The 57163-nt window shown below is 60.7% G+C and carries 51 protein-coding genes (1 of these 51 cut by a window edge); 25 read left to right on the forward strand and 26 right to left on the reverse strand.

All coding sequences use genetic code 11. The features are described from left to right. Positions 1 to 275 precede the first annotated feature (275 nt). The 3 genes from ACTJLA_RS20430 to ACTJLA_RS20440 all read right to left on the reverse strand — a co-directional run bounded on the left by ACTJLA_RS20430 (position 276) and on the right by ACTJLA_RS20440 (position 2375). Positions 276 to 809: an REP-associated tyrosine transposase gene (locus tag ACTJLA_RS20430; RefSeq protein ID WP_003194866.1), complete on the reverse strand. Its 534-nt coding sequence runs from the start codon at positions 807 to 809 to the stop codon at positions 276 to 278. A 131-nt stretch (positions 810 to 940) separates the two neighbouring features. Beyond that, the gene (locus ACTJLA_RS20435; RefSeq protein ID WP_057976580.1) at positions 941 to 1141 is read right to left on the reverse strand and encodes a hypothetical protein; all 201 of its coding nucleotides are present in this window, start codon (positions 1139 to 1141) and stop codon (positions 941 to 943) included. Positions 1142 to 1334: 193 nt separating this feature from the next. After that, entirely contained in the window at positions 1335 to 2375 is a 1041-nt protein-coding gene (locus ACTJLA_RS20440) for a threonine aldolase family protein (RefSeq protein WP_003194862.1), read from the reverse strand. 90 nt (positions 2376 to 2465) lie between these two features. Between ACTJLA_RS20440 and ACTJLA_RS20445 the strand changes: the two genes are divergently transcribed. From ACTJLA_RS20445 to fdhA, 8 genes are all read left to right on the forward strand, one after another. Beyond that, on the forward strand, positions 2466 to 3194 hold the full coding sequence (locus ACTJLA_RS20445) for a TraX family protein (RefSeq protein WP_057976537.1): 729 nt from the start codon (positions 2466 to 2468) through the stop codon (positions 3192 to 3194). Positions 3195 to 3451: 257 nt separating this feature from the next. After that, on the forward strand, positions 3452 to 4705 hold the full coding sequence (gene glyA / locus ACTJLA_RS20450) for a serine hydroxymethyltransferase (RefSeq protein ID WP_017738444.1): 1254 nt from the start codon (positions 3452 to 3454) through the stop codon (positions 4703 to 4705). Between the two features lie 22 nt (positions 4706 to 4727). After that, on the forward strand, positions 4728 to 5978 hold the full coding sequence (locus tag ACTJLA_RS20455; protein WP_003176546.1) for a sarcosine oxidase subunit beta: 1251 nt from the start codon (positions 4728 to 4730) through the stop codon (positions 5976 to 5978). A 15-nt stretch (positions 5979 to 5993) separates the two neighbouring features. Then, on the forward strand, positions 5994 to 6296 hold the full coding sequence (locus ACTJLA_RS20460; RefSeq protein WP_003194855.1) for a sarcosine oxidase subunit delta: 303 nt from the start codon (positions 5994 to 5996) through the stop codon (positions 6294 to 6296). Beyond that, positions 6293 to 9310, forward strand: coding sequence for a sarcosine oxidase subunit alpha (locus tag ACTJLA_RS20465; protein ID WP_054896756.1), 3018 nt, complete (start codon positions 6293 to 6295; stop codon positions 9308 to 9310). The genes ACTJLA_RS20460 and ACTJLA_RS20465 overlap by 4 nt, the downstream gene beginning before the upstream one ends. A gap of 136 nt (positions 9311 to 9446) precedes the next feature. After that, positions 9447 to 10079, forward strand: a complete 633-nt coding sequence (locus ACTJLA_RS20470; protein WP_314550542.1) for a sarcosine oxidase subunit gamma — start codon at positions 9447 to 9449, stop codon at positions 10077 to 10079. Positions 10080 to 10204: 125 nt separating this feature from the next. After that, positions 10205 to 11062, forward strand: coding sequence for a formyltetrahydrofolate deformylase (purU, locus tag ACTJLA_RS20475; protein WP_005792124.1), 858 nt, complete (start codon positions 10205 to 10207; stop codon positions 11060 to 11062). Between the two features lie 193 nt (positions 11063 to 11255). Further along, on the forward strand, positions 11256 to 12455 hold the full coding sequence (gene fdhA, locus ACTJLA_RS20480) for a formaldehyde dehydrogenase, glutathione-independent (RefSeq protein ID WP_014720230.1): 1200 nt from the start codon (positions 11256 to 11258) through the stop codon (positions 12453 to 12455). A gap of 57 nt (positions 12456 to 12512) precedes the next feature. On the opposite strand, the gene ACTJLA_RS20485 is transcribed toward fdhA, so the two are convergent. From ACTJLA_RS20485 to ACTJLA_RS20515, 7 genes are all read right to left on the reverse strand, one after another. Beyond that, positions 12513 to 13697, reverse strand: a complete 1185-nt coding sequence (locus tag ACTJLA_RS20485; RefSeq protein ID WP_372241999.1) for an efflux RND transporter periplasmic adaptor subunit — start codon at positions 13695 to 13697, stop codon at positions 12513 to 12515. Between the two features lie 73 nt (positions 13698 to 13770). Then, positions 13771 to 15180 (reverse strand): TolC family protein, encoded by a 1410-nt coding sequence (locus ACTJLA_RS20490; protein WP_232458739.1) that lies wholly within the window; start codon positions 15178 to 15180, stop codon positions 13771 to 13773. Positions 15181 to 15184: 4 nt separating this feature from the next. Further along, positions 15185 to 16396, reverse strand: coding sequence for an ABC transporter permease (locus ACTJLA_RS20495; RefSeq protein WP_371262629.1), 1212 nt, complete (start codon positions 16394 to 16396; stop codon positions 15185 to 15187). Beyond that, positions 16384 to 17094 carry an ABC transporter ATP-binding protein gene (locus tag ACTJLA_RS20500; protein WP_096144767.1) on the reverse strand — a complete coding sequence of 237 codons (711 nt, stop codon included), beginning with the start codon at positions 17092 to 17094 and terminating at the stop codon, positions 16384 to 16386. Before ACTJLA_RS20500 ends, ACTJLA_RS20495 begins: the two co-directional genes overlap by 13 nt. Before the next feature lie 163 nt (positions 17095 to 17257). After that, on the reverse strand, positions 17258 to 17737 hold the full coding sequence (locus ACTJLA_RS20505) for a hypothetical protein (protein WP_054896760.1): 480 nt from the start codon (positions 17735 to 17737) through the stop codon (positions 17258 to 17260). A gap of 229 nt (positions 17738 to 17966) precedes the next feature. Beyond that, a complete protein-coding gene (locus ACTJLA_RS20510; RefSeq protein ID WP_054920761.1) occupies positions 17967 to 18329 on the reverse strand; it encodes a hypothetical protein in 363 nt (120 codons plus the stop codon). Positions 18330 to 18654: 325 nt separating this feature from the next. Further along, a complete protein-coding gene (locus ACTJLA_RS20515; RefSeq protein ID WP_034128870.1) occupies positions 18655 to 19113 on the reverse strand; it encodes an anti-sigma factor domain-containing protein in 459 nt (152 codons plus the stop codon). Positions 19114 to 19249: 136 nt separating this feature from the next. On the opposite strand from ACTJLA_RS20515, the gene ACTJLA_RS20520 reads away from it, so the two are divergent. After that, positions 19250 to 19822: a DUF2780 domain-containing protein gene (locus ACTJLA_RS20520; RefSeq protein WP_054920759.1), complete on the forward strand. Its 573-nt coding sequence runs from the start codon at positions 19250 to 19252 to the stop codon at positions 19820 to 19822. Here ACTJLA_RS20520 and ACTJLA_RS20525 read toward each other — a convergent pair. Continuing rightward, a complete protein-coding gene (locus tag ACTJLA_RS20525; protein ID WP_054896763.1) occupies positions 19819 to 20703 on the reverse strand; it encodes an acyltransferase in 885 nt (294 codons plus the stop codon). The two genes, ACTJLA_RS20520 and ACTJLA_RS20525, sit on opposite strands and share 4 nt — an antisense overlap. 171 nt (positions 20704 to 20874) lie before the next feature. On the opposite strand from ACTJLA_RS20525, the gene rloA2 reads away from it, so the two are divergent. Genes rloA2 through creD form a run of 4 tightly spaced genes read left to right on the forward strand, consistent with a single transcriptional unit; the run spans position 20875 to position 24892 of the window. Next, positions 20875 to 21375 carry a retropepsin-like aspartic peptidase RloA2 gene (rloA2, locus tag ACTJLA_RS20530; RefSeq protein WP_014720226.1) on the forward strand — a complete coding sequence of 167 codons (501 nt, stop codon included), beginning with the start codon at positions 20875 to 20877 and terminating at the stop codon, positions 21373 to 21375. A gap of 8 nt (positions 21376 to 21383) precedes the next feature. Further along, a complete protein-coding gene (creB, locus tag ACTJLA_RS20535; protein WP_019817425.1) occupies positions 21384 to 22052 on the forward strand; it encodes a two-component system response regulator CreB in 669 nt (222 codons plus the stop codon). Beyond that, positions 22052 to 23491 (forward strand): two-component system sensor histidine kinase CreC, encoded by a 1440-nt coding sequence (creC, locus tag ACTJLA_RS20540; RefSeq protein WP_440842015.1) that lies wholly within the window; start codon positions 22052 to 22054, stop codon positions 23489 to 23491. The genes creB and creC overlap by 1 nt, the downstream gene beginning before the upstream one ends. A gap of 51 nt (positions 23492 to 23542) precedes the next feature. Next, positions 23543 to 24892, forward strand: a complete 1350-nt coding sequence (gene creD / locus ACTJLA_RS20545) for a cell envelope integrity protein CreD (RefSeq protein WP_440842016.1) — start codon at positions 23543 to 23545, stop codon at positions 24890 to 24892. Positions 24893 to 25099: 207 nt separating this feature from the next. Here the strand turns inward: creD and ACTJLA_RS20550 are convergent, their stop codons facing one another. The 8 genes from ACTJLA_RS20550 to ACTJLA_RS20585 all read right to left on the reverse strand — a co-directional run bounded on the left by ACTJLA_RS20550 (position 25100) and on the right by ACTJLA_RS20585 (position 34068). Further along, on the reverse strand, positions 25100 to 25729 hold the full coding sequence (locus tag ACTJLA_RS20550; protein ID WP_440842018.1) for a glutathione S-transferase: 630 nt from the start codon (positions 25727 to 25729) through the stop codon (positions 25100 to 25102). Between the two features lie 106 nt (positions 25730 to 25835). Continuing rightward, the gene (locus tag ACTJLA_RS20555) at positions 25836 to 26006 is read right to left on the reverse strand and encodes a hypothetical protein (RefSeq protein WP_087149549.1); all 171 of its coding nucleotides are present in this window, start codon (positions 26004 to 26006) and stop codon (positions 25836 to 25838) included. Further along, positions 26003 to 27106 (reverse strand): PepSY-associated TM helix domain-containing protein, encoded by a 1104-nt coding sequence (locus ACTJLA_RS20560; RefSeq protein ID WP_440842020.1) that lies wholly within the window; start codon positions 27104 to 27106, stop codon positions 26003 to 26005. The genes ACTJLA_RS20555 and ACTJLA_RS20560 overlap by 4 nt, the downstream gene beginning before the upstream one ends. Positions 27107 to 27168: 62 nt before the next feature. Further along, positions 27169 to 29598, reverse strand: a complete 2430-nt coding sequence (locus tag ACTJLA_RS20565; protein ID WP_034128862.1) for a TonB-dependent siderophore receptor — start codon at positions 29596 to 29598, stop codon at positions 27169 to 27171. A gap of 211 nt (positions 29599 to 29809) precedes the next feature. After that, on the reverse strand, positions 29810 to 30778 hold the full coding sequence (locus tag ACTJLA_RS20570; protein ID WP_054920742.1) for a FecR domain-containing protein: 969 nt from the start codon (positions 30776 to 30778) through the stop codon (positions 29810 to 29812). Further along, the gene (locus tag ACTJLA_RS20575; RefSeq protein ID WP_054920740.1) at positions 30775 to 31293 is read right to left on the reverse strand and encodes an RNA polymerase sigma factor; all 519 of its coding nucleotides are present in this window, start codon (positions 31291 to 31293) and stop codon (positions 30775 to 30777) included. Before ACTJLA_RS20575 ends, ACTJLA_RS20570 begins: the two co-directional genes overlap by 4 nt. Positions 31294 to 31441: 148 nt before the next feature. After that, positions 31442 to 32149: a 3'-5' exonuclease gene (locus ACTJLA_RS20580; RefSeq protein ID WP_181124740.1), complete on the reverse strand. Its 708-nt coding sequence runs from the start codon at positions 32147 to 32149 to the stop codon at positions 31442 to 31444. After that, on the reverse strand, positions 32146 to 34068 hold the full coding sequence (locus tag ACTJLA_RS20585) for a putative nucleotidyltransferase substrate binding domain-containing protein (protein WP_198862380.1): 1923 nt from the start codon (positions 34066 to 34068) through the stop codon (positions 32146 to 32148). The genes ACTJLA_RS20580 and ACTJLA_RS20585 overlap by 4 nt, the downstream gene beginning before the upstream one ends. 246 nt (positions 34069 to 34314) lie before the next feature. On the opposite strand from ACTJLA_RS20585, the gene ACTJLA_RS20590 reads away from it, so the two are divergent. After that, positions 34315 to 34761, forward strand: coding sequence for a response regulator (locus ACTJLA_RS20590; protein ID WP_019817416.1), 447 nt, complete (start codon positions 34315 to 34317; stop codon positions 34759 to 34761). Between the two features lie 154 nt (positions 34762 to 34915). Here ACTJLA_RS20590 and ACTJLA_RS20595 read toward each other — a convergent pair whose 3' ends face one another. Then, on the reverse strand, positions 34916 to 37093 hold the full coding sequence (locus tag ACTJLA_RS20595; RefSeq protein ID WP_054896773.1) for a malate synthase G: 2178 nt from the start codon (positions 37091 to 37093) through the stop codon (positions 34916 to 34918). Between the two features lie 320 nt (positions 37094 to 37413). Between ACTJLA_RS20595 and ACTJLA_RS20600 the strand changes: the two genes are divergently transcribed. Beyond that, positions 37414 to 37926, forward strand: a complete 513-nt coding sequence (locus ACTJLA_RS20600) for a glycine cleavage system protein R (protein WP_003194815.1) — start codon at positions 37414 to 37416, stop codon at positions 37924 to 37926. Positions 37927 to 38148: 222 nt separating this feature from the next. Here the strand turns inward: ACTJLA_RS20600 and rarD are convergent, their stop codons facing one another. The 5 genes from rarD to ACTJLA_RS20625 form a co-directional block, all read right to left on the reverse strand. Then, positions 38149 to 39033, reverse strand: a complete 885-nt coding sequence (gene rarD, locus ACTJLA_RS20605) for an EamA family transporter RarD (RefSeq protein ID WP_034128856.1) — start codon at positions 39031 to 39033, stop codon at positions 38149 to 38151. Between the two features lie 183 nt (positions 39034 to 39216). After that, positions 39217 to 40191, reverse strand: coding sequence for a serine/threonine protein kinase (locus ACTJLA_RS20610; RefSeq protein WP_034128855.1), 975 nt, complete (start codon positions 40189 to 40191; stop codon positions 39217 to 39219). A gap of 161 nt (positions 40192 to 40352) precedes the next feature. Next, positions 40353 to 42251, reverse strand: coding sequence for a PhoX family protein (locus ACTJLA_RS20615; RefSeq protein WP_054920728.1), 1899 nt, complete (start codon positions 42249 to 42251; stop codon positions 40353 to 40355). Between the two features lie 79 nt (positions 42252 to 42330). Further along, positions 42331 to 43095, reverse strand: a complete 765-nt coding sequence (locus ACTJLA_RS20620) for a TOBE domain-containing protein (protein ID WP_314550570.1) — start codon at positions 43093 to 43095, stop codon at positions 42331 to 42333. A gap of 58 nt (positions 43096 to 43153) precedes the next feature. Next, complete coding sequence (locus tag ACTJLA_RS20625; RefSeq protein WP_314550572.1) at positions 43154 to 43891, reverse strand: ComF family protein; 738 nt, start codon at positions 43889 to 43891, stop codon at positions 43154 to 43156. A gap of 92 nt (positions 43892 to 43983) precedes the next feature. Here ACTJLA_RS20625 and bioB point away from each other — a divergent pair, with 92 nt between their 5' ends. The 10 genes from bioB (at position 43984) to ACTJLA_RS20675 (ending at position 56486) form a co-directional block, all read left to right on the forward strand. Continuing rightward, the gene (gene bioB, locus ACTJLA_RS20630) at positions 43984 to 45039 is read left to right on the forward strand and encodes a biotin synthase BioB (protein ID WP_014720209.1); all 1056 of its coding nucleotides are present in this window, start codon (positions 43984 to 43986) and stop codon (positions 45037 to 45039) included. Positions 45040 to 45185: 146 nt separating this feature from the next. Then, entirely contained in the window at positions 45186 to 46367 is a 1182-nt protein-coding gene (gene bioF / locus ACTJLA_RS20635; protein WP_314550574.1) for an 8-amino-7-oxononanoate synthase, read from the forward strand. After that, a complete protein-coding gene (locus ACTJLA_RS20640; protein WP_054896778.1) occupies positions 46360 to 47091 on the forward strand; it encodes an alpha/beta fold hydrolase in 732 nt (243 codons plus the stop codon). Before bioF ends, ACTJLA_RS20640 begins: the two co-directional genes overlap by 8 nt. Further along, positions 47084 to 47896, forward strand: coding sequence for a malonyl-ACP O-methyltransferase BioC (gene bioC / locus ACTJLA_RS20645; protein ID WP_054896779.1), 813 nt, complete (start codon positions 47084 to 47086; stop codon positions 47894 to 47896). Before ACTJLA_RS20640 ends, bioC begins: the two co-directional genes overlap by 8 nt. Then, complete coding sequence (gene bioD, locus ACTJLA_RS20650) at positions 47893 to 48573, forward strand: dethiobiotin synthase (protein WP_314550577.1); 681 nt, start codon at positions 47893 to 47895, stop codon at positions 48571 to 48573. Before bioC ends, bioD begins: the two co-directional genes overlap by 4 nt. A gap of 106 nt (positions 48574 to 48679) precedes the next feature. Then, a complete protein-coding gene (locus ACTJLA_RS20655; RefSeq protein WP_089041437.1) occupies positions 48680 to 48961 on the forward strand; it encodes a pyrroloquinoline quinone biosynthesis protein PqqE in 282 nt (93 codons plus the stop codon). A gap of 337 nt (positions 48962 to 49298) precedes the next feature. Next, positions 49299 to 51104 (forward strand): phenylacyl-CoA dehydrogenase, encoded by a 1806-nt coding sequence (locus ACTJLA_RS20660; protein ID WP_034128845.1) that lies wholly within the window; start codon positions 49299 to 49301, stop codon positions 51102 to 51104. A gap of 220 nt (positions 51105 to 51324) precedes the next feature. Further along, positions 51325 to 52614 carry a GGDEF domain-containing protein gene (locus ACTJLA_RS20665; protein ID WP_014720203.1) on the forward strand — a complete coding sequence of 430 codons (1290 nt, stop codon included), beginning with the start codon at positions 51325 to 51327 and terminating at the stop codon, positions 52612 to 52614. A gap of 90 nt (positions 52615 to 52704) precedes the next feature. Beyond that, a complete protein-coding gene (locus ACTJLA_RS20670) occupies positions 52705 to 54474 on the forward strand; it encodes an acyl-CoA dehydrogenase C-terminal domain-containing protein (RefSeq protein ID WP_440842027.1) in 1770 nt (589 codons plus the stop codon). Between the two features lie 233 nt (positions 54475 to 54707). Then, a complete protein-coding gene (locus ACTJLA_RS20675) occupies positions 54708 to 56486 on the forward strand; it encodes an acyl-CoA dehydrogenase C-terminal domain-containing protein (protein ID WP_440842029.1) in 1779 nt (592 codons plus the stop codon). 226 nt (positions 56487 to 56712) lie between these two features. On the opposite strand, the gene ACTJLA_RS20680 is transcribed toward ACTJLA_RS20675, so the two are convergent. Further along, positions 56713 to 57163 carry the 3' portion of a LysR family transcriptional regulator gene (locus ACTJLA_RS20680; protein WP_313041812.1) on the reverse strand. 449 nt of this gene lie beyond the right edge of the window, so only the last 451 of its 900 coding nucleotides appear in the window; its start codon lies beyond the right edge, outside the window — the gene reads right to left on this strand; it ends in the stop codon at positions 56713 to 56715.

A 57163-nucleotide genomic window follows, 5' to 3' on the forward strand; every position in this document is an offset into this window, starting at 1 on the left:
GAGCGTCACGGGCTGCATTCCCACGCGGAGCGCGGGAACGATCTTTCCGGCAGCAGGCACATGCTCGTTCCCACGCTCTGAGTGGTAGCGCCTCCCAGGACGCTCCGCGTCCCGTCGCAGTTGAGGGGTGACGCGGAGCGTCACGGGCTGCATTCCCACGCGGAGCGCGGGAACGATCTTTCCGGCAGCAGGCACATGCTCGTTCCCACGCTCTGCGTGGTAACGCCTCCCAGGACGCTCCACGTCCCGTCGTAAGGGAAGGGGCACGCGGATCTTCAGAGCCAAGGTTGGATGTCGATCAGGCCTGGCATACCTGCATAGTTGCGCGCGCTGGAGTAGCGCCAGTGTTCAGCCAGGTCCACATAGCCCCGCTTTATGGGGTTGTGATGGATGTAATCAAGCTTCTGGCGCATGACTGCCTCGCTGTAAACCAACTCCGCATGTGAACCTTCCTGCCACAGTTGATAAACACGATCTGTCTTGTGTGCACGCTTGCAGAAACGCAGGCGCTGCAATACCCGCTCCGCGCCTTTGCTTTGCAGGTCGTCAATGATGGTGCGGGCGGTGAAGGATTTGAATTGGCTGACGCACTTTCCCAGATCGGGCGCTTGAGCAATAAAGTGCAAGTGATTTTCCAGGATGACGTAACCAAACAAGTTTAAAGCGTGGTTGCTTTGTTGATATCGCCAGCAATCCAGAAGATGGTCCACCAGGTAGTTGCGGGTGAAGAGGGGGAGCCATTCCATGACAGTGCAGGTGAGGAAGTGGGGTTTTTCGGGTTCGGTGATGACATAGCGGCTTCTGCCCACGTGTTCATCCTTGATTTCGGGTGGGCGCGGAGCGTCCGAGGAGGCATTCCCACGCGGAGCGCGGGAACGATCATGATTCAGCGTCGCGTCGCAGGTCGGGAATCTGCGACGCGAGCCTTAGGTGTTAACAGTTATTGGGCATAGATATGGACAACGAAGTGCTGGCCTGAGTTTGTCAATTCGTAGGCTTTGTCGTAGATGGTCAGCGTCCTTGATGGCTCCTGAATGGTGTCCCCGACCTTGGCGTGTTTCCTGAACTCATCCCAGTCAATGACCGTGGTGCTAGTGCTGCCGCCGCTTTGCAGTGTGTTGCTATTGCTTTGATATTCCATGATAAAGCTCTCCATTGATGTGCCTTTGCCGCCGATTATTCGGCTGGCGGTGAAACCCGAAAGGTGGCAGTTATCGCTGCGTTTTCCTTGCGGGTAACAAGAGGCTAGACAATGAATGCGAGCTACGTAGCTGTCAGAAATATCAAAAAACAGTCTCGGCAATCGGCCAGTAAGGACTGGCCGGGGCCCTGCTTTAAGCGTTCATCACTTCCCGAATATCGGCAGCCAATTCCCTTACACGCTCTTCCTCGGTATCCCACGCACACATGAAGCGCGCACCACCTTTGCCGATGAAGGTGTAGAAACGCCAGCCCTTGGCGGTCAGCGCTGCAATCGCGGGTTCGGAGAGTTGCAGGAACACGCCGTTGGCCTGTACCGGGAACATCAATTCCACACCGGGAATATCCGCCACCAGGCTGCTCAACAATTGCGCGCAATGGTTAGCGTGGCGCGCATGCTTGAGCCAGGCGTCATTTTCCAGCAGGCCCACCCATGGCGCAGAAAGGAAGCGCATTTTCGACGCCAACTGACCGGCCTGTTTGCAGCGGTAGTCGAAGTCTTCAGCCAGTTTGTGATTGAAGAACAGGATGGCTTCACCCACCGCCATGCCGTTTTTGGTACCACCAAAGCACAGCACGTCGACGCCGGCTTTCCAGGTCAGGTCGGCCGGTGAGCAACCCAGGAATGCACAGGCATTGGCGAAGCGGGCACCGTCCATGTGCAGGTTCAGTCCCAGTTCCTTGCAGGTGGCGCTGATGGCGCGGATTTCTTCCGGGGTGTACACGCTGCCCACTTCGGTGGCTTGGGTCAGGGTGACTACGCGGGGTTTGGGGTAGTGGATGTCCTGGCGCTTGAGGGCGATCTCACGGATCGACTCCGGGGTCAGCTTGCCGTTTTCGGTGCGGGCAACCAACAATTTGGAGCCGTTGGAGAAAAACTCCGGCGCGCCGCATTCGTCGGTCTCGACGTGGGCAGTTTCCGAGCAAATCACGCTATGGTAGCTCTGGCACAACGAGGACAGCGCCAGGGAGTTGGCAGCCGTACCGTTGAAGGCGAAGAACACCTCGCAGTCGGTCTCGAACAGATTGCGGAAACCGTCGGCGGCGCGGTGGGTCCATTCATCATCGCCGTAGGCACGCTGATGGCCCTGGTTGGCTTGTTCCATGGCGGCCCAGGCTTCCGGGCAGATGCCGGAATAGTTGTCGCTGGCAAATTGTTGGCTCTTGTCGGTCATGGCCCGTTCCTGTGGTCGATGTTGGTGCGCACTTTACCCAAGATTGCCGGGGGCACGCACGCACTGTAAATGCAAAGTCGTTGGGGAATTATGCACGGTACTGAAACCTTGCCTGTCGGACCTGTCCGAGATGGCGCTTTGGATCTGCTCAAGTGGCTGGCGCTGTTGAGTATGGTGCTCGATCATTTGCGCTATGTGGGGCTGAGCCTGGATGGGCTATATGTGCCGGGGCGCCTGGCGTTTCCATGGTTTTGCCTGGCGATTGCGGCTAATTTGCACCGTGTCCGTTACGCCCCAGTGACGGGCCATTGGCGCTACCTGGGTTGGTTGCTGCTGTTCAGCGTGATCAGCGAAGTGCCTTATCGGATGTTCATCGAAGATGCCGATACCTTGAACGTGTTGCCGACCCTGGCGCTGGGCATGCTGGTTGCCCGAGGTTGGCAGCAAAAGGCGTTGGTTGATCGAGGATTGGCGCTGATCGCCGTCACAATGGCGGCCGTGTTTTCACACCAGTTGATGTTCGGTTTCTTTGGTGTATTGCTGCCACTGGCGTTATTGCTGGTGTTTCGCCGGCCCTGGTATTTCAGCGTGCTGCCGGGTTTAGTCTGCGTCGCCGCCAATCAGTGGCAGATTCTGCTCAATAGCGGCACGCTTGTGGCGCTGTCGGGGTTGGCTGCATGTCTGATTGCGCCGCTGGCAGGATTGGTCTTATTGCGACATGGCAAAAACGCCGACCCCCCCGCCATGCGACGCTGGGCCTATGCCCTGTATCCCATGCATTTTCTTCTGTTGCTACTCGTTCGCAAGCTCATTGCCTAGCCCTTGTAGGAGCGAGCTTGCTCGCGAAAAACGTCAACAATAACGCGGGCTGCCTGATTGAACGCNCGCCCTCAGGTTTTTCGCGAGCAAGCTCGCTCCTACAGTTTGTAGGCACCCAGTTAGCATTTGCTCAGGCCATGTCGTAAACGCACCTTTGCGTGGCGTGCGCAGGCATTTGGCCCGCACGCGCCAGCCCTACCATCGCATCAAAGGGCCCTGCGAGGGCCTCAACAATACGAAAGGCTGGGAGAGACGCGATGTTCAGCAAACAAGACCAGATCCAGGGATATGACGACGCACTGCTGGCGGCGATGAATGCCGAGGAGCAGCGCCAGGAAGATCATATCGAGCTGATCGCGTCGGAGAACTACACCAGCAAGCGCGTGATGGAAGCTCAAGGCAGTGGCCTTACCAACAAATACGCCGAAGGCTACCCGGGCAAGCGCTACTACGGCGGCTGCGAACATGTGGACAAGGTCGAAGCCCTGGCCATCGAACGCGCCAAGCAGCTGTTCGGCGCCGATTACGCCAACGTGCAACCGCACTCCGGTTCCTCCGCCAACAGCGCCGTGTACCTGGCGCTGATCAATGCCGGCGACACCATCCTGGGCATGAGCCTGGCCCACGGCGGTCACCTGACCCACGGCGCCAAAGTGTCGTCCTCGGGCAAGCTGTACAACGCGGTGCAATACGGCATCAACACCGACACCGGCCTGATCGACTACGACGAAGTCGAGCGCCTGGCGGTCGAGCACAAGCCGAAGATGGTCGTGGCAGGGTTCTCGGCCTACTCCAAGACCCTGGATTTCCCACGCTTCCGTCAGATCGCCGACAAGGTAGGCGCGCTGCTGTTCGTCGACATGGCCCACGTTGCCGGCCTGGTTGCCGCTGGCCTGTACCCGAACCCGCTGCCTTACGCCGACGTGGTCACCACCACCACCCACAAAACCCTGCGCGGTCCACGGGGCGGTTTGATCCTGGCCAAGGCCAACGAAGAAATCGAAAAGAAACTCAACGCTGCGGTATTCCCCGGCGCCCAGGGCGGCCCGCTGATGCACGTGATCGCCGGCAAGGCCGTGTGCTTCAAGGAAGCGCTCGAGCCCGGCTTCAAGGCGTACCAGCAGCAAGTGATCGATAACGCCCAGGCCATGGCCGAGGTGTTCATCAAGCGTGGCTACGATGTGGTCTCCGGCGGCACCGACAACCACCTGTTCCTGGTCAGCCTGATCCGCCAAGGCCTCACCGGCAAAGAGGCGGATGCCGCTCTGGGTCGCGCCCACATCACCGTCAACAAAAACGCGGTGCCGAATGACCCGCAGTCGCCGTTCGTGACCTCGGGCCTGCGCATCGGTACCCCGGCGGTGACCACCCGTGGTTTCAAGGTGCCGCAATGCATCGAGCTGGCCGGCTGGATCTGCGACATCCTCGACAACCTCGGCGACGCCGACGTCGAGGCCAACGTGGCCAAGCACGTGTCTGCCCTGTGCGCTGATTTCCCGGTTTATCGCTGAGCGCGGTTTTGGAGTAATGACTATGCAACGCTACTCAGGCTTCGGCCTCTTCAAGCACTCCCTCAGCCATCACGAAAACTGGCAGAAGATGTGGCGCACGCCGACCCCGAAAAAGGTCTACGACGTGGTCATCGTCGGCGGCGGCGGGCATGGTCTGGCGACCGCTTACTACCTGGCCAAGGAACACGGCATCACCAACGTGGCGGTGGTCGAGAAAGGCTGGCTGGGCGGCGGTAACACCGCGCGCAACACCACCATCGTGCGTTCCAACTACCTGTGGGACGAGTCGGCGCACCTGTACGAACACGCCATGAAACTCTGGGAAGGTTTGTCCCAGGACCTGAACTACAACGTGATGTTCTCCCAGCGTGGCGTGTACAACCTGTGCCACACCCTGCAGGACATCCGTGACTCCGAACGCCGCGTGAGCGCCAACCGCCTCAACGGTGTGGACGGCGAGCTGCTGAATGCCCAGCAAGTGGCCGATGAAATCCCGTATCTGGATTGCTCCAAGAACACCCGTTACCCCGTACTCGGTGCCACCGTGCAACGTCGCGGCGGCGTGGCTCGTCACGATGCCGTGGCCTGGGGCTTTGCCCGCGCCGCCGACGCACTCGGCGTGGACCTGATCCAGCAGACCGAAGTGATCGGCTTCCGCAAGGAAAACGGCGTGTGCATCGGTGTGGAAACCAACAAGGGCTTTATCGGCGCCAAGCGCGTCGGTGTGGTCACTGCCGGTAACTCCGGGCACATGGCCTCGCTGGCGGGCTTTCGCCTGCCGATCGAATCCCACCCGCTGCAAGCGTTGGTGTCGGAGCCGATCAAGCCGATTATCGACAGCGTGATCATGTCCAACGCCGTGCATGGCTACATCAGCCAATCCGACAAGGGCGACCTGGTGATCGGCGCCGGTATCGACGGCTACAACGGCTACGGCCAGCGCGGTTCGTACCCGGTGATCGAGCACACCATCCAGGCCATCGTCGAGATGTTCCCGGTGCTGTCACGGGTGCGCATGAACCGCCAGTGGGGCGGCATCGTCGACACCACGCCGGATGCCTGCCCGATCATCTCCAAAACCCCGGTACCGAACATGTTCTTCAACTGCGGTTGGGGTACGGGCGGCTTCAAGGCCACCCCAGGCTCAGGCAACGTGTTTGCCGCCAGCCTGGCCAAGGGTGAAATGCACCCACTGGCCGCACCTTTTTCCATCGACCGTTTCCACAACGGTGCGTTGATCGACGAACACGGCGCTGCGGCCGTCGCCCACTAACAGGAGAAATCCCCTATGTTGCATATCTTCTGTCCTCACTGTGGCGAACTGCGCTCCGAAGAGGAATTCCACGCGTCCGGCCAAGCGCACATCCCGCGCCCGCTGGACCCGAATGCCTGCACCGACGAGCAGTGGGGCGACTACATGTTCTTTCGCGATAACCCGCGCGGCCTGCACCACGAACTGTGGATCCATGCCGCCGGTTGCCGTCAGTATTTCAACGCCACCCGCGACACTGTGACCTACGAAATTCTTGAAACCTACAAGATCGGTGAGAAGCCTCAGTTCACCGCCAAGGCCTCTGGAGAGAAGGTATGAGCCAGATCAATCGCCTGTCCAACGGTGGCCGCATCGACCGTAATAAAGTCCTGACGTTTACGTTCAACGGTCAGAGCTACAAGGGTTTTGAAGGCGACACCCTGGCCGCAGCCCTGCTGGCCAACGGTGTCGACATCATTGGCCGCAGCTTCAAGTACTCGCGCCCAAGGGGCATCTTTGCCGCGGGCGCCGAAGAGCCGAACGCGGTGCTGCAGATCGGCGCCACCGAAGCCACGCAGATCCCCAACGTGCGCGCCACCCAACAGGCGCTGTACCAAGGCTTGGTTGCTACCAGCACCAACGGCTGGCCGAGCGTGAACAACGACATGATGGGGATTCTCGGCAAGGTCGGCGGCAAGCTGATGCCGCCGGGTTTCTACTACAAAACCTTCATGTACCCGCAATCGTTCTGGATGACCTACGAGAAGTACATCCGCAAGGCGGCAGGCCTTGGCCGGTCGCCCACCGAGAACGACCCGGACACCTATGACAACTTCAACCGTCATTGCGACGTGCTGGTCGTGGGCGCAGGCCCTGCGGGCCTCGCGGCTGCGCTGGCCGCTGCGCGCAGCGGTGCCCGTGTGATCATCGCCGACGAGCAGGAAGAGTTCGGTGGTTCGCTGCTCGATTCGCGCGAAAGCCTCGACGGCAAGCCGGCCACTGAATGGGTTGCCAGCGTCATTGCCGAATTGAAAGCCCTGCCGGACGTGGTGCTGCTGCCCCGCGCCACCGTCAACGGTTACCACGACCATAACTTCCTGACCATTCACGAGCGTCTCACCGACCATCTCGGTGATCGTGCGCCGATTGGCGTGGTGCGTCAGCGTATCCACCGTGTGCGTGCCAAGCGTGTGGTGCTGGCCACCGGTGCGTGCGAGCGTCCGCTGGTGTATGGCAACAACGATGTGCCGGGCAATATGCTCGCGGGTGCGGTGTCTACCTACGTGCGTCGCTACGGCGTGGCACCGGGTAAAAAGCTGCTGCTGTCGACCAACAACGATCATGCCTACCGCGTTGCGCTGGATTGGTTCGATGCGGGCCTCACCGTTGTTGCGGTGGCCGATGCGCGCCACAACCCACGCGGGGCTCTGGTTGAAGAAGCTCGCGCCAAAGGCATTCGCATCCTCACCGGCAGCGCCGTGATCGAGGCCCGTGGCAGTAAGCACGTGACCGGTGCCCGCGTGGCAGCCATCGACGTCAAGGCGCACAAAGTCACCAGCCCCGGCGAGTGGCTGGACTGCGACCTGGTCGCCAGCTCCGGCGGTTACAGCCCGGTGGTGCACCTGGCCTCGCACCTGGGCGGCAAGCCGACCTGGCGTGAAGATATTCTCGGGTTTGTACCCGGCGAAGCACCGCAAAAGCGCGTGTGCGTGGGTGGCATCAACGGTGTCTACGGCCTTGGCGACTCCCTCGCCGATGGCTTTGAAGGCGGCGTGCGTGCGGCCAGCGAAGCCGGTTTTGCCCCGGTTGAAGGCACGCTGCCAAAAGCCTTGAGTCGTCTTGAAGAACCCACCCTGGCGCTGTTCCAGGTACCCCACGAAAAAGCTACCGCACGGGCGCCAAAGCAATTTGTCGACCTGCAAAACGACGTGACCGCCGCCGCCATCGAACTGGCCACCCGCGAAGGTTTCGAGTCGGTGGAGCACGTCAAACGCTACACCGCGCTGGGCTTCGGCACCGACCAGGGCAAGCTGGGTAACGTCAACGGCCTGGCCATCGCCGCCCGTTCGCTGAACGTGACCATCCCGCAGATGGGCACCACCATGTTCCGTCCCAACTACACGCCGGTCACTTTCGGCGCCGTAGCGGGCCGTCACTGTGGGCACATTTTCGAACCGGTGCGCTACACCGCGCTGCAAGCCTGGCACGTGAAGAACGGCGCCGAGTTTGAAGACGTCGGCCAGTGGAAACGCCCGTGGTATTTCCCGCGTAACGGTGAAGACCTGCACGCGGCAGTGAAGCGCGAATGCCTGGCCGTGCGTGACAGCGTCGGCCTGCTGGATGCCTCCACCCTCGGCAAGATCGACATTCAAGGTCCGGATGCCCGTGAGTTCCTTAACCGCATCTACAGCAACGCCTGGACCAAGCTCGATGTGGGCAAGGCGCGCTACGGCCTGATGTGCAAGGAAGACGGCATGGTGTTCGATGACGGCGTCACTGCCTGTCTGGCCGATAACCACTTCCTGATGACCACCACCACCGGCGGCGCCGCCCGCGTGCTGCAGTGGCTGGAAATCTACCAGCAGACCGAATGGCCGGACCTCAAGGTGTACTTCACCTCGGTCACCGACCATTGGGCAACCATGACCCTGTCGGGCCCCAACAGCCGCAAGCTGCTCAGTGAAGTCACCGACATCGACCTGGACAAGGACGGTTTCCCGTTCATGACCTGGAAGGAAGGCCTGGTGGGCGGCGTGCCGGCGCGGGTGTTCCGTATCTCGTTTACCGGTGAGCTGTCGTACGAAGTCAACGTGCAGGCCGACTACGCCATGGGCGTGCTGGAAAAGATCGTCGAGGCCGGCAAAAAGTACAACCTGACCCCGTACGGCACCGAGACCATGCACGTACTGCGGGCCGAGAAGGGCTTCATCATCGTCGGGCAAGACACCGACGGCTCGATGACCCCGGACGACCTGAACATGGGCTGGTGCGTTGGCCGTACCAAGCCGTTCTCGTGGATCGGCTGGCGCGGGATGAACCGTGAAGACTGCGTGCGTGAAGAGCGCAAGCAGTTGGTGGGGCTCAAGCCGATCGACCCGAACGTGTGGCTGCCGGAAGGCGCGCAGTTGGTGTTCGATCCGAAGCAGACGATTCCGATGAAGATGGTGGGTCACGTTACCTCAAGTTATGCGCATAACTCCCTGGGCTATTCGTTTGCCATGGGTGTGGTGAAGGGCGGCTTGAAGCGCATCGGTGAGCGGGTGTTCTCGCCGCAAGCGGATGGCAGCGTGATCGAAGCCGAGATTGTGTCTTCGGTGTTCTTTGACCCCAAAGGTGATCGGCAGAACGTCTGACACCTGATCGTTCCCACGCTCTGCGTGGGAATGCATTCCGGGGCGCTCTGCGCCCCAAGGGCGGACGCAGAGCGTCCATGGCGGCATTCCCACGCGGAGCGTGGGAACGATCAACAGAATTCAGAACAGGTGCTTTATGACAGCAGCCAATGTTTACCAACAACGCCCCACCACCGGCGCCAAGGCCGAGTCGTCGCTGCACCATGCCGACCTTGCCAGCCTGGTCGGCAAGGGCCGCAAGAATGCCGGCGTGACCGTGCGTGAAAAGAAACTCCTCGGCCACCTGAGTATCCGTGGCGATGGCCACGACGCCGCCTTCGCCGCCGGCGTACACAAGGCCGTCGGTATCGAACTGCCCGGCCCGCTGAGTGTGGTCTTCAAAGGTGAAACCAGCCTTCAGTGGCTCGGCCCGGATGAGTGGCTATTGATCGTGCCGAGCGGTGAAGAGTTTGCCGCCGAGCAAAACCTGCGCGCCGCCCTGGGCGACCTGCATATTCAGATCGTCAACGTCAGCGGCGGCCAGCAGATTCTTGAACTGAGCGGCCCGAATGTGCGCGATGTGCTGATGAAGTCCACCAGCTACGACGTACACCCCAACAACTTCCCGGTCGGCAAAGCCGTGGGTACGGTGTTCGCCAAGTCGCAACTGGTGATCCGTCATACGGCTGAAGACACCTGGGAACTGCTGATCCGTCGCAGCTTCTCGGATTACTGGTGGTTGTGGTTGCAGGATGCCTCGGCTGAGTTCGGCCTGAGCGTTGTCGCATGATGATCATTCCCACGCTCCGCGTGGGAATGCATACCGGGACGCTCTGCGTCCCAAAAGCGGACGCAGAGCGTCCATGGCGGCATTCCCACGCAAAGCGTGGGAACGATCAGCCTGAGGAGTGACCCATGAGCCGCGCACCCGATACATGGATTTTGACCGCCGACTGCCCCAGCGTGCTCGGCACGGTGGACGCGGTCACCCGCTACCTGTTTGAGCAAGGCTGCTACGTCACCGAGCACCATTCGTTTGATGACCGCCTCTCGGGTCGGTTTTTCATTCGTGTTGAGTTCCGTCAGCCTGACGGCTTTGACGAACAGGCGTTCCGCGATGGCTTGGCCACCCGTGGTGAAGCCTTTGGCATGATCTTCGAACTGACGGCGCCGAACTACCGGCCCAAAGTGGTGATCATGGTCTCCAAGGCCGATCACTGCCTCAACGACCTGCTGTATCGCCAGCGCATCGGCCAGCTGTCGATGGACGTAGTCGCGGTGGTGTCCAACCATCCCGATCTGAAGCCCTTGGCTGATTGGCACCAGATTCCCTACTACCATTTCCCCCTCGACCCCAACGACAAACCGTCCCAGGAGCGCCAGGTGTGGCAAGTGGTGGAAGACACCGGCGCCGAACTGGTGATCCTTGCGCGCTACATGCAAGTGCTGTCACCAGAGCTGTGCCGCAAGCTGGACGGCAAGGCCATCAACATTCACCACTCATTGCTGCCGGGCTTCAAGGGCGCCAAGCCTTATCACCAGGCGTACAACAAGGGCGTGAAACTGGTGGGCGCCACGGCGCATTACATCAACAACGATCTGGATGAAGGGCCGATCATCGCCCAAGGCGTGGAAGTGGTGGATCACAGCCACTATCCCGAGGATTTGATTGCCAAGGGGCGGGATATCGAAGGGCTCACATTGGCGCGGGCGGTGGGGTATCACATCGAGCGGCGGGTGTTCTTGAACGCCAATCGCACGGTGGTGCTCTGACTGACGCCTTCGCGAGCAAGCCCGCTCCCACATTCGACAACATTCCAAGGTTGGAACCCGATCCACTGTGGAAGCTGGCTTGCCTGCGATGAGGCCCTTACAAGCAACACAAGAAACAGCATCTGTACCCGAGCACTTAACGCGCTGCCCCAAGGGCAACGCAGTTCCATAAAAACAACAGCGAGGTGAAAGCATGTCTGGTAATCGTGGTGTCGTGTATCTCGGCAACGGTAAGGTCGAAGTACAGAAAATCGACTATCCCAAAATGCAGGACCCCCGTGGCAGGAAGATTGAGCACGGCGTCATCCTGCGCGTGGTCTCCACCAACATCTGCGGCTCCGACCAACACATGGTGCGCGGCCGTACCACCGCCCAGACCGGCCTGGTGCTCGGTCATGAAATCACCGGTGAAGTCATCGAGAAGGGCAGCGACGTCGAGAACCTGAAAATCGGCGACCTGGTGTCCGTGCCGTTCAACGTCGCGTGCGGCCGCTGCCGCTCGTGCAAAGAGCAACACACCGGCGTATGCCTGACCGTCAACCCGGCCCGTGCCGGTGGCGCCTACGGCTACGTGGACATGGGCGACTGGACCGGCGGCCAGGCCGAGTACGTGCTGGTGCCGTATGCCGACTTCAACCTGCTGAAACTGCCGGACCGTGACAAGGCCATGGAGAAAATCCGTGACCTGACCTGCCTCTCCGACATCCTGCCCACTGGCTACCACGGCGCTGTTACTGCCGGCGTCGGCCCAGGCAGCACTGTCTACATCGCGGGTGCCGGCCCGGTGGGTCTGGCGGCTGCCGCCTCCGCTCGCTTGCTGGGTGCAGCGGTGGTGATCATCGGCGACGTCAACTCGATCCGCCTGGCCCACGCCAAGGCCCAGGGTTTTGAAGTGGTCGACCTGTCCACCGACACCCCGCTGCACGAACAAATCGCCGCGTTATTGGGCGAGCCCGAAGTGGACTGCGCCGTTGACTGCGTGGGCTTCGAAGCACGCGGCCACGGCCACGACGGTGTCAAGGCCGAAGCCCCGGCCACCGTGCTCAACTCGCTGATGGGCGTGGTACGTGTGGCAGGCAAGATCGGTATCCCAGGCCTGTATGTGACCGAAGATCCAGGTGCTGTCGATGCCGCCGCGAAAATGGGCAGCCTGAGCATTCGCTTTGGTCTGGGCTGGGCCAAATCCCACAGCTTCCACACCGGGCAGACGCCAGTGATGAAGTACAATCGCCAACTGATGCAGGCGATCATGTGGGACCGTATCAACATCGCTGAGATCGTCGGCGTGCAGGTGATCAGCCTGGATGATGCGCCACGTGGCTATGGCGAGTTCGATGCGGGTGTACCGAAGAAGTTTGTGATTGATCCGCACAAGCTGTTCAGTGCGGCGTAAAGGCAAAGCAAACAAAGGGCGACCCGCGGGTCGCCCTTTGTTTAACAAAGACGCGCATCATTCTCGCGATGAGCTGCCAAGGCTCACCTGTCCGGGTGCAAGACCAAAAACTTCTACGCCCTCGGCGTTGGCATGGCCCACCTCTACGATCCGGCGTTCAATCGGCTGGCCCTCGCCTTTACGGTAAATCACGACCATTTCACTGCCTTCCTGGCTTATCGCTTCGGGCGCCACGATGATGGCCTGTTCATTGTGGTAGGCCGTGATGTTCAGGCGTGCGCTCATACCGGGACGGATACGCTTGGCCTGTCCTGGCGTCAATGCCGCCACGCTCAGTGTGACGGGAAACAGTGCACTGTCACCGGGGTCATCGCTGGGCAAGGCCAGGTTGCCGACCGCTTGCACATGGCCAAGCAGCGGCTCGCCGAGAAATCCATCACCCAGGATTTCAACGCGCTGTCCCGGTTGCAGCTGGTTGATATCCAGCTCGGATGCCGTAGTGACGATCTTCAGTGTTTCGGTATTGGCCAAACCCAGCAGAGCCTGATTCTGACTGACCCTTGAGCCGGTCTGTACGAGAGGCGTTACTTCGGCCCCTTGTGCGGCATTTACAGGAACAATAACGCCGGTGAACGGTGCTACCACGACTTGTTTGGCAATCAACCGTTGCAGCTGTTCGTACCTCACCGTGGCATTGGTCAGCTCCATTTCGGCAATCTGCCGAGCCTGCCCTTTCCCTTCGTCTAATAACGCGTTCAGCTCGTTTTGAGCGCTGCTGCGTTCAAGTCGTTGCAACTTCGTTTGCTGCTCCAGTTCGTCAAGTTCGTTGCGCGCAATAATGCCGCGTTCGAACAGATGGCGGTTTTCTCGTAGCCTGCCTTCCAGGTTGCTCAGTGAGATGTCGGCGGTGCGTAACGCACGACGCGCTCGTGTGACTTGAGTGCCATTTTCCCAATTGTTCAACTCGTGCACGGTTCGTTGGGCTTTGAGTTGCCCGGACAGGGCTTCGCGTAACTGCAGCTCGATCAGCGTAGGGTCCATGCTCAGAAGCGCTTGGCCTTTCTGTACCCACTGGCCCTGTTCGGCTTCGAGGGACTGGATAACGCCTTCGAATGGTGCGTTGAGCACGATGGTTTGGATAGGCTCGAATTTTCCGACCAGGCCGATATGTAGTGTCATTGGCTTGGTTTGCACGCTCACCCATTGCGGTGCGGGGGGCGGCGCAATCGCAACTTTTTTCACGATCAATGCAGCGCCAATCAACGCTATCAGCATCATCGAACCTATGCGCCAATAGTGCGAGTGACAGGCCTTTTCAGTGTGGGCCTTCAAGTGCAATCTCCCATTTTTCCAAGGTCATGCCGAGGGTTTCGTCCAATTGCGTCTGGGCGTTCAGATAAGCGATGAGTGCGTTGATACGTGCATTTTCCGCATCGCGCAGATCGTTTTCGAAACTGATGATTTGAAAATTGCTGGAGCGCCCGACGCTGAGTTTTTCGCGCTCGATGTCCAGCTTGCGCGTGGACAGTTCGTTGGCACGCAGGGCGATTTCATATTGACGCCAGCGGGTGCCCAGTTCGCGCACTACGTTGCTGACGTTGCGTTCCAATTCTTGACGGGCGTCGGCGATTAGCAACTGCTGTTGTTCTACATTGATACGCGCACGTGTCTGCGCTTGGCGGGTGCTGATGTCGCCGATGGGGATTTCCAACTGAAGGCCGGTATAGCTTTCCCAGCGCCGAGCAGAGCCGGTGCCTGGGTGCTCACGCACCTGACTGGCACCCGCCACCAGAGAGAGGTCCCAGCGAGCGGCATCCTTGGCGAGGATCATGTCCAACGCGGCCTGCTGGCCATTGAGCAATGTGGAGAGGTACTGAGGTTGCTGAGCTTGCGCCAGGTGTATGGCTTGTGGCAGATCGACCTCCAGTGGAGTTGCCTGTACGGCCTCGGTGGCCTGAATGTTCGTGGACAAATCCAGTGCCAGCAGGCGCAGCAGGGCGAGGCGTTGAATATCCAGCTGGTTTTGCGCTTCTTCGACACTCAGTTCCTGGACGGCGATGTCAGCTTCGGTCTGCACGATTTCAAATTGAGCCATGCGCCCGGCGTTGATCAGTGCTTTGTTCACCGTCAACAAGGCCCGCGCCCTTTGAAGCGACGCCTGGACGATGCCCAGTTGCTCCTGAGCCCTGATCAGCTCCCGATAGGTTGTGATGATGGTGGAGACCGTTTGAGAAATATTCGCCTTGAGGTTCAGGCGGTTGGCTTGCTCTGACAGTCTTGCGAGCCGCAGGGGGGCGGTGGTGACATCCGGGCCGGATCCGCGCAATAACGGTTGGATTATTTCCAGGTTTATCCCGTCGCTGCGCAGGTGGCCCACCTGCTCGGAATGGTTGAGCTGCTGGGTCCATCCCACGTTCAAGCGCGTGCCGTACTGTCCGAGCAACGTAGCCGTGGGGGTAAGTGCTAGTTGACGAGCTTGGTCTTCGCTGCTTCTGATGTTTGTGTATTCACTCTTGAGCAAGAGTTTTGGCTTGAACGCGTCCTCAGCCACGCGCAGGTCGAATTTTTGGCCCTCCCTTTGCAAGTAAGCGCTGCGTATTTCACGGTTGTTGCGCAGGCCAAGGTAAAGGGCATCCGCCAGACTCATGCCGATAGTCTGCTCGCTTAACAGCGAGGAGGCTTTGGCATTCTGGACACACAAGAAAAACGCTGCGGTCAGCACCAAGTATCTACTCGTCTTCACGCAGCGCTTCCACAGGTTGTAGCCGCGAGGCGGAAAGGGCGGGGTAAAGCCCAAAAAACATACCGACTACTATCGCGCTGCCAATGCCCAACGGCACCGACATTGGCGACAGCGCGAAGCTCCATCCCGATACACGGGCATAAATGAGGGCCAAGCCGACGCCCAGGATGGCTCCGGTAAGTGCTCCCAAGGTGGTCAAGGTCAGTGCTTCGATCATGAACAGGTTGCGGATATCGCGGGGACGAGCGCCCATGGCCATGCGCAAACCGATTTCTCGGCGCCGTTGCGCGATGCTCATCAGCATGACGTTCATCACCCCGACACCACTGGTGATAAGCGAAATGCCAGCGAGGGCGGCTAGCAGATAGGTGAAGGTTCGATTCTGTTGGGACAGGCCGTCGATGATCTGCTGGGGGACCAGAACGTCGATGTCCTGGCCGGGAAATAGCTGTCTTAATCCGTGTTTGAAGTCGGACGCCACGCTACCAATAGGACGCGCGCCCGGAGCACGTGCGAAAACGTGGGTGACTGGCGCCCAAGCTTGTAGTCGGCTGACACCTTGCAGTGGAATAAACATGGAGGTGTTGGGGTCGAACGGAGCAATCGCCGACGCAAACCGTGGATGCAGAACGCCTATGACTTGGAACAGTGCATGTTGCACTCGTAGTGTGTCGCCTATGCGCACCGGCGTGCCAGCGCTGGAGAGTTCATCGGCGAGCTGGCGGCCTATCACTGCATGAGTGGCTTGGTCATCGAATTCGCTCAGAAAACGCCCTTCATGCACTTCCAAGCCCAACGCCTGTTTCAGTGGGGGCGTTGAGCCGATCAGTTGGATAGAAATGTCGCGCCCCTTGAACGTCACTGAGTTGCCCATCAGGGCAACGGGTGCAATGTTCACTAAATCAGGGACTTTATTGCGCAGTTGAGTAATGCCTGCGGGCAGCGGCGAGGTTTGCCTCGTATCTGCGGCATTTGAAACCTGTGCAACTAGTGTATCGACACCCATTCCCTGGAAGATTGCAGCGGCTTCTTCGGCGGCGTTGTGACCGATATTGATGAGGGCGACCACCGAGCAGCTCCCCATGACGACGCCGAGAAGGGTGAGCACTGCGCGTTTGCCCAAGGTCCGCAGGTTTGTTCTGACGTCATGTATCAGGTCGCGAAAAGTTTGGCTCCCGCCGCTCATCAGTTCTGACACGGTTCGTGCTCACGCAGGGTTCGGTCCTGAACGAAGATTTGTCTGTCCAGGCGCGCGGCGATGTCTAAATCATGGGTGACGACAATCAGCGTGACGCGGTGCTCACGATTGATTGCCAGCAACAATTCCAGAATGTCGTTTGCCGTGCGGCTGTCCAGATTGCCAGTGGGCTCGTCCGCGAGAATCAGGGAAGGCTCCCCCACGAGAGCTCGCGCAATTGCGACTCGCTGTCGTTGGCCGCCAGACAGATCGGCGGGGAGGTGATGTGCCCGGTGGCTGAGGCCGACCTGGTCGAGTCTGTGCATGGCACGCTGCAGGGCTACTCGCCGGCCAAGGCCACGGTAGGAGAGAGGCAAGGCGACGTTGTCCAGTGCGCTGAGGCGTGGCATCAGGTTGAAGTTCTGGTAGATGAAACCTAGGTGTCGGTTGCGTAACACGGCCAGTTGATCCGGTGTCGCCTTGGATGTGTCGTGTCCGTAAAACTCATACCGCCCTTCATCAGCCCGGTCCAAGAGGCCGAGTATGTTAAGTAATGTGCTCTTACCTGAGCCCGAAGTGCCGAGCACGGCACAGTGGTCACCTGCGTTTATCTGCAAGTTTATGTTCTCAAGAATTGAGATGGGCTGTTTGGTAAGTTGATAATACTTGCATACGCCCTGCAGCGAGAGGGCGAGCGGGGGGGCAGGGATCACGAGCATTTGAAGTTCAGGATGTTCGATAAAAGAGGCGGGATGGCGACAATGTATTTGACTGTTCGCATGCAAACAAAAAACCGTGTGCGAGTTGTCTTTTCATTTGGCTAGGTGCCTGACGCCGGTGCTTTTGTAAATGCAAGAGCACCAGCGGCGAACAATCAGCGGCTTAGATCGAGATAAAGCATCTAGGGTCGGACCCGGACTTATCAAATATCATCTCAATTTCCGCACTTCGCAAACCGGGGTTATAGTTGGCCATTTTCAAATCATGCCATTGCCTGTCCTGCTTCATGGCATCTGCTGACTTTGTCACGCGGGTTCCATTTCGGCTGACGGTCTTGATATTGACATTGGCTTTGCTTCTGTCGGTGTGCCCGTCGGTTTTCACAATTCGGTACCTGTCTACGCGCACGTAATGTATGGTACTTCCGCTACCGGCAATAACGCCTTGAACGTAGCCGACAAACTTCCCAGTGCTGCATGAATGAGAAAATGCTGATTCAGTGACAGCTTGATTTGAGAAAGAGTTTCCAATCGGAACAGTGATGGTGCCGATAGCGCTCGCTAACCCGCTCGCACTTGCAACGGCCGGAAGGCCGAACAGCGCAATTGCAAGTAGTCCGGGTTTTAAGAAGGATTTAAACATGTCGTTCTCCGAAAAATTCATTGCTGTTTTCGGCACTTCGTGAGGGGCCTGGCCCGTGGCTTGGTTGTTGTTAGAACGGGTTGGCTGCAGTCTGATAGTTTTCTATTGTTAGTTAAGTAGGACTTGTCTGAGGTTTGCTATTTCCAGCAAACCCGCTTCTACAGGTTCTTTGGAAACTGCCAGTTGATGCGCAAGCAAACAAAGGGCGACCTGCGAGTCGCCCTGTGCATCACTTAAGCGCCGTCAACCGCAAATAGGGATCGGCCACCTCACCGTTTTTTATCAAACGTTTTCCACCGTAATCACAGTGCACCTTACCGTCGCGCACGTTGATGGCTTCTGCCTGCAATGCGTATTCCGGGTCCAGAAAATCATCGTTGGTCCCGGCGGTTTGCCCCGTCCATGTTTTGCCTTGGGTTTGGGCTGAATACTGATAGCCCTCGCCATAAGGCGGCGGCAGGTCGGGGTCTGTGTAGGGTTTTGAATGGATGTCGCTGACGGCAGGGCATTGGCCCGTGTCGACGGCTGCGTTGCTGGCTGGCAGGTTGTAGGCGGTGACTAGGGAAAAGAGATTAGGTACCCATCCGATCATCGTTATAACTCCTTGTCCACGAGGTAGTCCTCCCTGCTCTGCGTTGGGAGGCCGATCTGGGTGGGGCGTTACACGGGTTAGGTTCCTTGGAAGCTGCTACAGCAGGTTACGGGGCATGCAACGGGTCGGCCGGTGAGTCTGCAAATGAGACCATCTCTGGGAGCAGGCTCGCCCGCGAAGGCGATGTGTCAGTCACTGCATTATCGCTTTCGCAGGCAAGCCAGTTCCCACATTTGATCTTTGTTGCTTTGAACATTGCGTTCGCTTAACGGATCGGCATCAGGGCAAGCCCACTCCTACATTTAAACCGAGTGTCAGCCGGTGATTAGCGCGTGGCCAGGGCGCCTTGGTAGACGGTCGGCCCTGTCGGTTGCTTGCTCACCGAGCCACCCTTGGTTTCCGAACTCACCATCAGCTCCACCGGCTTGCTGATGCTTTCTTGCTGGCGCGGATTCAGGCCGATGATGCCTTTGCCATCCTCCGGCAGCAGGCCAAGGGATACCGGTGTGCCGTCTTTGGGAATCGCCCAGAGTTCAAGGCTTTGGTCCGGTGCTGGCGCCGTGGAGGCAATCGGCTGCACTTCCAGGTAATCCTTGTGGGCCATGATTTGTGCGGCTGGCTGCTGGGTCGTGGTCACCAATGTCGCCGCGGATTTGACGCTGTCCTGGGTGTAGAGCGCGCCGCCGATACCGGCAACCACCACCACGCAGGCGCCGATGAACAGGCGAGGGCGGCTCCAGAACGCAGGCTTGTGCTCAATCACTGGGGGTTGGATCGCAGTCATAAGTCTCTTCTCGACAAATTTTGTAGTCAGTTCATGGACCCGCTTATCCCCGATGGGTTCCTCAGGGGCTCCGGAACAACCGACGGGATACCCAGTCCAACGCCTGCGTTTACCCCTATACCCAGAGGTTGTTTCGATGAAGATTTCACGCGGTTTTGCCCTGTCCTGCCTGTTGACCGTGGCCGCCGGCCCGGTGTTCGCCGCAGGTTTCAGCCTTGGCGATGCAGCCAATGCCATTTCCGGCATGCAGGGTGGCAACAACAAGGCTGCCGCCGCCGCGCCCACCTCGGAGACGGCCGACCTGCTGACGGCCTTGACCTCGCAACTGAACATCACCCCCGAGCAAGCAGTGGGCGGCACGGGCGCCATGCTGGGTCTGGCCAAGAACAAACTGAGCGGCAATGACTTCTCGCAGCTGAGTAACAGTGTGCCGGGCCTCGACAAGCTGTCGGGTGATAACGCATTGGGCAGCCTCGGGGCCTTGAGCGGGATGCTCGGCCAAACCGGTGGCAGCAAGACCAGCGGCCTGGACGGCCTGTTGGGCAACGTGAAAAGCACCAATGACTTGAACACCGCCTTCAGCGCATTGGGCATGGACAGCGGCATGGTCGGCCAGTTTGCCCCGGTGATCCTGAAATACCTGGGCGGCGAGGGGGCCAGCAGTTCCGTGCTGGGCAAATTGGCTCAGGCCTGGGGTACCGGCAGCTAAGGCTCTTGGCGCAGTTGTTCGATGCGCGCATCCTTTTCCATCCAGAGCTGGTTGACCCAGTTCTGGACGGTCTGGCGAAACGCCGGATCGTTCTCGTAATCCCCTTGCCACAACGCCGGGTCCAGCTCGCGGGTGCGGATATCCACGATCACCTTCGGCACTGCGCCGCTGATCAAGTCCCAGAACCCCGGAATCTTTTGCTGCGGATACACCACGGTCACGTCGAGGATCGCGTCCAGTTGTTCGCCCATCGCCGCCAGCACAAATGCCACGCCGCCCGCCTTGGGCTTGAGCAATCGGGTAAACGGTGACGCCTGCTGCTTGCGCTTGGCCTCGTTGAACCGCGTGCCCTCCAGGTAATTGACCACCGTGACCGGCTGGCGCTTGAACAGCTCGCAGGCCTCTTTGGTGATCTTCAAATCCTGCCCCGCCAGCTCCGGGTGCTTGGCCAGGAACGCCTTGGTGTAGCGTTTCATGAAGGGGTAATCCAGCGCCCACCAGGCCAGGCCGAGGAAGGGCACCCAGATCAGTTCTTTTTTCAGGAAGAACTTGAAGAACGGCGTGCGCCGGTTCAATGCCTGGATCAGCGCGGGAATATCGACCCAGGATTGGTGGTTGCTGATCACCAGGTAAGAGGTATCGCCGCGCAGGTCTTCGCCACCGCGAATATCCCATTGGGTGGGGATGCACGCGGCGAAGATCAGCTTGTCGATCTCGGCCCAGGTCTCGGCGATCCACATCACCGCCCAGGACGCATAGTCACGCGAGCGGCCCGGCGCCATCAGCTTGAGCAAGGCGAAGACCATCAAGGGGCCGATCAGGATCAGCGTGTTGACTAACAGCAGCAGTGTAACCAGACAGCCGGTGAGCAGGCGGCGCATAAGCAACTCTTGGAATTCTGTGGGCGGGCCATGATAAGCAAGGTGAGTCTAGAGGCCAAATCGCAAATTGCCCGACGAATGTTTCACACTGTGCGCGATATGCTCGGTCATCCAACTAAGTGCTGTGTTTGCGGTCTAGACTCCGCCCACTTCTTTCGAGGAAATCCTGCCGTGAAATTGCTCCTTGCCGCGTTCGCCCTGGTTGCTGTGCCTGTCATGGCCGCCGAACCGACCCTCTACGGTCGCTACGAATACATCCAGTTGCCGGAGATCGGCCAGACGTTCAAGGCCAAGATGGACACCGGCGCGCTGACCGCCTCGCTGTCGGCGCGCGACATCGAAACCTTTCAGCGCGACGGCGATGACTGGGTGCGCTTCCGCCTCGGCGGTGAAGACGCGGGTAACAAGGTCTATGAGCACAAGGTGTCGCGCATCAGCAAGATCAAGAGCCGCGCCGACGAAGATGATGACAAGGACGAAGCCAGTGTGGCCAAGCGCCCGGTGATCGATCTGGAGATGTGCCTGGGCGACGTCAAGCGCACCGTCGAGGTCAACCTCACCGACCGCAGCAGCTTCAACTACCCGCTGCTGATCGGCGCCAAGGCCTTGCGTGAATTTGGCGCTGCGGTAAACCCGGCACGTCGCTACACTGCCGACAAACCGGACTGCTGATCGAACCCATGCCGCACATCCTGATTGTCGAAGACGAAGCGGCGATAGCCGACACGCTGATCTTTGCCCTGCAAGGCGAGGGCTTCACCACCACTTGGCTGACGCTCGGCCAGGCGGCGCTGGAGCATCAGCGCCAGACCCCGGCCGACCTGATCATTCTCGACATCGGCCTGCCGGACATCACCGGCTTTGAAACCTGCAAGCAATTGCGCCGCTTCAGTGAAGTGCCGGTGATGTTCCTCAGTGCGCGGGATGCCGAGATCGACCGGGTGGTGGGGTTGGAGATCGGTGCCGACGATTATGTGGTCAAGCCTTTCAGCCCGCGGGAAGTGGCGGCGCGGGTCAGGGCGATACTCAAGCGGGTCGGCCCGGGTGTGGCGCCAACCCTGTTCCAAGTGGATCTGGAACGCATGCAGATTCTCTATCGTGGCCAACCCTTGAGCCTCACGCGTCATGAGTTCCGCCTGCTGCAAAGTCTGCTGGACCAACCCGAGCGCGTGTTCAGCCGCGAACAACTGCTGGATGCGGTGGGCGTACCCTTTGATGCCGGTTATGAGCGCAATATCGATAGCCATATCAAGAGCCTGCGCAGCAAGCTCAGGAGTGTGGCGGCGGATGCCGAGCCGATCCAGACCCATCGCGGCCTCGGCTACAGCTACAGCCCGAGCCACAGCTGATGCGTCTTGGGCTGCGGATTTTCCTGGTGTATGCGCTGTTTATCGGCCTGACCGGCTATTTCGTGCTCAACACCGTGATGAAGGAAATCCGCCCCGGCGTGCGCCAGTCCACCGAAGAAACATTGGTGGACACCGCCAACCTGCTGGCTGAAATCCTGCGTGCAGACGTTAAAAACGGCACCCTCGGCCAGAGCCATTGGCCCGAGCTGCTCAAGGCATATGGCAACCGTCAGCCGGGTGCGGTGATCTGGGGGCTGCCGAAAAACCAGGTCAACCATCGCATCTACGTGACCGACGCCAAGGGCAGGGTATTGCTCGACTCCAGCGGTGAAGCGGTGGGCCAGGACTATTCGAAATGGAACGACGTGTACCTGACCCTGCGTGGCGAATACGGTGCGCGCTCCACCCGCAGCGATGCAGACGACCCCACCTCATCGGTGATGCACGTGGGGGCGCCGATTCGCGATAACGGCCAGATCATCGGCGTGGTCACGGTGGCCAAGCCCAACAGCTCGTTGCAACCCTACGTGGATCGCACCGAGCGGCGCCTGCTGTGGTACGGCGCCGGGCTGATCACCCTGGGGCTGCTGCTGGGCGCGCTATTGTCGTGGTGGCTGACGGCGGCCCTCAGACGCCTTACCGCCTATGCCGAAGCCGTGAGCGAGGGCCGCCGCGCCGAGTTGCCGCATTATCGCGGCGGCGAGCTCAAGCAGTTATCCACCGCCGTGGAACACATGCGCACGCAGCTGGAAGGCAAGGCTTACGTAGAGCGCTACGTGCATACGCTGACCCATGAATTGAAGAGCCCGCTGGCGGCGATTCGAGGTGCGGCGGAGCTGTTGCAGGGCGACATGAGCCGTGAGCAGCAGCAGCGGTTTGTCGGCAATATCGACAGCGAAAGTGCGCGCCTGCAACAGCTGATCGAGCGCCTGTTGAACCTGGCCCAGGTGGAACAGCGCCAAGGTCTGGAAGAGCAGTCGAGCATTTCTTTGGCAGCCCTGGTTGAGGATGTGTTGAAGGCTCAATGTGCGCGGGTCGAAGGCGCCGGCTTGCACGTCGAGCAGGCCATCGCCGCCGATGTGCGGGTGTTTGGCGAACCCTTCCTGCTACGCCAGGCCCTGGGTAACCTGCTCGACAATGCTCTGGATTTCACCCCTCCCGGCGGCACGCTGCGGTTCAGCGCGCAGGTGCGGCATAACGAGGTGCAGGTCAGCCTGTTCAACCAGGCGGAGGCGATTCCCGATTACGCCTTGCCGCGCCTGAGCGAGCGCTTCTACTCGCTGCCGCGCCCGGCCAGCGGGCGCAAAAGTACGGGCCTGGGGCTCAACTTTGTCGAGGAGGTGATGAAGCTGCACGGCGGCTCGTTGCAGATCGGCAACGTACCGGGCGGCGTGCAAGCGGTGCTGCATCTCCACACAGTCTCCACATTGCCCACATAAATCTCCCATACCCACTGGGCAGACTCTCCCCATCAAAACAGGGAGAGACCCATGAACCGCAACCTGCTTTTCAAATTGGGCGCGATTGCGCTGCTGATCCTGCTGTTGCTGATTCCATTGTTGATGATCAACGGCATCATCAGCGACCGTCAGCAACTGCGCGACGGCGTACTGATGGACATTGCCCGCAGCTCAAGCTTTGCCCAGCGCCTCACCGGGCCGGTGATGGTGGTGCCGTATCGCAAGACCGTGCGCGAGTGGAAGCTCAATGAAAAGCTCAACAAGCGCTACGAAGAAACCCGTGAAGAACGCGGCCGTCTGTATTTCCTGCCGGACCGTTTTGAGCTCGACGGCAAGGTGCAAACCGAACTGCGCTCACGGGGCATCTATCAGGCGCGGTTGTTCCACGCCGACAACCGTATCAGCGGGCGTTTCGACTTGCCTGCGCAGTTGGGGATCACCGAAGACTTCGCCGACTACCGCTTTGAACCAGCGTTTTTGGCGGTGGGCATCAGTGATATTCGGGGTATTGAAAACGCGCTGAAACTGGAGCTGGGTGACCAGCGGCTGGAGTTCTCGCCAGGCTCCCTAGTCGACTGGCTGGGTGAGGGCGTGCATGTGACGCTGCCGGCGCAGGACGGCAAGAAGCCCTCCGTGCTGGAGTTCGCCTTCGACCTGCGCCTGCAAGGCACCGAGCAACTGCAAGTAGTGCCGGTGGGCAAGACCAGCCAGGTAACACTGGCGTCCAACTGGCCGCACCCGAGCTTTGTCGGCAACTTCCTGCCGGCTCAACGTGAGGTGACCGACCAGGGCTTCAGCGCCAATTGGCAGACGACATTCTTCTCCACCAACCTCGAACAAGCCCTGCAGAACTGCCTGGACGGGCAAGGCTGTGAAGACTTCAGCAACCGCAGCTTTGGGGTGAACTTCATCGACCCGGTAGACCAGTACCTCAAGAGCGATCGGGCGATCAAATATGCGCTGTTGTTTATCGCCCTGACCTTTGCCGGCTTCTTTCTCTTCGAGGTGCTCAAGAGTCTGGCGGTGCACCCTATCCAGTACGCCCTGGTGGGCGTGGCGCTGGCGTTCTTCTACCTGCTGCTGTTGTCGTTGTCCGAGCATCTGGGCTTTGCCCTGGCCTACCTGATATCCGCCAGCGCCTGTGTGGTGTTGATCGGCTTCTACGTATGCCATGTGCTGCGTAGCGTCGCCCACGGCCTGGGGTTTTCGGCCGGGCTGGCGGCGTTGTATGGCTTGCTGTACGGCTTGCTCAGTGCCGAGGATTACGCGCTGTTGATGGGCTCGTTGTTGCTGTTTGGCCTGCTGGGTACGGTGATGGTGCTGACGCGCAAACTGGATTGGTACGGGGTGGGTAAACGCAAGGTGGAGCAAGGGCAATGATCGGATTGCGCGAAGATCAGCAGATGAAAGCGAGGATGGTCGACTTCCTCACCAACGCCACCTTTCACTGTAGGAGCGAGCTTGTTGTGGCGAGCAAGCTTGCTTGCGCTGGGGTGCGAAGCGCCCCTGATAAAGCCGGCTCCAGCTGCGCTGTCGAGCGGGAGCAAGCTCCCTCGCCACAACAAACTCGCTCCTGCAGGGGACTGGTCAAACCGGGGGTTGGGTCTGCTGCATCGAAGCCCGCTGGCTGACTTCGGCGTACCAGGCGGCGAGCTTGGGAGTGTCCGAGCGCCACTGAATATCCGGGTGGCGAAAGTCGATATAGCCCAGGGCACAGGCCACGCTGATGGCGGCGACGTCAAAGTGGCTGGCCAGTTCGGCAATGGCGTCCCGCTCCAGCTCGGCGAGGGCGCGGCGGATCTTGTTGCGCTGCTCATCCAGCCAGGGAGCCCAGTGTTTTTCTGGCGGACGCATGGCGGTCTCGTAACGTACCAGCACGGCGGCATCCATGATGCCGTCAGCCATCGCGGCCAGGGTCAGGCGCCGCCAGCGGGCCGAGCCGTCGCGGGGGATCAGCGGGTTGCCGACATGCTGGTGGTCGAGATAGTCGAGAATCACCCGGCTGTCGTGCAATACCGAACCGTCGGCCAGGCGCAGGGCCGGGATCTTGCCCACGGGGTTGCCTTGCAGCACTTCGGCATCCGGGTTGACCGGCGTGGGCAGGCACGCGTGCAGGGCCACACGATCCTGCTGGCCGGTCTCGATCAGCAGCACGCGCACTTTACGCACGAAGGGCGAAGCGGGGTTGTGGAACAAGGTCATGCTGGGGGCGGACATGGGCATTCCTCTGTAGGAGCGAGCTTGCTCGCGAATAACGCCAACGATAACGCAGCTCGCCTGGTTTAACGCGGTGCTCTCAGGTTTTTCGCGAGCAAGCTCGCTCCTACAGTAGTTTGTAGACGGCAATGGCCGCGGGTATGCCCAGCCCGATCCAACTCAACGAATCCCACCACCCATCGCCCAGCAACGCCGCAAACAACCCGGCGGCACTGAGCAGGCCAATCCCCAGCGGTATGGCAAAGACCTTCCAGAAATTCGACTGCCGCGGCTTCATACCTTGGCCGCCTTGCGCCGTACGATCCATAAGTAAATGCCGCTCACCAGCACGATGATGGTCAGCACATCCAGCACCGCCCACAAAATCTTCATCGGCATGCCGCCGTAATCACCGAAATGCAGGGGTTGGGACATGCCCATGGCATCCATGTACCACGGCCGTTCGGCGATGGCGGTGACGGCCAGGGTGCTGGCGTCGATCAGCACCGGTGTCAGCAAATGGGAGGTCAGGTGGGTGCTGCCCTTCATGAACACGGCGTAGTGATGTTCGCTGGAAAAACGCGTGCCGGGGAAGGCGATAAAGTCCGGCTCCATACCGGGCGCGGCCTTGGCCGCAATGCTCAACAGCTCTGTGGCGGGCGCGCGCTGGGTCAGCGGCGGGGCGTTCTTGTAGGGTTCGATCATGGCGCTGAGGCTGTCCTCGCGCCACGCCGCGATGATCAAGTCGGCGCAGGCGCTGATCACGCCGGTTACCCCCACTACCAGCGCCCAGGTCAAAGTGACCACGCCGATCAGGTTGTGCAGGTCGAGCCAGCGCAGGCGAGTGGACTTGTCCTGGCGCACGGTGGCGAACTTCAATCGACGCATGAAGGGCAGGTACAACACCGTGCCCGAGATAATCGCCAGCACAAACAGAAGGCCCATGAACGCCAGCAACAACTTGCCGGGCAGACCGGCAAACATATCCACATGCAGGCGCAGCAGGAACAGAGTGAAGCCCCCATTGGCAGACGGCATTTCGACGGTTTCGCCAGAGCGTGCATCGAGCATGAAGGTGTGCGACGAGTTCGGCTCAGTACCGGCTGTGGCCGCCATGATCGCGATCACGCCGTTATTGTCGTCTTCGTCCCAGGCAAGGTACTGCATGGCCTCGCCGGGGCGATGGGCCTGGGCTTTGGCTACAAGCTGCTCAAGGTTGAGCCGGGGCGTATCGGCAGGCATCTGCGCCAGTTCGGGCTCATTGCCCAGCAGGTGGTCGATCTCGTGGTGAAACACCAACGGCAGGCCGGTGAGGGCGAGCAGCAGCAGGAATACGGTGCAGATCAGGCTGGTCCAGGTGTGGATGAAGGACCAGCGGCGGATGGTTTTGCTTTTCATTGTCTAGCCTTCAGATGCACCAAAGCCGCCTTGTTGGGCGGCCTGGTGGTTAGCTCAGCTGATTACCACTGGTAGGTGGCGCTGGCGACGACGCTGCGTTGGTCGCCGAAGTAGCAATAGGAGCCATCACAGGTGGAAATGTAGTCTTTGTTGAACAGGTTGGTCGCGTTCACTTTCACCGACGCGCCCTTGAGGCTGTTGTCCAGGCGACCGAGGTCGTAATGCACGGAGCCGTCGAACACGGTGTAGGCGTTGGCCTTGCCGGCCCAAGTATTGGCTTGGTCGCCATAGGTATTGCCGGTGTAGCGTGCGCCGAAGCCGATACCGAAACCGTCGAGTGCGCCGGTGTGCCAGGTGTAGTCGGTCCACAAGGACGCTTGCTGATTAGGCATCAGTTGCAAGCGGTTGCCTTTGTACTGACCTTTTTGCACCTCGGACTTGGCCAGGGTGTAGGCCGCGATGACCTTGAGGTTTTCGGTCACATCAGACACGGCTTCCAGCTCCAGGCCCTTGACCTTTACTTCTCCGGTCTGGTCGGTCACGGAGGCGCCACCGGACTGGAAGCTGGTGACTTGCACGTTCTTCTGGGTCAGGTCGTAGACCGCCGCACTCAGCAGGGTGTTGGAGCCGGGTGGCTGGTATTTGATCCCCAACTCCCACTGCTTGCCTTCCGTCGGCTTGAACGACTGGAGGGGGTCGACGCTGGCGTTGCTCGCAGGCTGGAACGACTCGGCGTACGAGAGGTAGGGGACAAAGCCCGAGTCGAACACATAGCTCAGCGCCGCATTGCCACTGAAATTCTTGCTGCGGTCGGTATTGGTCGCGTCGTTCTTGTTGAAGTAGGTGGTGCCCTGGTGCACCCAGTCTTCACGACCACCAAGAGTCAGGCGCCAGTTGTCCAGGGCCATCTGGTCCTGCACGTAAAGGCCGGTCTGCACGGTTTTCTGGTTGTAATCGTAGAACGCGGTGGAGCGCGCCGGGCGCACGATCGGCTGGCCATAGACCGGGTTAAAGATGTTCGTGGTGCCACCGTCGCCGAAAATCGCCAGGTACGAGGTGTCGGTGCGTTGATGATCCAGGCCCAGCAGCACGGTGTGGGAGATGTCGCCAGTGGCGAAGTCAGCCTGGAAGTTGTTGTCCACTGCGAACTGGCTGATGTCCTCGTCCACATTGGTCGAAGAGCGGCTGATGTCGCCATTGGCGTCGGCGGGGGAGAAGGCAAACGAGCCTACCGTCAGTTGCTGGAACGCCAATTCGGATTTGGTGTAGCGCAGGTTCTGCTTGAATTGCCAGGTATCGTTGAAGCGGTGCTCGAACGCGTAGCCCAAGGCGTAGTAGGTGCGGTCGTAGAAGTCGTAGTCCGGGTCGCCGAGGTTCTTGTGGTGGGAAACCTCGCCTAGCGGTGATTTGATTTTGGTGCCCTGGATCGGCAGGAACTGGCTGGTGGTGCCGGTATCGTCACGGGTGAACTGTGACAGCAAGGTCAGCTTGGTATCGGTGTCGATATTCCAGGTCAAGCTCGGTGCGATGTTGTACCGCTTGTTGTCGATGTGATCGACCTGGGTACCGGCATCGCGCACCACGCCGCCAACGCTGTAGAGAAACTGGCCCTCATCATCGATCTTGCCAGTGCTTTCGAAATTGATCTGGCGATAGTTGTCACTGCCGTATTGCATCTGGATGGCGTGGCTCGATTCAGCGCTGGGGCGGCGGCTGACCATATCCAGCAGGCCGCCCGGAGGGGTCTGGCCATAGACTGACGAGGCCGGACCGCGCAGCAGGGCGAGGCGGTCGAGGTTCCAGGTTTCGGCTTTCGGGTTGGCGTACACGCCACGGGGCAGTGGCAGGCCATCGAGGAATTGCGTCGGCTCGAAGCCGCGTACGCGCATCCAGTCGTAACGGGTGTCGCTGCCGTAGCTGGCAGACACAATACCGGGCATGTATTTGACCGCATCGTCGAGGTTCTGCACGTTACGGTCCTGCATTTGCTCGCGGGTGGCTACCGAGATCGAGCGTGGTGCCTCGACCAGCGCAGTATCGGTTTTGGTGCCGGCGGCGGTGCGCTTTGCAACATATCCCTCCACCGGCCCCCAAGCGCTTTCATAGCTGCCTTGGCCGGTGATGTTGGTGGTCGGCAAGGCAACGACGCCCTCCGGGACCGGCATCAGGGTGTAAGTGCCCGCACTGCTCTGCTCCAACTGCAACCCCGTCCCCCGCAAGGCTTCCCGCAACGCGCCCTGCGCATGGAACTGGCCTTTGACCGGTGCCGAGGTCTTGCCGGCGGCGAGTGCGGGGTTGAGGGTCAGCGCCAGGCCGGCCTGGCTGGCGATCTGGTTCAGGGTGGTGGCCAGGGGCGCAGCCGGCAGGTTATAGGCGCGCACGCTGGAGGCTTGTTCGGCGGCGATCAGCGGGGTGCTGGCCAGCGGGGCGCTGAGGGCGATCGCCATGGCTAACAGGCTGGGGCGCAACAAGGTGTCTAGCGTGCGGGACATACGGGCGGCTCCTGAATGGAAATATTTCTCAATTGCCTAGGTGCCGAGCGAGAATCGAAAAGTGATAGGGCCGGGTGAAAATATTTTTTGCGGTGTGCTGTGATCGTTCCCAAGCTCCGCGTGGGAACGCCTCGTGTGACGCTCTGCGTCACGGCCTGGGACGCAGAGCGTCCGGGCTGCATTACCACGCGGAGCGTGGGAACGATCAAGCCTAAGGCTTACCCTTGACGGTCACCCACCACGGCGTGTGCTGCTCGATCTGCACCGGCAAAGTCGGCAACAGCGCATTCAATGCCAACGTGGTGTCGCGCAGCGGGAAACTGCCGGTGATGCGCAGGTCGGCCACGTTCTTATCCACCCCCAGGTAGCCGGTGCGATAGCGCGCCAATTCCTCGATCACATCCCCCAGCCGAGCGTTGTCCACTACCAGCATGCCGCGGGTCCAGGCATCGGTGGCGGGGGTGACGGCCAACAGTGGCCCGAGCCCGTCGCCGCGCATCAGCACTTGCTGGCCCGCCTTGAACACTTGTTCCTGGTGCAGCGCCTCGGGCTGGGCGGCCACGGCAGACTGCAACACACTCAGGCGCGTAGCGTCGTCTTCGCGCTTGACGATAAACCGGGTACCCAGCGCCCGCAGGCTGCCGTCGCGGGTTTGCACGTAGAAAGGGCGCGAATCGTCGTGGCCGGTTTCGACGAGAATTTCGCCTGCCTGCAACACGATCAAGCGGCGTGTTTCGTCGAAGCGCACATCAATGGCGCTGTGGGTGTTGAGGTTGATCCGCGTGCCATCCGCCAGCTTCAGCGTGCGCTGTTCACCGGTAGCAGTGCGCTGGTCGGCCAGCCAATAGTGAATAGGCACGTAACGCTCACCGGCAAACAGCGCCAGGCCGCACACCAGCACGATACTGGCCAGGCCCCGGCCCAGTTTGCGCACGCGCTGGCGAATGCCGTGGCGCGACTGCAGCAGCGCCGCCCGAGCCGGGCCCGAGGCCACACTGAAACGCTGGTCTAGCATGCCCAACTGGCGCCAGGCGCGAGCGTGTTCCTCATCGCTGGCCAGCCACTTGCTGAACTCTTCCTGTTCCACCGCGCTGCCGTCGCCCGAGTCGAGGGACAGTTGCCAGGCAATCGCGGCATCCAGCACGCGCGACGACACCGGTTTGGAGCCGATGGCAGTCACGACGGCTCGCCATACAGTGCGACGTAGCACTGGCGAATGCCCTGGGCCAGGTATTGGCGCACGCGCGGCACCGAAACCCCTAGGCGCTGGGCGATCTCGGCATGGCCCAGGCCGTCGAGGCGGTTATAGAGGAACGCGGCGCGGGCCTTGCTCGACAACTTGCCGAGCAGGCGGTCGATGGCCTTGAGGTCTTCGAGGATCAGTTGCTGGGCTTCCGGCGAAGGCTGTTCGTTTTCCGGGATCAGCATCAATTCGGTGAGGTAGGCCTGTTCCAGGGCCGCACGACGGAAATAGTCAAACAGCAAACCCTTGGCGATGGCCACCAGGAACGCCCGCGGTTCGCGGGGCTCGCGCAACTCATCACGGCCCAGCAGGCGCATGAAGGTGTCCTGGCTCAGGTCTTCGGCACGGCTTGGGCACGCCACATTACGTCGCAGCCACGCCAACAGCCAGCCACGGTGGTCGCGATACAACGCACCAACAAGCTCACTGCGTGGGGTATGGACCGACGACAAGGCATCACCGAATAAGGTTTAAACTAACGAGAATTATTCGCGATTGTGTCAGAGGCGTAGGGTGGGCGCAATTGGCGTCTGTCGGGTGATCGTTCCCGCGCTCTGCGTAGGAATGCATCCCGCGATGCTCCGCGTCGGGCGCAAAGCGTTAAAGGGAAGGGGACTGCTTGCGTCGTTTCCATTGGGCCAAACGCTCATACAGCGCCTGGGGCGTATCGATCTGTTGCTGCCGCGCCCGGCTGAACAGGATCAACATCAGCTCCGCCGTCGCCAGTGCATCGGCGCTGGCATGGTGGCGTTCGCCGGCCTGTAGCCTGAAGTGGTTGAGCCAGTCGTCCAGCCCGGCTTCGCGGATATGCGCCTCTGGGCATAACAGCGGGGCCAGGTCTGCTACATCCATGAACGGATGGGCCAGGCGATAACCCAGGCTGTCCTTGAGCGCCCGGCACAGCATGTGTTGATCAAACGGCGCATGGAAGGCCAGCAGCGGACTGTCGCCCACGAACGCCATGAAATCCAGCAACGCCTCGGTCGGGTCGCTGCCAGCGGCGATTGCACTGGGCCCCAGCCCGTGGATCAGCACACTGGGGCTGAGCTTGGTGTCGGTGCGCTGCAGGGTGCGTTCGAACAGTTGGGAGAAATCCACCGCACCGTCTTCGATGACCACGGCGCCGATGGACAGCACCTGGTCGCGGTGAAGGTTCAGGCCGCTGGTTTCCAGGTCCACCACTACCCAGCGCTGGCTGCGCAATGGGCCGTTGCCCACTTCGGCGGGCTTGGGTAACTGTTCCAGGCGCTGCTGTTGCGCAGCGTTGAGCCCAGGTTTTTTGGCACGCAGCCAGCCAAACAAACTCATAGCTGATACCGCAAGCTCAGGCTGCTTTGCAGGCGTTGGGCCTGGCGCAGGGACTCACGCAGGATGCGCCGGTCCAGGTGGTTGAGGCTGTCGGGGTCGACGCGGTTGGAATAGGGCAGGTTCTCGCGGGTCTGCAATTGGTGCTGCTGCATGCGGGTCTGCTGGATAAAGTGGTAGGCCTCTTCATAGGCGGCGCCATCCAGGGGGTCGATCACGGCCTTGTCCACCAACTGGCGCAGGCGTTCCAGGGTGTTGTTGGCGTGGATGCCATTGGCCAGGGCCAACAGGCGCGCGCCATCTACAAAAGGTGTAAGGCCCTGCACCTTGAGGTCGAGGGTGGCCTTTTCGCCATGTTTGCGGGTCAGCACGAACTCGCGGAAACGCCCCACCGGCGGGCGCCGCAGTAGTGCATTTTCGGCCAGCATCCGTTGGAACAAGCGGTTATCCGCCACCTGATCGAGAATGCCCTGACGCAGTTGCTCGCACCCGCGCTCTTCGCCCCATACCACGCGCAAGTCAAAATAGATGCTTGAACCCAGCAGGTTTTCCGGCGTCGCTTCACGAATGAACGCGCCGAAGCGCCGCGCCCACTCCACGCGGGACAAGCACAGCTCGGGGTTGCCGGCCATGATATTGCCCTTGCACAGGCTGAAGCCGCACAGCGCCAGGCTTTGGTTGATGTGCTGCGCCAGCGGTAGCAAGCGCTCACGCCTTTCGGCGGCTTCGACGGCGTCCTTGGCCTCGAACAGGATGCCGTTGTCCTGGTCGGTGTACAGCGTTTGTTCGCGGCGGCCTTCACTGCCAAAGCACAGCCAACTGAAGGGCACGCCGGGGTCGCCTTTTTCCGCGAGGGTCAGCTCGATCACCCGGCACACGGTGTGGTCGTTGAGCAGCGTAATGATGTGGGTGATCTGGGTGGATGAGGCGCCATGGGCGAGCATGCGCTCCACCAACTGGCCGATTTCACCGCGAATCGCCACCAGGTTTTCCACCCGGGGCGCGTTGCGGATGGTGCGGGCCAGGTGCACCAGGTCCACACGCTGCAAGGAAAACAAGTCACGCTCGGAGACCACGCCACACAGGCGCTGGTCTTGCACCAGGCACACATGGGCGATATGCCGCTCGGTCATGGCGATGGCTGCGTCGAAAGCGCTGTGCTCCGGGCTCAAGTAAAACGGCGCCTGGGTCATGTGCCCGGCAATGCTCTGGCTGAAGTCGCTGGCGCCATCGGCGACCACCTGGCGCAGATCGCGCAGGGTGAAGATGCCCAGGGGGGCCTTGTGTTCGTTGACGATCACAATGCTGCCGACCTGTTGTTCGTGCATCAAGGTCACCGCTTCGCGCAACGGTGTGTGCGGGCTGCAGGTGACCGGGTGGCGCATGGCCAATTCACCCAGGCGGGTATTCAAGGAGTATTGGGTGCCGAGGGTTTCCACGGCTTTTTGCTGTACCTGCTGGTTGACCTGGTCGAGCAGGCTGCTGACCCCGCGCAAGGCGAAATCACGAAACGGGCTGGACAGCGCGAACAGCTTGATAAAGGCCGGTTTGTTCAATTGCAGGCAGAAGGTGTCTTCAGCGGCTTTGTGTTCTGTACGGGTCGCGCGCTCACCCAGCAAGGCGGCGAGGGGGAAGCATTCGCCGGTGGCGATTTCAAAGGTGGTGTCCGCCGAGTCTGGACGCTCACCCACGACCCGGCCCTGCTTGACGATATAAAAGTGCTCGACCGGGCCGCCCGACGGTTTGAGGATGCTGTCGCCGGGGCCGTAGAAACGCAGTTGGCACTGCTCCACCAGGAAAGCCAGGTGCGCCTGTTCCATCTGGTTGAACGGCGGGAAGCGTTGCAGGAATTGCAGGGTGCCGTGGATGTTCTGCAACACAGCGGTTTTACCCGCCTGTGCGAATGCATCAGCTTTACTCATAACAGTGACCGCAGTGTTTTTGTCGTTATCGTGCTGCATGGTCGACTCCTGCGCAGTGGGTGCCCATTGGACGTAAGTCTAGGTCGAGGAGTACCGCGCAAAACTAGGGAAAAACCTTACATGACAATCGTCCAAAACCCGTAGAAAGCCCACTAGGCAAACTTTCCGACGAAGTGCACATTGTTCGCCCTTCCGCAGATGTCTGACGAGTGTGCTGGGAGATTGATGAGAACTGCTGAGAAACGTATGTCCGACCACGATATTTTGAGTGATGCCGAGCGCGAGGCGCTGAGCGCCGTGATGCTGGAGCCCGATTTACCCCCCCAACGCGTTTTGATCGTGGACGACGACAAGGACGCGCGTGAATTGCTGGCGGAAATCCTTGGGCTCGATGGTATTCGCTGCATGACTGCCGAAAGTGGCGAGGCTGCGTGGGATTTGTTGAAGACGAGCAGTTCCATCGGTTTGCTGATCACCGACCTGCGTATGGCGCCCAGCAATGGCCTGGAATTGATCCGCCAGGTGCGTGAGTCCACCCGTGCGGCGTTGCCGATCATCATCATGTCTGGAGACGCGGAAGCGCCGGATGTGATTGATGCGATGCATTTGAGCGTGGTGGATTTCTTGCTCAAGCCGATTGATAGCGTGAAGTTGGCGAAGTTGGTGAAGCGGGAGTTGGGGATGGTGCCCTGAGTGTGGGGTGACTGGCCTGGCCTCTTCGCGGGCAAGCCCGGCTCCCACATTTGAAATGCACTCCCTGTGGGAGCTGGCTTGCCTGCGATTCAGGCAACGCGGTCTAACTGACACTGATAAAAAAGCCCCGATCTTTCGATCAGGGCTTTTTCCATTACAGGCCGTTCTTGGCCTTGAACTCCCGACGCCTGCGGTGCAACACCGGCTCGGTATAGCCATTAGGCTGCTTGGTCCCTTCAATCACCAACTCCACCGCTGCCTGGAATGCGATGTTGCTGTCGAAGTCCGGAGCCAGTGGGCGGTACAACGCATCCCCGGCATTCTGGCGGTCTACCACGGGCGCCATGCGCTTGAGGCTTTCCATCACCTGGTCTTCGTTGACAATGCCGTGGCGCAGCCAGTTGGCGATGTGCTGGCTGGAAATACGCAGGGTGGCGCGGTCTTCCATCAGGCCGACATCGTTGATGTCCGGCACCTTGGAGCAGCCCACACCCTGGTCGATCCAACGCACCACATAGCCGAGGATGCCCTGGGCGTTGTTGTCCAGCTCGTTGCGGATCTCTTCCTCGGACCAATCGGTGTTGCTGGCCAGAGGAATGGTGAGGATATCGTCCACCGAAGCGCGCTCGCGCTTGGCCAGCTCGGCCTGGCGGGCGAACACATCAACCTTGTGGTAGTGCAACGCATGCAGGGCTGCGGCGGTCGGCGACGGTACCCAGGCGGTGTTGGCACCGGCCAACGGGTGGGCGATTTTCTGCTCGAGCATCGCCGCCATCAGGTCGGGCATGGCCCACATGCCTTTACCGATCTGTGCACGACCTTGCAGGCCGGTGCTCAGGCCGATATCGACGTTCCAGTTCTCATAGGCGCCGATCCACTTTTCTGCCTTCATGGCCGCCTTGCGCACCATCGCGCCGGCTTCCATGGAGGTGTGGATTTCATCGCCAGTGCGGTCGAGGAAACCGGTGTTGATAAACACCACGCGCTCACTGGCCGCCTTGATGCAGGCCTTGAGGTTGACCGTGGTGCGGCGCTCCTCGTCCATGATCCCGACCTTGAGGGTGTTGCGCGCCAGGTTCAGCACCTCTTCGATGCGACCGAACAGTTCGTTGGTGAACGCGGCTTCTTCCGGGCCGTGCATCTTCGGTTTCACGATGTATACGGAACCGGTGCGGCTGTTCTTGCGGGTGTTGTTGCCGTTGAGGCTGTGGATCGCCGCCAGGCTGGTGATCAGGCCGTCGAGGATGCCTTCGGGTACTTCGTTGCCGTCTTTATCGAGGATCGCGTCGATGGTCATCAAGTGGCCAACGTTGCGCACGAACAACAGCGAACGGCCGTGCAGGGTCACGTCGCTGCCATCCACGCCGGTGTAGACGCGGTCAGGGTTCATGGTGCGGGTGAAGGTCTGGCCGCCCTTGGCCACTTCTTCGGCCAGGTCGCCCTTCATCAGGCCGAGCCAGTTGCGGTAGATCACCACTTTGTCATCGGCGTCGACGGCGGCGACGGAGTCTTCGCAGTCCATGATGGTGGTCAGCGCGGCTTCCATCAGCACGTCTTTGACGCCTGCGGCGTCGGTTTGGCCGACTGGGGTGCTGGCGTCGATCTGGATTTCGAAGTGCAGGCCATTGTGCTTGAGCAGGATCGCAATCGGCTCGGCCGCAGGGCCCTGGAAACCGATCAACTGGGCATCGTCACGCAGGCCGCTGTTGCTGCCGCCTTTGAGGCTGACGATCAGCTTGCCATCGACGATTTTGTAGCCGGTGGAATCGACATGGCTGCCGGCGCTGAGCGGTGCGGCCTCGTCGAGGAAAGCGCGGGCGAAGGCAATGACCTTGTCGCCACGCACTTTGTTATAGCCCTTGCCCTTCTCGGCGCCGTTGGCTTCGCTGATGGCGTCGGTGCCATAGAGCGCGTCGTACAGCGAGCCCCAGCGCGCATTCGAGGCGTTGAGGGCGAAGCGGGCGTTCATCACCGGCACGACCAGCTGTGGGCCGGCCATGCGTGCGATCTCATCATCGACGTTTTGGGTCGAGGCCTCAAAGTCTGCGGCTTCTGGCAACAGGTAGCCGATGTCTTGCAGGAAGGCTTTGTAGGCCACCGGGTCATGGGCCTGGCCGGCGTGGGTCTGGTGCCAGGTATCGATCCGCGCCTGGAAGTCGTCGCGTTTGGCGAGTAGGGCTTTGTTCTTCGGGGCCAGGTCATGGATGACCTTGTCGGCACCGGCCCAGAACTGGTCGGCAGTGATGCCGGTACCGGGAATGGCTTCGTTGTTCACGAAGTCGAACAGGACTTTGGCGACCTGCAGGCCACCGACTTGAACGTGTTCAGTCATTGCTTGCCTCACTCTGCGGAGCTTATGCGCTTTTTCAGATTTTCATTATGTAGTGCACGGTTGGGCATACTACATGATGACTTGCGGTTGTGAAAATTAGACTAAATACGTCGTTTAGCGACCCACTTTGGTCGTACGGTCACAGCGGAGAACCGGATGTTCTCAAAAAACTATTGGATTGTTCCAGATAAATATCAAAATGGTACACGATTTGTCTGTGAGAGCTGGCTTGCCTGGGATGGGCGTTAACGATCACGCGTACCTTCTGGATATACGCGGCATGTCTATAATCGAGGATCAACCAACCGAGGGACTGCGCCATGGACCATCTTGTACTCACTATTATCGCCGCCGACAAACCCGGCCTGGTTGAACGCATCGCGCAGAACATTGCCAGTCATGGTGGTAACTGGCTGGAAAGCCGCATGGCGCACATGGCCGGGCAGTTTGCCGGGATCCTGCGGGTGAGCGTGCCGAGCGAGCAGCGACAGGCATTGGTGGGGGCATTGGAGGATTTATCCACCCATGGCATTCGCGTGTTGGTGGGTGAGGGCAGCAGCGGGCAGGCATCGGCGTCCAAGCCGATCCTGATGACCCTGGTGGGCAATGACCGCTCGGGCATCGTGCGTGAGATCACCGCGCTGCTGAGCCAGCAGGGCGTCAACCTGGAACGCCTGAGCACCGATGTGCGCCCGGCGCCCATGAGCGGTGATCCGCTGTTCAATGCCGAGGCGTTGTTGCAAGTGCCGGCCACGCTGTCGCTGGAAACCCTGCAAGAGGCTTTGGAAACCTTGGCCGATGACTTGATGGTGGAGTTGCGTCAGGAGGAATAACGATCCACAAGGTTATGCAGGGAAATCTTGCATGGGCCTGTGGATAACCTGTAGAGACCCGACGCCAGGCCACGCCCGCCGGCCTTCTGCGCAAGTTGAGCAAAAAACGAGCAGTTTCAAGGGCTTGTGCACAAATGGCGGGGATCAGGTTGTGGATAACCTTTGGGTGGAACGCTGCAAGCCACGAAAGCCGTGGCTTGCAGAGGTTTGTACGTTATTTGATCAGCGTTTGCGCACGGTCAGCCAGGCATCCAGGCTGTACACCACCAACCCGGCCCAGATGAAGGCGAAGGCGATCAGGGTGCTCGGCGCCAGGTGTTCACCGAACAACAGCACGGCTTCGAGCAACACTAGCGTCGGCGCCACATACTGCAAAAAGCCCAGGGCGGTGTAGGGCAAGTGCCGTGCAGCGGCGTTGAAGCACACCAGGGGAATCAGCGTCACAGGGCCTGCGGCCACCAGCCACCAGGCTTCGGAGGTGCTCCAGAACGCCAGTTGCGCGCTGTGGGCGGTCGGGTTGAACAGCAACCAGGCGACGGCAATGGGTACCAGCATCCAGGTTTCCACCACCAGGCCTGGCAGCGCTTTGACCGGCGCCTGCTTGCGGATCAAACCGTAGAAGCCGAACGTCAGCGCCAGCGCCAGCGACACCCACGGCAGGCTACCGACTTGCCACACCTGCTGCGCCACACCTACCGCTGCCAACCCCACCGCCACCCATTGCAAACGGCGCAGTCGCTCGCCGAGGATCAGCATGCCCAGCAGCACATTCACCAGCGGATTGATGTAGTAACCCAGGCTCGCTTCGAGCATGCGCCCGGTGTTCACCGACCACACATAGGTCAGCCAGTTAGCGGCGATCAACGAACCGCTGAGGGCCAGGATCGCCAGGCGCTTGGGGTTGTCGCGCAGTTCGCGAAACCAGCCGGGATGTTTCCACACCATCAGCAACAGCCCACCGAACAGTGCCGACCACAATACGCGATGCACAATGATCTCGGCGGCGGGCACGCTGGCGATGGCTTTGAAGTAGAGCGGGAATAGACCCCAGATGACATAGGCGCTCAGGCCCAGGATGTACCCCTTGCGGGGGTTGGCGGCTTGCATTGCAGAATCCTTGCTCAGGCAGCTAACAAAGCGCAATTGTAAGGATATTTGTCAGACAACGCTCGTTCCCACGCTCTGCGTGGTAACGCCGCCTTGGACGCTCTGCGTTTGTTCTTAAATCGTGACGCGGAGCGTCACAGGATGCGCGCCCACGCAGAGCGTGGGCGCGATGATGGAACGCGTTCAGAAGAGTTTTAGCGGTTCTTCATTGAGCGCCGACAGTTGCTCACGCAACGCCAGCACCTGGTCGCCCCAATACCGCTCGCTGCCAAACCACGGAAAGCTATGGGGAAACGCCGGGTCGTCCCAGCGTCGTGCGAGCCAGGCACTGTAGTGCATCAGGCGCAGGGCGCGCAGCGGCTCGATCAGCGCCAGTTCGCGCGGGTCGAAGTCGTGGAACTCCTGATAACCGTCCATCAGTTCCGAGAGCTGGCCGAGGCATTCCTGGCGGTCGCCAGCCAGCATCATCCACAGGTCTTGCACCGCCGGGCCCATGCGGCAGTCATCCAGGTCGACGATATGGAACATCTCGTCGCGGCACATCATGTTGCCGGGGTGGCAGTCACCGTGCATGCGGATGTTCTTGTGCGGCGTGGCCTTGTAAACCTCTTCCACACGCTTGAGCAGGTCGCGGGCCACGGACTCGTAGGCCGGCAACAGGCTTTTGGGAATGAAGTTGCCTTCAAGCAAGGTGGTGAGGGAGTCGTGACCGAAATTCTTCACCCCCAGGGCTTCGCGGTGTTCGAACGGGCGGGTGGAGCCCACCGCGTGCAAACGCCCCAGCAGTTGCCCGAGCCGGTAAAGCTGATCGAGGTTGCCCGGCTCCGGCGCGCGGCCGCCACGGCGCGGAAACAGGGTGAAGCGGAAACCTGCGTGTTCGAACAGGCTCTCGCCGTTGTGGATCAATGGGGCGACCACCGGTACATCGCACTCGGCCAGTTCGAAGGTGAAGCGGTGTTCTTCCAGGATCGCCTCGTTGGTCCAGCGCTGGGGGCGATAGAACTTGGCGATCAGTGGTTCGGCGTCTTCGATGCCCACTTGGTACACGCGGTTTTCGTAGCTGTTGAGCGCCAGAACCCGCGCGTCGCTGAGGAAACCGATGCTTTCGACGGCGTCGAGCACCAGGTCTGGGGTGAGTGTTTCAAACGGGTGGGCCATGCGAACTCCTGCGCGCAGCAGGGCGCCGCGTCCGGCCGGGTATGGTAACAGCATAGATAGGCGGTGGCTGTGCGGACGCCTTCGCAGGCAAGCCAGCTCCCACACTGGCATGTATTTACACATCGAGATGTGGGAGCTGGCTTGCCTGCGATAGCGGTCTATCAGGCGCCTACGATCCCGCCATCATCCCGCCGAATCGCCATCACCGACGACCGCGGTTTGCCATTGGGCAGGTGTTCCGGCCAGGTCGAGCCACCGGTTTCCCCTGGGTGCTGAATGCCCACGAACAATGTTTTCTGGTCCGGCGAAAAGCTGATCCCCGTCACTTCACACGCCACCGGCCCCACCATGAAACGACGGATTTCTCCAGTGCTCGGGTCGGCGCACAGCATCTGGTTATTGCCCATGCCCGCAAAGTCGCCGGCGTTGCTGTAGTCGCCATCGGTCAGGATCCACAGGCGCCCGGCTTTGTCGAAGCCCAGGCCGTCGGGGCTGTTGAACATGTTTTGCGGGTTGATGTTGGACGAGCCGCCCTTGGGGTTGCCGGCATGCACGCCGGGGTTGCCGGCCACCACGAACAGGTCCCAGGTGAAGTCCGTGGCACCGTGGTTATCGGCGTCGGCTTTCCAGCGCAGGATCTGGCCGTAGACGTTTTTCTCCCGTGGGTTGGGGCCGCCGACCGGCTGGCCCTCTTCGCCGCGCTTGGCGTTGTTGGTCAGGGTGCAATAGACCTGGCCGTCGGTGGGGCTGACCACGATCCATTCCGGGCGGTCCATGCGTGTGGCTTTCACCACGCTGGCGGCCAGGCGCGCATGAATCAGCACCTCGGCCTGGTTGGCGAAACCGCTGCTGGCGTCGATGCCGTTTTTGCCATGGGTGAGTTCAACCCACTGGCCTTTGCCCTTGGGGTGGTCGGCATCACCGTCGCCTGCGTCGAAGATCGCCACGTACAAGGTGCCGTGGTCGAGCAGGTCTTTGTTGGCCTTAGGGTTGTTGTGGTTGATCTGATCGCGGCTGATGAACTTGTAGATGAATTCACCGCGTTCATCGTCGCCCATGTACACCACGGCGCGACCGTCACGGGTTTCGGCGAGGGCCGCGTTTTCGTGTTTGAAGCGCCCCAGGGCCGTGCGTTTGACTGGCGTGGATTGCGGATCGAACGGGTCGATTTCCACCACCCAACCATGGCGATTGAGTTCGTTGGGGTTCTTGGCCATGTCAAAGCGCGGGTCGTGCTGATGCCAGTTGATGTCCTTGCTGGCGGCCACCACGCCGTAGCGCTTCTGCCCTGCGTCGAAGGTTTGCTGGGGGTTGCTGCTGCCGAAGCAGTCGGTGAAGTTTTCTTCGCAGGTCAGGTAGGTGCCCCACGGCGTCTTGCCGTTGGCGCAGTTCTGGAACGTGCCGAGGACTTTTTTGCCGCTCTTGTCGGCGCCGGTTTTCAGCCAGTCATGGCCGGCGGCAGGGCCACTCAAACGAATCGGTGAATTGCCGTGGATGCGCCGGTTGTAGCGCGAATCCTGGACGAACTGCCAGGTGTCACCCTTGCGGCGCACTTCGATCACCGACACGCCTTCGCTGGCCAGGGCTTTGCGCACGTCTTCGGTAGATTGTGGCGCGCCGCCGTGGGCGTAGAGGTAGCGATAGTTGGTGTATTCGTTGTTGATCGCCATCAGCGCGCGGTTGTCGTCGCCGGGGAATGGAAACAGGCTCATGCCGTCGTTGTTGTCGCCGAACTGTTGTTCCTGAGCCTTGGCGGTGCCATGGCCGGACGGGTCGAAAGCCGGGGCGTTGTTGTGCAGGGGCTGGCCCCAACTGATCAACACCGAAGCACTGTAGCCCGGTGGCAGGGTGATGGTGTCGCTGGTGGCGGCGGCGATGCTGGTGAACCCCAGCAACGGGCTGGCGGTAGCGGCATTCACGGCCAGGGCGCTGCGGCTCAGCAGGTTGCCGCCGAGAAACATCGCGGCGCCGCACAGGGCGCCTGCGCCGATAAAGCGACGGCGGGTCAGGCCCACCATCTGTTCAAGGTCGGTGGCATGGTTTTCTTCTAATAGGCTCATCACAGGCTCCTTAAGGTTTTTGCAGACACCTTAAGCAGCGCTCGTGACCGAATTGTTGCAGCTTGAAGACGCGCGCCCGTTACACCGGGGTGCCAAGCAATACATGGCTGGGTGCAAACTGCACGCGGATTGGCTGGCCCTGCGCTGCATTAATGGCCTTGAGTGCGACGGGCGGCGCCAGCGCGCACAACACTTGGCCGTTGGCTAGCGCAATACGCACCTCGCTGGGGCCGTCTTCGGCGGCGAGAATGGTCTCGATCCTGCCTTCCAGGCAATTGTGTCCAAGTGTTTCAGCTTGTCCGTCCGCCAGTAATTCAAGCCACCCGGCCTTGATCAGGGCCACTACTTCCACACCGGTCTGCAGCTCCAGGCGCAGGGTGCTGTCGTGGGTGATCTGTGCGTCGAGGTGCAGGCCGCCGGCCAATTGCAGGCGGATCATGTCGTTGTGGCCATGGCTCTCTATGGTGCTGACCTGGCCGTGCAATTGGTTGCGCGCGCTGGTGCGCAGCATCAAGCGGCCCAGCAGGTTGAAGTCGCTGGCCGCTTCGTCCGAGCCAAGGATCTCGGCCTGAAGCAGTTGCAGGCGCTGATAGAGGCGCAGCACCCGTTCGCCTTCCTGAGTCAGTTTGGCGCCGCCACCGCCCTTTCCACCGACGCTGCGTTGCACCAGCGGTTTTTGCGCCAGGTTGTTCAGTTCATCAATGGCGTCCCAGGCGGCCTTGTAACTCAACCCGGCACTCTTGGCCGCACGGGTGATGGAGCCCTGCTCGGCGATATGCCCCAGCAAGGCAATACGCTGGGGGCGGCGGATGATGTGTTGGCTGAGAGGGCTGGGCACAGACATGGCAGATACGCTTGGGTGAGATGCGCCGACGTTGCCGCGCTGGCGCAGGGGAGTCAAGTCAGCTGCCGGGTTTGGGCGTACGGGCCAGGCAATACACATCCACTTGGCGCGCGCCGGCGTTTATCAACAAGCGCGCCAGGCTGTGGGCCGTGGCGCCGGTGGTGAGGACGTCGTCTACCAGCGCCAGATGTTGCCCGGCAACCTGGATGCCGGGGACCAGTGCGAAGGCGTTGAGCAGGTTGCGTTTGCGGGTCTTGGCATCGAGGTCTTGCTGCGCCACGGTTTCATGGGGGCGTAAGAGCGCGTGTTCATCAAAGGGAATGTCGAGGGCGTGATTGAGCCAGCGGGCCAGCATCAACGCTTGATTAAAGCCGCGTTCGCGCAGGCGTTTGCGCGCCATGGGCACCGGTAGCAGGCAGTCGGGGCGCTCCAGTTCGGCGTTATCGAAGCGATGCTGCAAGTGCTGCCCCAGCAGGCGCGCCAGCAAGTGCCCCAGCGGCCAACGCGCCTGATGCTTGAAGCGGCTGATCAGGGTGTCCACGGGAAAACTGTAGGTCCATGGCGCGACCACCTGGTGAAAGGCCGGTGGCTGTTTTTGGCACTGGCCGCAGAGCAGTCCGTCCATAGGTAAGGGCAGTGCGCAGCGTTCGCACTGTTCCATCAGCCATGGCAATTCTGTTTCGCAGGCGCTGCACAGTGGCTCGTCTGATTCGATGCACTCATCGCAGATCAAACAAGGCTGTATGCTTTTTAACCAGATGTAAACTTCGTGTTTGCGCTCAGGTTGACAGTGCATGAATCTTCCTTAAATATGCCGAGCATCCGTGTCGTGCCTGTGGGTATTGCCTTTCCCGCAGCGCTTGCCAAAGCATAATCAAGGAATCGCCCATGAGCGCCAGCACCTCTGCCACCCTGCGTCACGATTGGTCTTTAGCTGAAGTCAAAGCCCTGTTCGTGCAGCCTTTCAACGACCTGTTGTTCCAGGCGCAGACCGTGCACCGCGCGCATTTCGACGCCAACCGCGTGCAAGTGTCGACGCTGCTGTCGATCAAGACCGGTGCCTGCCCGGAAGATTGCAAATATTGTCCGCAGTCGGGCCACTACAATACTGGCCTGGAAAAAGAGAAGCTGATGGAGGTGCAGAAGGTCCTCGAAGAGGCCGCACGTGCCAAGGCCATCGGTTCGACGCGTTTCTGCATGGGCGCGGCATGGAAACATCCGTCGGCCAAAGACATGCCCTATGTGCTGGAAATGGTCAAAGGCGTGAAGGCCATGGGCCTGGAAACCTGCATGACTCTCGGTCGCCTTGACCAGGACCAGACCGAAGCCCTGGCCCAGGCCGGCCTGGACTACTACAACCACAACCTCGACACCTCGCCGGAGTTCTACGGCTCGATCATCACCACCCGCACCTACAGCGAGCGCCTGCAAACCCTGGCGTACGTGCGTGACTCGGGGATGAAGATCTGTTCGGGCGGCATCCTTGGCATGGGCGAGTCTCTCGACGACCGCGCCAACTTGCTGATCCAGTTGGCCAACCTGCCGGAGCATCCGGAGTCGGTGCCGATCAACATGCTGGTGAAAGTGGCGGGCACGCCGTTGGAAAACGCCGATGACATCGACCCCTTCGATTTCATCCGCATGCTGGCGGTGGCGCGCATCCTGATGCCGCAGTCCCACGTGCGCCTGTCGGCTGGCCGCGAAGCCATGAATGAGCAGATGCAGGCCCTGGCCTTTTTTGCCGGCGCCAACTCGATCTTCTACGGCGACAAACTGCTGACCACCGCCAACCCCCAGGCGGACAAGGATATGCAACTGTTCGCACGCTTGGGCATCCTGCCCGAAGCCCGTGAAGAGCATGCCGATGAAGTGCATCAGGCGGCGATCGAGCAGGCGTTGGTGGAGCAAAAGAGCAGCGAGCAGTTCTACAACGCTGTGGTGTAACCACCTTTGGAATGCATTCCAGTGTGGGAGCTGGCTTGCCTGCGATGGCGGCGGCACTTTCAGTATTGAAGTGTCAGAAGGACCGCTATCGCAGGCAAGCCAGCTCCCCCATTGGATTGAGTTGAACCTGTTAAATCGAGGCCAGCATGTCTTTCGATCTCGCCGCGCGCCTCGCTGCCCGCCGTGCCGACCATCTTTACCGCCAGCGCCCCTTGCTGCAGAGCCCCCAAGGCCCGCACGTGGTGGTGGACGGGCAACCGTTGTTGGCCTTCTGCAATAACGATTACCTCGGCCTGGCCAATCACCCGCAAGTGATCGAAGCCTGGCGCGCCGGTGCGTCCCGCTGGGGCGTGGGCGGTGGCGCTTCGCACTTGGTGGTGGGCCACGCCACACCGCACCATGAGCTGGAAGAAGCCCTGGCTGATTTGACCGGTCGCCCGCGTGCCTTGCTGTTCACCACTGGCTACATGGCCAACCTCGGCGCGGTCACGGCGCTGGTGGGGCAGGGCGATACGGTACTGGAAGACCGGCTTAACCACGCGTCCTTGCTGGATGCCGGTTTGCTGTCCGGTGCGCGTTTCAACCGCTATCTGCATAACGACGCGGGCAGCCTGGCCAAGCGCCTGGAGAAAGCCACCGGCAATACCTTGGTAGTCACCGACGGTGTGTTCAGCATGGACGGCGACCTCGCCGACCTGCCCGCGCTGGCCCGTGAAACCAAGGCCAAAGGTGCCTGGCTGATGGTGGATGACGCCCATGGCTTCGGCCCGCTGGGCGCCAATGGCGGCGGCATCGTCGAACATTTCGGCTTGAGCCAGGACGACGTGCCCGTGCTGGTTGGCACCTTGGGCAAAGCGTTCGGCACCGCCGGGGCCTTCGTGGCCGGCAGTGAGGACTTGATCGAGAGCCTGATCCAATTCGCACGCCCGTATATCTACACCACCAGCCAACCACCGGCACTGGCCTGCGCCACCCTCAAAAGCCTGGAACTGCTGCGCAGCGAACATTGGCGACGCGAGCACCTCAACGCGTTGATCCGCCAGTTCCGTCGCGGCGCCGAGCAGATAGGCCTGGCGTTGATGGACAGCTTTACGCCGATCCAACCGATCCTGATTGGCGACAGCGCCCGGGCACTGCGCCTCTCGCAGATGCTGCGCGAGCGCGGCCTGATGGTGACTGCCATTCGCCCACCGACCGTGCCCGCCGGCAGTGCCCGTCTACGGGTGACATTGACGGCGGCCCACAGCGAAGCGCAGGTGCAGCTATTGTTAGACGAGTTGCAAGCGTGTTTTCGCTTGTTAGACGCCTCGGAGCCCGGCTATGCGTAATCGACTGATCCTGCTACCGGGCTGGGGCCTGGGTGTGTCACCGCTGGAACCGTTGGCCGCTGCGTTGCACGGCCTGAACGAGCACTTGCAGGTACAGATCGAACCCTTGCCGGCGCTGCAGGCCAGCGAACTCGGTGAATGGCTCGATGAGCTCGATGCGACGCTGCCGGACAATGCCTGGCTCGGGGGCTGGTCGCTGGGCGGCATGCTCGCGTCCGAGTTGGCGGCACGCCGTGGCGAGCGGTGCTGTGGCTTGCTGACTCTGGCGAGCAACCCGTGTTTCGTCGCCCATGACGGCTGGCCCCATGGGATGCCTACGGAAACCTTCGACGCATTTCTGGCCGGCTGCCATGCCGATTCCCAGGTCACGCTCAAGCGCTTTGGGCTGTTGTGCGCCAAGGGTGCCGAAGACCCGCGCGGCTTGTCGCGGTTGTTGGTCAGCGGTGCGCCGAATACCTCCCCCAGCGTCTTGATGCCCGGCCTGGAGCTGTTGGCCCAACTGGATACGCGGGCGGCCTTGCAGGCCTTTCGTGGGCCGCAGTTGCACCTGTTTGCCGGCCTGGATGGGCTGGTGCCTGCTGAAGCCGCCAGTGACCTGCTGGCCTTGCTCCCCGATGTAGAAATCGGCCTGATTGAACAGGCCGGTCACGCGTTTCTTCTGGAAGACCCTCACGGAGTTGCCGGGGCCATCCAGGCTTTTTTGCATGAGTGTGTTGATGACTGACCTATCCCACCCGCCCTTGCCAGGGGGCTTGCCGGACAAGCGCCAGGTTGCGGCCTCGTTCTCCCGTGCGGCGGCCAGTTACGACAGTGTGGCCGAGTTGCAGCGTGCGGTCGGGCATGAACTGCTCAGCCGTTTGCCGCACGGCCTGGCGCCACAGCGTTGGCTGGACATGGGCTGCGGCACGGGCTACTTCAGTCGCGTACTGGGCGAGCGTTTGCCCGGTAGCCAAGGTGTGGCGCTGGACATTGCCGAGGGCATGCTCAACCACGCGCGTCCGCTGGGTGGCGCCGTGCACTTTATAGCCGGTGATGCAGAACGCTTGCCGCTTACAGCTGACAGCGTTGAGCTGCTCTTCTCCAGCCTCGCGGTACAGTGGTGTGCCCATTTTGATGCGGTGCTCAGCGAAGCCCGGCGTGTGCTGCGACCAGGTGGCGTGCTGGCCTTTGCCAGCCTGTGCGTAGGCACCCTGGATGAGTTGCGCGAGAGTTGGCGGGCGGCGGACGGCCTGGTCCACGTCAATCGCTTCCGCACCTTCGAGGTTTATCAGCAACGGTGTGCGGCCAGTGGCTTGCGCGTGATCAGCCTGGAGCGACAGCCCCACGTATTGCATTACCCGGATGTGCGCAGCCTGACCCATGAGCTCAAGGCGTTGGGCGCCCACAACCTCAACCCAGGCCGCCCGGGAGGGTTGACGGGCCGTGCGCGGATTGTCGCGCTGGTAGAGGCCTACGAGCAATTCCGCCAGGCCCAGGGCCTGCCCGCCACGTACCAAGTGGTGTATGCCGTACTGGAGAAACCGTTATGAGCGCCGCTTACTTCATCACCGGTACAGACACCGATGTTGGCAAGACCACCATCGCCGCCGGCCTGTTGCATGCGGCCAGGCTTTCCGGCAAAAGCACGGCCGCCGGAAAGCCGGTGGCGTCGGGCTGCCAACTGACGGCCCAGGGGCTGCGCAATGCCGATGCGTTGGCGTTGCTGGCCGAGTGTTCCATACCGCTCAGTTATAACGAGGTCAACCCGGTGGCCTTCGAGCCAGCTATCGCGCCGCATCTGGCAGCGCGCGAGGCGGGCGTCGGGCTCACGGTGCAATCGCTGCTCAAGCCGATGCAGCAGATCCTGGCACGGGGTGCGGACTTCACCTTGATCGAAGGGGCAGGCGGTTGGCGCGTGCCCTTGGCCGACCAGGCCAACCTGTCGGACCTGGCCATGGCGCTCAAACTGCCGGTGATCCTGGTGGTAGGCGTGCGCCTTGGGTGCATCAGCCACGCGTTGCTCACCGCCGAAGCCATCGCACGGGATGGCTTGCCGCTGGCGGGCTGGGTGGCAAATATCATCGACCCCAAGACCTCTCGTCTGGAAGAAAACCTCGCCACCCTGGCTGAGCGCCTGCCCGCGCCTTGCCTGGGGCGAGTGCCGAAACTCAAGCACGCCGGGGCTGGCGCGGTGGCCGAGTACTTGGAACTGGACCTGCTTGACTGATTTTGGCTATCGCTAAGGCAATATGCCATTAGTGTTTTTGACGAGCCTTTTGCCAGGATGTCTGGTTCAATCGGGCTTCACGATTCTCTAAAGGCAGGCTTACGCCATGGAAATCTCTGGAAGCAGCGCGTTTTATTCGGGCCTGAACAGCGTTCAGACCGGGCAGAACCGTGTCGACCAGGCGGCCGGCAAGATTGCCAGCGCCGCGACCACCCAGCCATCGGCCGCGCAAAGCGACCGTCTGCAAGCCAATGACCGCGCCCAAGCGTCCAATTCGGCGAGCAACATGGTGGAAATGGCCCAGGGCAAGTTTCAAATCGAGCTGGGGGCGAAAGTCGCCAAGGCTTCGGACGAAATGCTCGGTACGTTGATCGATACCTACGCTTAACTTCTCTATCGCACGCCCGCTTCTCTCTGTGGGAGCTGGCTTGCCTGCGATAGCATCAACGCGTACTGCCTGATACACCATGGCGCCTGCATCGCAGGCAAGCCAGCTCCCACAGTCGTTCTGCGACATTCTGCTCTGTACTTTTACCTTCCTTGAATCATGAGGCATCCCCCGCCGCAGGCCTCGCCGTGCCTGGCTGACCCGCGTCAAGACAAACGGCATCTGGCCGACGCTTGACAACCCTGGGTCGTAAACGTATGTTTCAAACACCTGTTTGACCGCCATAAAAAATCCATGCGGTTGTTCATCCCAGTTACATCAGCAGAGGTTTATCGCTATGCCTGACTACAAGGCCCCCTTGCGTGATATTCGCTTCGTTCGTGACGAACTGCTCGGTTATGAAGCGCACTATCAGAGCCTGCCGGCTTGCCAGGACGCTACCCCGGACATGGTCGACGCCATCCTCGAAGAAGGCGCCAAGTTCTGTGAGCAAGTACTGGCACCGTTGAACCGCGTGGGCGACATCGAAGGGTGTACCTGGAGTGAGTCAGGCGTTAAAACCCCTGCGGGCTTCAAAGAAGCCTACAAACAATTCGTCGAAGGCGGCTGGCCAAGCCTGGCCCACGACGTGGAGCACGGTGGCCAAGGCCTGCCGGAATCCCTGGGCCTGGCCGTGAGCGAAATGGTCGGCGAAGCCAACTGGTCGTGGGGCATGTACCCTGGCCTGTCCCATGGCGCGATGAACACTATTTCCGAACACGGCACCCCCGAGCAGCAAGAGGCTTACCTGACCAAACTGGTGTCGGGCGAATGGACCGGCACCATGTGCCTGACCGAGCCACACTGCGGCACCGACCTGGGCATGCTGCGCACCAAGGCCGAGCCTCAGGCTGACGGCTCCTACAAAGTCTCCGGTACCAAGATCTTCATCTCGGCCGGCGAGCACGACATGGCCGACAACATCGTCCACATCGTACTGGCCCGCCTGCCGGATGCACCGGCCGGCACCAAAGGCATCTCGCTGTTTATCGTGCCCAAGTTCCTGCCCAACGCCGATGGCTCTGTGGGCGAGCGCAACGCGGTCACCTGTGGTTCCCTGGAACACAAGATGGGCATCCACGGCAACGCCACCTGCGTGATGAACTTCGACGCGGCCACCGGTTTCCTGATCGGCCCGGCGAACAAAGGCCTGAACTGCATGTTCACCTTTATGAACACCGCTCGCCTGGGCACCGCGCTGCAAGGCCTGGCTCACGCCGAGATCGGCTTCCAGGGCGGCTTGAAATATGCGCGTGATCGCCTGCAAATGCGCTCCCTGACCGGCCCGAAAGCGCCAGATAAAGCTGCTGACCCGATCATCGTGCACCCTGACGTACGCCGCATGCTGCTGACCATGAAAGCCTTCGCCGAAGGTAACCGTGCGATGGTGTACTTCACTGCCAAGCAAGTGGACATCGTCAAGTACGGTACCGACGACGAAGCCAAGAAACAGGCAGATGCCCTGCTGGCCTTCATGACCCCGATCGCCAAGGCATTCATGACCGAAGTCGGTTTTGAATCGGCCAACCACGGCGTGCAGATCTACGGTGGCCACGGCTTTATCGCTGAGTGGGGCATGGAGCAGAACGTGCGCGACAGCCGCATTTCTATGCTGTACGAAGGCACCACCGGCATCCAGGCGCTGGACCTGCTCGGCCGTAAAGTGCTGATGACCCAAGGCGAAGCGCTCAAGGGCTTCACCAAGATCGTGCACAAGTTCTGCCAGGCCAACGAAGGTAACGACGCGGTTAAAGAGTTCGTTGCACCGCTGGCGGCACTGAACAAAGAGTGGGGCGAGTTGACCATGAAGGTCGGCATGGCCGCGATGAAAGACCGTGAAGAAGTCGGTGCTGCCTCGGTGGACTACCTGATGTACTCCGGCTACGCCTGCCTGGCTTACTTCTGGGCCGACATGGCACGCCTGGCCGCCGAGAAACTGGCCGCCGGCACCAGCGAAGAGGCGTTCTACACCGCCAAGCTGCAGACTGCGCGCTTCTACTTCCAGCGCATCCTGCCGCGTACCCGCACCCACGTGGCAACCATGCTGTCGGGCGCCAACAACCTGATGGACATGAAAGAAGAAGATTTCGGCCTGGCTTACTAAGCCTTACCAGGTTCTTCTAGAAACCGCCGCCTCCCTCGGGATGCGGCGGTTTTTTTGCATTTGTGTGGGAGCGCGTCTAAAAAACCGCAGTCCTGCACTCAGGGATTATGATGAGCTGCCGTTACAGTGATGGCAATGTGATACATGCTCGGTCGGTTGTGCTTAACTGATCGCTTAGCGGCACAGTGCCATTATTCGTTAGCGGGTCGGAGCTTTACCCTTGTCACGCGTGTCCGCTGTACGTTTCAGCCATTTTCTCCCTTCGCTGCTGCTGTTGCTGGCCGGGCTCTCGGCTGCGTACGTCAAGGACCTCAGCGTCTTCTTCACCTCGCTGTTCAACGTGCTGCCCACCCTGGTGCTGTTGCTCGGCGGCGCCTATTGCGCGGTGTATCGACGCCAGCGTGAGCTGTTCCTGATGGTCACGGTGTACGTCGCCTATTTCCTGCTGGATACCCAGACCGACTTCTACCGGGACAATGGCCGCGTGCGTGAAGACGCTGCCGTGGTGTTCCACCTGTGCTGCCTGCTGTTGCCCTTGCTGTTCAGCATTTATGCGCTGTGGCAGGAAAAGACCCATCTGTTCCGCGACTTCGTCGCCCGCTGTGCGGTGCTGCTGGCGGTGGGCAGTGTGGCGCTGGCCCTGGAGCAGAGTTTTCCCCAGGCCTTGCTGGGCTGGTTGGCGGAGATCCGTTGGCCGATGCTGCATGGCGCCTGGATGAGCCTGATCCAACTTTCCTATCCGATGTTCCTGATCGGCTTTCTCACCCTGGCCGCCCAATACTGGTACCAGCCGCGCCCGCTGCACGCCGCACAACTGGTGGGGTTGCTGGGCATGTTCTGGATGTTGCCGCAAACCTTCATCCTGCCGTTCACCCTCAACATCATGTGCAGCCAGGTGATGCTGATGATCGCTGCAGGGGTGGCGCACGAGGCGTATCAAATGGCGTTTCGTGATGAGCTCACCGGCTTGCCGGGGCGACGTGCCCTCAACGAGCGCATGCAGCGGCTAGGTCGCAACTATGTGCTGGCGATGAGCGACGTCGATCACTTCAAACGTTTCAATGACACCCACGGCCACGATGTGGGCGACCAGGTGCTGCGCCTGGTGGCGAGCAAGCTGTCCAAGGTCAATGGCGGCGGGCGGGCCTATCGTTACGGCGGTGAAGAGTTTGCCGTGGTGTTTGCCGGCAAGACCCTGGATGAGTGCATGCCGCACCTGGAGGAGATCCGCGAGATCATCGCCAGCTACGACATCAAGTTGCGCAACCCGGACCGCCCCCAGGACGATCATCAAGGCCGCCAGCGCCGTGCCGGCAGCGGCGCGTCCAGCGTGTCGGTGACGGTAAGCATCGGTGTGGCCGAGCGCCAGGCCGAACAACGCAGCCCCGACGAGGTGCTCAAATCCGCCGACCAGGCGCTTTACACCGCCAAGGGCGCGGGGCGTAATTGTGTGGTCGCCGCCGGGCAAACCCGCCGTGGCGCGGTGCGCATGGAGAGCGCTGCCGGTTGAGTAATGGCGGTGTATTCAGCAGCGCTACAGTGATTGTCCACGGCCACGGCCGGCAGTAGGTTAACCCTATCTGCTGCCGGAGACATTGCCATGCCTGAGTACAAAGCTCCCTTGCGCGACATGCGCTTTCTGATCGACACCGTATTCGATTTCCACGGCCACTACGCGGACCTGGGCGCCACGGATGCCAGCCCGGACATGGTCAGTGCGATCCTCGAAGAAGGCGCCAGGTTCTGCGAAAACGTACTCGCGCCGCTCAATCGCAGCGGCGATGAAGAGGGCTGCCATTTCGATAATGGCGTGGTGACCACTCCCAAAGGCTTCAAGCAAGCCTTTGCCCAGTATGTGGAAGGCGGCTGGCACGGCGTGGCGGCAGACCCGGCCTACGGTGGCCAGGGCCTGCCCCATTCCCTCGGCCTGGTGTTGAGCGAGATGATCGGCTCCAGCAACACCTCCTGGGGCATGTACCCGGGCCTGACCCACGGTGCGATGTCGGCCATCCACGCCCACGGCACCGACGAACAGAAAACCACTTACCTGAGCAAGCTCACCGCTGGCGAATGGACCGGCACCATGTGCCTGACCGAAGCCCACTGCGGCACCGACCTGGGCTTGATCAAGACCCGCGCCGTGCCGCAGGCGGACGGCAGTTACGCGGTCACCGGCAGCAAGATCTTCATCTCGGCCGGCGAGCACGACATGAGCGCCAATATCATCCACCTGGTGCTGGCCAAGCTGCCGGACGCGCCGGCGGGTACCAAGGGCATCTCGTTGTTTATCGTGCCCAAGTTCCATGCCGACTCCGGCGAGCGCAATGCGGTGCACTGCGGCTCCATCGAACACAAGATGGGCATCAAGGCCTCTGCCACCTGCGTGTTGAACTTCGATGGCGCCAAAGGCTATTTGATTGGCGAGGCGAACAAGGGCCTGAACTGCATGTTCACCATGATGAACCACGCCCGCCTGGGCACGGGAATGCAGGGCCTGTGCAACGGTGAAGCGAGCTTCCAGGGCGCGATCAAGTACGCCAATGACCGCTTGCAGATGCGCTCGCTGACCGGTGCCAAGGCGCCGGAGAAAGCCGCTGACCCGATCATCGTGCACGCCGATGTACGCCGCATGCTGCTGACCATGAAGGCTTTCAACGAGGGCAACCGCGCGTTGACCTATTTCACCGCGCAACTGCTCGATACCGCGCACCTTGGCAGCGACGCTGGCCAACGCCAGGAAGCCGAGGACCTGTTGGCCTTCCTCACGCCGATCTGTAAAGCCTTCATGACCGAAACCGGCCTGGAGGTGACCAACCACGGCATGCAGGTATTCGGTGGCCATGGTTATATTCGTGAGTGGGGCATGGAGCAACTGGCCCGTGATGCACGGATTGCGCCGATCTATGAAGGCACCAACGGCATCCAGGCTCTGGACCTGCTCGGGCGCAAGGTGCTGGGCAGCCAGGGCAAGTTGCTGCGTGGGTTTACCAAAATTGTGCATAAGTTCTGCGCGGCCAATGCCGAGCATGCGCAACTCAAGGCCCATGTGGCGCAACTCAATGAGCTGAACCAGCAATGGGGCGAACTGACCTTGAAGGTCGGCACGGCGGCGATGAAAAACCCTGATGAAGTGGGCGCGGCGGCCATGGATTACCTGATGTACAGCGGTTACATCATCCTCGCCTACCTGTGGTTGCGCATGGCGATCGCGGCGCACGGCCAGGACGACCAAGAGTTTGCCCAGGCGAAGCTTGCGACCTGCGACTTTTATTTCAAGCGCTTGTTGCCGCGTACGGCCATGCACCGTGCTGCGGTAGAGGCAGGGAGCGAATGCCTGATGAGTCTCCCAGCTGACGCTTTCTCCCTGTAGGAGCGAGCTTGCTCGCGAAGAACGTCAACGATAACGCGTGCTTGCTGAATGAACGCGGCGCCTGTGAGTTTTTCGCGAGCAAGCTCGCTCCTACAGGAAAGCTTCCTTGTGTGACTGGTAAATACTTAATGGTCACGAACGGACCCTATGTGTCTGAAAAGTTGTTCGGGTACACTCGACGTCTGTAAAACCGATCCTATCGAATTACTTTTCACGTTCTCACGAGGTTTGCCATGGCTGATTACAAAGCGCCGTTGCGTGATATGCGCTTCGTCCTCAACGAAGTGTTTGAGGTCGCTAATACTTGGGCCCAGTTACCGGCATTGGCAGACAGCGTTGACGCCGAAACCGTCGAAGCGATCCTGGAAGAGGCCGGCAAGGTCACCGCCAAATCCATTGCCCCGCTCAGCCGCGGCGGCGATGAGCAAGGCTGCCACTGGGCGGACGGCACCGTGACGACTCCCGACGGTTTCCCCCAGGCCTACAGCACCTACGCCGAAGGCGGCTGGGTAGGCGTGGGCGGCGACCCGACCTACGGCGGCATGGGCATGCCCAAGGCGGTGTCGGCGCAGGTTGAAGAGATGATCAACTCGTCGAGCCTGGCTTTCGGCCTGTACCCGATGTTGACCTCCGGTGCCTGTGTATCGATCAACACCCATGCCAGTGAAGAGCTCAAGGCCACCTACCTGCCGAAGATGTATTCGGGTGAGTGGGCCGGTTCCATGTGCCTGACGGAAGCCCATGCCGGTACCGACCTGGGGATGATCCGCACCAAGGCCGAGCCTCAGGCGGACGGCTCCTACAAGGTCAGCGGCACCAAGATCTTCATTACCGGTGGCGAGCATGACCTCACTGAAAATATCATCCACCTGGTGCTGGCCAAACTGCCTGACGCACCGGCCGGGCCCAAGGGCATCTCGCTATTCCTGGTACCGAAGTTCCTGGTAAATGCCGATGGCAGCCTGGGCGCGCGTAACCCGGTGAACTGCGGCTCCATTGAACACAAGATGGGCATCCAGGCCTCCGCCACCTGTGTGATGAACTTCGACGAAGCCGTGGGTTACCTGGTCGGTGAGCCCAACCGTGGCTTGGCTGCGATGTTCACCATGATGAACTATGAGCGCCTGGGCGTCGGTATCCAGGGCTTGGCTTCTGGCGAGCGGTCCTATCAGAACGCGATTGAATATGCCCGCGACCGTCTGCAGAGCCGTTCCCCGCTAGGCGCACAGGCCAAGGACAAGCCGGCAGACCCGATCATCGTGCATCCGGATGTCCGTCGTATGTTGCTGACCATGAAGGCGGCGAACGAAGGCGGCCGGGCGTTTTCCACCTACGTGGCGACGCAGTTGGACATCGCTAAGTTCAGCGACGATGCGCAGGCGCGCGAGCGTGCCGATAACCTGGTGGCGTTGTTGACGCCAGTTGCCAAGGCGTTCCTCACTGACCTGGGCCTGGAAACCACCGTACTCGGCCAGCAGGTGTTTGGTGGTCACGGTTACATCCGCGAGTGGGGCCAGGAGCAATTGGTGCGTGACGTGCGCATCACCCAGATCTACGAAGGTACCAACGGCATTCAGGCCCTGGATCTGATGGGGCGCAAGATCGTCGGCAGCGGCGGTGCGTTCTATACCTTGTTCGCCGATGAGATCCGCCAGTTCATCGCCGCATCGGGCCCTGAGTTGGCCGAGTTCACCAAGCCCCTGGGTGTGGCAGTAGGTAACCTGGATGAGCTGACGGCCTGGGTGCTGGACCGCGCCAAGAGCAATCCTAATGAAATCGGCGCAGCCTCGGTGGAATACCTGCATGCCTTCGGCTACATGGCCTATGCCTATATGTGGGCGCGCATGGCCAAGGCGGCGTTGGGCAAGGAAGGCGAAGAGGATTTCTACGCCAGCAAACTGGGAACTGCGCGTTTCTACTTTGCCCGTCTGTTGCCGCGTATCCACTCGTTGAGTGCGTCGGTAAAAGCCGGTAGCGAATCACTGTTCCTGATGGATGAAGCTCTGTTTTAAGGGGGAGGAGGGCGTGTAAGCATTCTCTTACATGACGTGCTGCTAATCGTCCTCTATCGCCATATTGGATCCACGGCTAATCTACTTCACATGGACGTCGCGCAGGAAGCGCAAAGCAACAACACGGACACGTAGGATTCTGCTAGGACGGCGGAGTGAAATGGATGTCAGGGAAACAGTCTGCAAAGCCCCGCTTCGGCGGGGTTTTCTTTTGCCCGCGAAAAAGTCAGGCGGTTGCCGGCGGGGCATTCATCACGTCTTCCAGCAGGGTACGCAGCAACGCCACCGTCGCCTGCTGGCGTTGCACATCGCGGCATACCAATCCTACTTTCAGCGGTACCCTGGGCTCGCTCAAGGGTTTCCACAGCAGTGCCTTGCTGTTGTGTTCGTCCTGGGAGCGCCCAGGCAGCACCGTCGCCAGCCGGGTGTGAGGCAGGCTGTCGAGAATGCCCACCATGGTATTGAGCTCCGCCTGCACTTGCGGGCGCCGCCCGAGGTTGGACAGTTGGCCTTGCCAGATCTGCCGAACCTGAAACTCTTCCCCCAGCAGCAACATCGGTAACTCGGCGGCTTGTTTGAGCGAGACTTTCTTGAACTCGCGCAACGGATGTTCCTCGGGAATCACCACCTTCAACTCGTCTTCATACAGCAGCACACCATGCAGGCCCGGCTGACGC

The sequence above is a fragment of the Pseudomonas sp. 22072 genome, from assembly GCF_052046095.1.
Lineage (GTDB): Bacteria > Pseudomonadota > Gammaproteobacteria > Pseudomonadales > Pseudomonadaceae > Aquipseudomonas > Aquipseudomonas paracarnis.

What these genes read in the sequence shown, in the direction of transcription:
- ACTJLA_RS20600 (WP_003194815.1), top strand. Translation starts at nt 37,414, where the DNA reads ATGGACCATCTTGTACTCACTATTATCGCCGCCGACAAACCCGGCCTG.
- bioD (WP_314550577.1), top strand. Translation starts at nt 47,893, where the DNA reads ATGAGCGCCGCTTACTTCATCACCGGTACAGACACCGATGTTGGCAAG.
- ACTJLA_RS20505 (WP_054896760.1), bottom strand. Translation starts at nt 17,737, where the DNA reads ATGTTTAAATCCTTCTTAAAACCCGGACTACTTGCAATTGCGCTGTTC.
- ACTJLA_RS20670 (WP_440842027.1), top strand. Translation starts at nt 52,705, where the DNA reads ATGCCTGAGTACAAAGCTCCCTTGCGCGACATGCGCTTTCTGATCGAC.
- purU (WP_005792124.1), top strand. Translation starts at nt 10,205, where the DNA reads ATGAGCCGCGCACCCGATACATGGATTTTGACCGCCGACTGCCCCAGC.
- ACTJLA_RS20580 (WP_181124740.1), bottom strand. Translation starts at nt 32,149, where the DNA reads ATGAGTTTGTTTGGCTGGCTGCGTGCCAAAAAACCTGGGCTCAACGCT.
- ACTJLA_RS20655 (WP_089041437.1), top strand. Translation starts at nt 48,680, where the DNA reads ATGGAAATCTCTGGAAGCAGCGCGTTTTATTCGGGCCTGAACAGCGTT.
- ACTJLA_RS20565 (WP_034128862.1), bottom strand. Translation starts at nt 29,598, where the DNA reads ATGTCCCGCACGCTAGACACCTTGTTGCGCCCCAGCCTGTTAGCCATG.
- ACTJLA_RS20470 (WP_314550542.1), top strand. Translation starts at nt 9,447, where the DNA reads ATGACAGCAGCCAATGTTTACCAACAACGCCCCACCACCGGCGCCAAG.
- ACTJLA_RS20640 (WP_054896778.1), top strand. Translation starts at nt 46,360, where the DNA reads ATGCGTAATCGACTGATCCTGCTACCGGGCTGGGGCCTGGGTGTGTCA.
- ACTJLA_RS20460 (WP_003194855.1), top strand. Translation starts at nt 5,994, where the DNA reads ATGTTGCATATCTTCTGTCCTCACTGTGGCGAACTGCGCTCCGAAGAG.
- ACTJLA_RS20525 (WP_054896763.1), bottom strand. Translation starts at nt 20,703, where the DNA reads ATGCGCCGCCTGCTCACCGGCTGTCTGGTTACACTGCTGCTGTTAGTC.
- ACTJLA_RS20585 (WP_198862380.1), bottom strand. Translation starts at nt 34,068, where the DNA reads ATGAGTAAAGCTGATGCATTCGCACAGGCGGGTAAAACCGCTGTGTTG.
- creB (WP_019817425.1), top strand. Translation starts at nt 21,384, where the DNA reads ATGCCGCACATCCTGATTGTCGAAGACGAAGCGGCGATAGCCGACACG.
- ACTJLA_RS20445 (WP_057976537.1), top strand. Translation starts at nt 2,466, where the DNA reads ATGCACGGTACTGAAACCTTGCCTGTCGGACCTGTCCGAGATGGCGCT.
- rarD (WP_034128856.1), bottom strand. Translation starts at nt 39,033, where the DNA reads ATGCAAGCCGCCAACCCCCGCAAGGGGTACATCCTGGGCCTGAGCGCC.
- ACTJLA_RS20510 (WP_054920761.1), bottom strand. Translation starts at nt 18,329, where the DNA reads ATGATCGGATGGGTACCTAATCTCTTTTCCCTAGTCACCGCCTACAAC.
- ACTJLA_RS20515 (WP_034128870.1), bottom strand. Translation starts at nt 19,113, where the DNA reads ATGACTGCGATCCAACCCCCAGTGATTGAGCACAAGCCTGCGTTCTGG.
- ACTJLA_RS20520 (WP_054920759.1), top strand. Translation starts at nt 19,250, where the DNA reads ATGAAGATTTCACGCGGTTTTGCCCTGTCCTGCCTGTTGACCGTGGCC.
- fdhA (WP_014720230.1), top strand. Translation starts at nt 11,256, where the DNA reads ATGTCTGGTAATCGTGGTGTCGTGTATCTCGGCAACGGTAAGGTCGAA.
- ACTJLA_RS20440 (WP_003194862.1), bottom strand. Translation starts at nt 2,375, where the DNA reads ATGACCGACAAGAGCCAACAATTTGCCAGCGACAACTATTCCGGCATC.
- ACTJLA_RS20435 (WP_057976580.1), bottom strand. Translation starts at nt 1,141, where the DNA reads ATGGAATATCAAAGCAATAGCAACACACTGCAAAGCGGCGGCAGCACT.
- creD (WP_440842016.1), top strand. Translation starts at nt 23,543, where the DNA reads ATGAACCGCAACCTGCTTTTCAAATTGGGCGCGATTGCGCTGCTGATC.
- ACTJLA_RS20595 (WP_054896773.1), bottom strand. Translation starts at nt 37,093, where the DNA reads ATGACTGAACACGTTCAAGTCGGTGGCCTGCAGGTCGCCAAAGTCCTG.
- ACTJLA_RS20465 (WP_054896756.1), top strand. Translation starts at nt 6,293, where the DNA reads ATGAGCCAGATCAATCGCCTGTCCAACGGTGGCCGCATCGACCGTAAT.
- ACTJLA_RS20555 (WP_087149549.1), bottom strand. Translation starts at nt 26,006, where the DNA reads ATGAAGCCGCGGCAGTCGAATTTCTGGAAGGTCTTTGCCATACCGCTG.
- ACTJLA_RS20625 (WP_314550572.1), bottom strand. Translation starts at nt 43,891, where the DNA reads ATGCACTGTCAACCTGAGCGCAAACACGAAGTTTACATCTGGTTAAAA.
- ACTJLA_RS20550 (WP_440842018.1), bottom strand. Translation starts at nt 25,729, where the DNA reads ATGTCCGCCCCCAGCATGACCTTGTTCCACAACCCCGCTTCGCCCTTC.
- ACTJLA_RS20610 (WP_034128855.1), bottom strand. Translation starts at nt 40,191, where the DNA reads ATGGCCCACCCGTTTGAAACACTCACCCCAGACCTGGTGCTCGACGCC.
- glyA (WP_017738444.1), top strand. Translation starts at nt 3,452, where the DNA reads ATGTTCAGCAAACAAGACCAGATCCAGGGATATGACGACGCACTGCTG.
- ACTJLA_RS20455 (WP_003176546.1), top strand. Translation starts at nt 4,728, where the DNA reads ATGCAACGCTACTCAGGCTTCGGCCTCTTCAAGCACTCCCTCAGCCAT.
- ACTJLA_RS20500 (WP_096144767.1), bottom strand. Translation starts at nt 17,094, where the DNA reads ATGCTCGTGATCCCTGCCCCCCCGCTCGCCCTCTCGCTGCAGGGCGTA.
- ACTJLA_RS20560 (WP_440842020.1), bottom strand. Translation starts at nt 27,106, where the DNA reads ATGAAAAGCAAAACCATCCGCCGCTGGTCCTTCATCCACACCTGGACC.
- bioF (WP_314550574.1), top strand. Translation starts at nt 45,186, where the DNA reads ATGTCTTTCGATCTCGCCGCGCGCCTCGCTGCCCGCCGTGCCGACCAT.
- creC (WP_440842015.1), top strand. Translation starts at nt 22,052, where the DNA reads ATGCGTCTTGGGCTGCGGATTTTCCTGGTGTATGCGCTGTTTATCGGC.
- ACTJLA_RS20615 (WP_054920728.1), bottom strand. Translation starts at nt 42,251, where the DNA reads ATGAGCCTATTAGAAGAAAACCATGCCACCGACCTTGAACAGATGGTG.
- ACTJLA_RS20660 (WP_034128845.1), top strand. Translation starts at nt 49,299, where the DNA reads ATGCCTGACTACAAGGCCCCCTTGCGTGATATTCGCTTCGTTCGTGAC.
- bioB (WP_014720209.1), top strand. Translation starts at nt 43,984, where the DNA reads ATGAGCGCCAGCACCTCTGCCACCCTGCGTCACGATTGGTCTTTAGCT.
- ACTJLA_RS20620 (WP_314550570.1), bottom strand. Translation starts at nt 43,095, where the DNA reads ATGTCTGTGCCCAGCCCTCTCAGCCAACACATCATCCGCCGCCCCCAG.
- ACTJLA_RS20590 (WP_019817416.1), top strand. Translation starts at nt 34,315, where the DNA reads ATGTCCGACCACGATATTTTGAGTGATGCCGAGCGCGAGGCGCTGAGC.
- ACTJLA_RS20675 (WP_440842029.1), top strand. Translation starts at nt 54,708, where the DNA reads ATGGCTGATTACAAAGCGCCGTTGCGTGATATGCGCTTCGTCCTCAAC.
- bioC (WP_054896779.1), top strand. Translation starts at nt 47,084, where the DNA reads ATGACTGACCTATCCCACCCGCCCTTGCCAGGGGGCTTGCCGGACAAG.